This is a genomic window from Acinetobacter sp. BWR-L5 (assembly GCF_039655985.1).
GTDB lineage: Bacteria > Pseudomonadota > Gammaproteobacteria > Pseudomonadales > Moraxellaceae > Acinetobacter > Acinetobacter johnsonii.
This window is the reverse complement of record NZ_JAGFEV010000001.1, coordinates 405,145-462,815: the sequence shown is the minus strand read 5'-3', so window position 1 is coordinate 462,815 and position 57,671 is coordinate 405,145. Positions and strand designations below refer to the sequence as shown.

Below are 57,671 nucleotides of genomic sequence, written 5' to 3'. Positions count from 1 at the left end.
GATAAGTCATGAATCATATGGCTATCAAAAGCATTGCGCTTGGCTGCGCGATCTAAACCAATTAAAAATAACGAACCGCGAACTTCGCGACTGACACGACCTTGTTGTTCTGACATTTTGATTATTCCTGCATCGTTTTATAAGTTTTTAAACGATTGTTAGAAAACTGTCAAAACTTATGCGTATGCATTCTGTGACTCGACAGTTTGATCCGATTCCCCGAAAAAAGAGCGGCGTTCAGATTGAGCGGAATTGTCTTGCCTTTATTGAGTTTTTTTTCATAATAGCAGCACTTCTTTGAATGCCAGTTGAACCATGTCTAGCCTTGAAATATTTGCAGTCATCATTAGCTTAATTGGGGTGACGTTGACCATTAAGCGCAATATGTGGTGTTGGTGGTTTAACTTCGCTGCTTTCTTGTTATATGCCTATTTGTTTTATACCTATAAGTTATATGGCGAAACCATTTTGCAGTTTTTCTTTGTGGTGGTGAACTTTTACGGTTTTTATCACTGGCTCAAAGGCAAACAACAAGATCACGATATTCGGATTGAACCGATTACAGCTCGGCAAGTGATTTTGCAAATGCTATTTGCCGCAGCGGCTGGTGCAGTATTTGGTCTGAGCTTAAAGTATTTGACCGATGCAGCTGTACCGCTATTGGATGCGCAGCTCGCAGCGTTTAGTCTGTTGGCGACCTATTGGACCAGTCGTAAACATATTGCGACATGGGTGCTGTGGGTATTTGTCGATATTGTTTATGTCGGTATGTTTATCTATAAAGATTTGTTCCTAACTGCGGCTTTATATGCAGGCTTTGTTGGCTTGGCGGCTTTTGGCTGGTGGCAATGGACTCAGGTACGTCATAAACAACAGCTCAAAAGTGTATAGGCTGGGTAGTGTTGATTGATTTTAAACAAATACAATTGGCTCAATTTGAGTCGGTCATTGAACGGTTAAAAGGAAGTCCACAGCAATATTTGGACTTTGCTTCGGTTGCTGATTTTTATCAGGCCACTTGGCTGGGGGATTTACCCAGCAGTGCAAGTTGGGCGGTCACAGGACTGGATGATGGGGCAGAGCATTTTGATATTCGCTTGGCCTGTTTTGAGCGCGTGGTTTTTATTTATATTGCAGATGATATTGTCATACAGAAAGGCACACATTGATATCCAGATCGCGGTATAGTCGGTGTTGGAACATCGTCTATATTTGACCTTTCTACAGGATGACGAGATCCCGTTTTTCAGTCCTAATCAGGGCATGGATGTTTACAAAAACAAAAAATAAAGGATTTAATGTTATGGCACATCAGTTTGTAGTCAATGCCACCATCAACGGTGTTTCATTGGATGACTTCCGTCGACTCGCAGCCGATATTAGCTTACATGAAAATGTTTGTCGTCGTATTCCCGGTGAGAAGTTGGAAATTTTGGAGTCGAATAAAGTCGGCGATATTTATACCCTCAAGCGCGCGTATAATTTGGATGTCAATATTCCTGATATTGCGAAGAAATTTCTAAAAGATGCCTTTCGCTTACAACGTACCGACGTCAGCAATTTAGTTGTATTGAGCTCGGAAGTCCGTTTAGACCCCAACTTACCTTTAGAAGCCGTGTGCCAACGTAGTGTATCGGGTAATGATGAGCAGATTCACTTTCAACTGGAATGGACGGTAAAAGTGAAAGTGCCATTGATTGGTGGTATGTTAGAAAAACATGCTGAAGGTGAAATCCGTAAGTTTAGCCAAATCGAGCTGGATATTGTGGAAGATGAACTGCGTCAAAATCTGCATGCAGAAACTTTAAGCTAAAGGCTTTGACCTCATGTTTTCAAAGTAGCTTGCATAAAAAGAAACCCTTCGATTGAAGGGTTTTATTATTTTAGGGTTTGGCTTCAAACTGAGTTCGATAAACCAAAGCTGTGAAGAAGCAAACCAAACAGACTAGCCAAATATAATACATCGCGCCAATGTTGCTATAGAGACTGAGCCATTGAACCAAAGGCAGTGTGATGCCTCCTGCAATAGCATAGGCGACATTGTAGGAAAACGAAATGCCCGAAAAGCGGATTGGAGCAGGGAACATTTTGACCATGCTATAGGACACAAGCCCTACCGTGCCTGAAAAGAATCCCAAAAGCATATACAGTGCAAACACCGTAGTTGGACTGACCGCACCTAAACTGTGATAGAAAATGGTTGCGATAGCGGCGACACCGAGCGAGCCAAAAATCAAGACCTTGGCTGCACCAAAACGATCGGCCAATGTCCCAGCGAGTATACATCCCAACATTTGCATGATGATCGCAGCACTTTGCATTTGAAAAGCATCGCTACGTTCAAATCCAAAGGCACCCGTCAGTAAGTTTGGCATGGCTAAAATTAGGACTACCACACAAGCAGTTAAGAACCAGGTCAAGAGCATGCCAATCACCACGGCGGTTTTATGGCTGCCTAAAACTTGTTTCACCGGCATTTCTTTAGACAGCTCTTTACGTGCTTGGATGGCTTTGAATACTGGGGTTTCTTTCAAATAACTACGTAAATACAAGGCCACTAAGCCAAAAATACCGCCCACAATAAAGGGAATACGCCATGCCCAATCATGTATAGCTGCTTCACTAAACTGAAGAGAAATGAACAGTGACATTAAAGCACCGAGCAAGATGCCGAGAGACAAACCTGCTGTGAGCAAGCCATTGGCAAAACCAATTTTTTCAGATGGGACATGTTCGGAAACAAATGTCCATGCCGCTGGAATTTCTCCACCAATTGCAATGCCTTGTACCACTCGCATAAGGAGCAAAAGCAGCGGCGCAGCATACCCAATTGTTTCAAAAGTTGGCATGACCCCGATCATGAGGGTGGGTAAAGCCATGAGTAAAATAGACAAACTAAAGAGTCGCTTACGACCAATGAGGTCACCAAAGTGAGCCATGACCACCCCGCCAAGTGGACGGAAGAAGTAACCTGCGGCAAAAATACCGTAAGTATTTAGCATGGCCCAAAATGGGCTGAGCCCTGCGGGAAAGAATAGCTCAGAAATAATTTTGGCGTAAAAAACATAAATAACAAAGTCATAGAACTCAAGTGCACCACCGAGTGATGACAGCCCAAGGGTACGTTTGTCTTCTCTGGTCAAACGTGGTGTTGCATCCATGCGTATATTTCCAAAGCTGAATAAAGGTTTATATTTGATTTTAAAGAAGTCTTTTTTGAATGAATAATCAATCTTTCTTTACTGGGTTCGAACTAAAAATTATACATGAATCAACATCGTTGATTTGACGGTCAACGTAAATTTATAACGCAGGTGAGATAAAAGGCTTATGATATAAAAAGAATAAATAGGTATAAAAATTTAGGATTTGTGTATGAGTGTCATTTTACCTGTTGCACAACGTGGTGAAGATATTTTAAGACTCAAAGCTGCTCGCGTCGCAGATGCAGAATTTAATAGCGACTGGCTCATGCAGTTGGCTTCTGCCATGATTGCGACCATGTTGGAGCGGAGCGGTGTGGGCATTGCCGCACCACAAGTCTATATTTCAAAGCGGGTCATTATTGTGGCTTCACGGCCAAATTTACGCTATCCCGATGCACCAGAAATGGACGCCGTGGTGATGGTCAATCCAGAAATTTTAGAGTTTTCACAAGCAACGACCTTAGGTGAAGAAGGCTGTTTAAGTGTGCCGAATGAACGCGGACAGGTACAGCGTGCGCAAAGTATTAAGGTGCTGTATCACACTTTGAGTGGTGAGGTAATGGAAAGCACTTTTGAAGGTTTTCCTGCGCGCATTGTGCAACATGAAATCGACCATTTAAACGGTATTTTATTTGTCGATCGCCTGAGTGCGTAGGCGAGAGTGTTGTTTTATTCATCTTTATATTTAAACTGTTGCGGGGTTTGTCCCAAATGACGTTTAAACATGGTACTAAATGCACTCGGATTGCTATAACCAAGAGATCTTGCAATCTGCGCGACAGATTCACCACTGGCAATTTTACTTAAGGCATGGGCAATATGCATTTGCTGAACCCATGCCCGATAAGACAGCCCCGTTTCCTTTTGAAACATGCGCATCAAAGTTCTGGAACTGGTGCCAATTTCATCAGCCCATGTGCTTAAATCTTTTAACTGATCGGGCGTACTTAATAGTGCTTGGCAAATATTCATTAAGCGTCGATCTTGTGGCCACGGAATCTGAATTGGCAACAGATTGGCTTTATGAATTTCATCAAAAATTAAAATCTGTAAAGATCGAGACAGTTCATCAGAGCTGATCAGCTCGGAAGGTGGAATGTGTTCAATCGCATTGAGTCGGATGAGTAGTTCATGCAATAACTTGCTGACCCGAATAATAAAACAATGTTGCCCCAGCAGTGCAGCTGCATCGGCTTGAACCAATGCGGTATTGAGTTTAACTCGGCTTAATGAAATCACACTGTGCTCAACATGGGTCGGAATCCATAGCGCACACATCGGCGGCACGATCCAGACATGATTCGGGGTGAACACTTGAATCATCCCTGTCGAAGCATATAGAAACTGCGCCCGCGAATGTGTATGCGCAGGGGTAATCTCTCGATAGGTATGCTCAGAAGACAGTCCAATCACCAATTCGGACATTTCGGTTTGAATCAGAGAGTTTGGCATGTGTGGTTTAAAATTGTCAGTTATACAATGATTATTGGAAGATAGTCTTATGAATGACATTTTACAATCAATGCCTGATGAAAAATACATGGAGTTTGCGAGGTATGTCGTCTTCAATTCAAATGAAAGAGGGTATGGGCGAAGCTACGATCAATGAACAACCGCAAGGCATGATTATAAAAGTAGTGGGAGCGGTAGCGGTAGCGCATTTGCTCAATGACTTGATTCAAGCTGTTTTGCCAGCCATTTATCCGATGCTGAAAACCAATTTTTCCTTAAGCTTTGCGCAAGTCGGACTGATTTCATTGGTGTATCAAATTACGGCATCGCTACTGCAACCTTGGATTGGACTCTATACCGACAAACATCCCAAACCTTATCTGCTGCCACTCGGCATGGTGGTGACTTTTAGTGGCATTTTACTGTTGGCCTTTTCACCGAATTTTATCGTATTGCTCATGGCATCGGCATTGATTGGTGTGGGTTCCTCGACCTTTCACCCTGAAGCTTCACGTGTGGCGCGTATGGCTTCGGGTGGGCGTTTTGGTACAGCACAATCAACCTTTCAGGTTGGTGGTAATACAGGTACAGCCATTGGGCCTTTATTGGCGGCGCTGATTATTGTGCCTTTTGGACAGCACGCCGTGGCATGGTTGATTGTATTTGCCTTACTGGCGATTTGGGTGCTGTTCGGTGTCAGTCGTTGGAGCATCAGTCACAGTAAAAAACAATTGGCTGCCAAAGCGCATCAAGTGCAAAGCAAACTGCATGGGCGTCAACTCGTCATCGCGCTGTCGACCATTTGCGTGTTGATGTTTGCCAAATTTACTTACATCGCCAGCATCAGTAACTATTTCACTTTTTATTTAATGCACAAGTTTCACCTCAGTTTGCAAAGTGCGCAGTTACATCTCTTTGCCTTTTTGGCTGCGGTGGCTCTGGGTACATTTGCTGGTGGGCCAATTGGAGACCGAATTGGACGTAAAGCAGTAATTTGGGTGTCCTTTGTCGGCATGGCACCGTTTGCGTTGATGATGCCGCATGCCAATCTATTTTGGACGACCATACTTTCGATTATCACAGGTTTAGTAATGTCCTCCGCCTTTGCCGCAATGGTGGTCTATGCTCAAGAAGCCGTTCCGGGACGAGTTGGCATGATTGCAGGTTTGATGTTTGGTTTAATGTTCGGTGTAAGTGGTATCGCAGCAGCAGGCTTAGGATATTTAGCCGATGTAAAAGGTATTGAATGGGTGTTTGGCGTATGTGCGTTATTGCCTTTACTTGGTTTGGCGACCTTCTTTTTACCGAAGACTCAAGCAAACTAACTGAATACTGCTGACCTTTAGTTTTAATCGCGCTATCTTATCAAACGAAGATGGTGCGATTGCATTTTGGCCTGATGATTATTGTTATGTATAAATGCACTAGGGTTGTGTGTTTTGATTTTAGAGGATTGATGTAATGACTGATCCGAATGGTGTACTCAAATTTTCATTAGGACTAGACCAACTTTCATTTGAAATGGATGGACAGCGTATCCTGCTAGATCAAGGTTTAAGCTTTATACAGTCAAAGAGTATGCGTCATGGGTTGCTGGATGAACTTGCGATTGAGTCGATGATTTATGTGATTGAAGAGCTTTTAGAATCCGTTCAAATGAAGTATGCCCAACCTAAGACTGCTGCGACTTCAGATGCGTTATTCCAAAAGGTTTTAACATTATTTTTTCCAGATCAGCAGCAAATTGATCGTGTGCAGCTTGAAAGTGTTTTTAATACCTTTGTTGAGCGTAGGGAATACTATGTGTCGAAGGTAGCCGATAACTGTCTTTTTAGTTTGGTTTATTTTATTGTTCTGCGGGAGATGATGCATCACTGGAATGTGGTGGAGATTCAATTAAAACAGCTTGATTTTGAGTGACATTAAAAGCGTAAAAAGTAGGGAATAGCAGATAAAAGTAAGCCGATACCACCTAGTAATGCGTTACTTTCAATAAAGTAAGGGAAGATCATTAAAACGAGGCCTACAGTTAAAGGTACGGGCATTTTTTGCTTTTTGCCATAAAGGAAATAGCCTAAGCCAATTGAGCTAAAGATCACGCCGAGAAAAAGTTGGGTTGTGTTCATGGTGATAAACCTTAAGTTTCATTTACTAGAGATATAAAAGCTTGAATAGTTAGTTAGATTTAGTCTTGAATATTTTTGTATTGCCTAGCTTTAAGCTTCTAAAAAGTATGAAAAATTATTGTATGTAAAATAGACATTAATTACTATTACATGAAGGTCTATTACTTAATGATACTATAATGAAGAAGATTGGTTTTTATGCTTATTGTGCGAATCCTAGTGAAATTGGAGATTGTATAGAGTCAGCTGTTTCTATAATTAATAGAAAAAATCTTGGGATAGAAATAAAGACTTGGAAACATATGGATATCGCAGGTCATTTCATAGCTAATGAGGTTTTAAGTGGGATTGATGAAGCTGATTTTTTGATAGCAGATATAAGTGTTCTAAATCTAAATGTGACTTATGAGATTGGTTATGCAATTGGAAAAGGAAAAAGAATATTACTAACAAAGAATAATTCGTTAAGTGTAGGACAACCAAAAATACATGATGTAGGTATTTTTGATACCTTAGGTTACAAAGAATATGTTAACCAGCAACAATTAGGTGATTTCTTAAGTTCTGGGCAATTTAATGATCCTATATTTTTAGAGAAGAAATTAAATAAGCAAGCCCCTGTATATTTTGTTCTAAGTAAACATAAAACTGATTGGATTAGCCGAATTGAATCTAGAATTAAGAAATCTAGATATATATTTAGAACTTTTGATCCATCAGAACAACCACGATTATCAGCACATGAAGCAATTCATCAAGTTTCAGAATCTATGGGTGTTGTGATTCCAATATTATCAAGCCATATAGATGACTCTGTAATTCATAATATTAGAAGTGCTTTCATTGCTGGCTTGTCAAAAGGATTAGAAAAACCACATATTTTGATTCAAATGGGACATGACTCAGCCCCTTTAGATTATAGGGACTTAGTTAAGCACTGCTATAAATTAGATGACATTAATGATGTAATGGCTGATTTTGCAGGTTCTGTAGCAGCATTTTTTCAACAAGAAAATGAGCATTCAACTAATGATTATATAACAGAATTACAAAAAATTGATTTGGGTTCTACTTCTGCTGAAAATGAAATGAGAAGTTTGCAAAGATATTATTTAAAGACTGAACAATATCTTAAAGCTATCCGTGGAGAAGCTAATTTAGTAGTAGGAAGAAAAGGATCAGGTAAATCGGCAATTTTTTTACAAATTAGAGATAAAGAGCGATCCTCTAACCAGAATCTTGTTCTTGATTTAAAACCTGAAGGTTATAAATTCGTAAAATTCAAAGAGCAAATTTTAAACTTTTTACAAGAGGGTACTTTTCAGCATACTATTATGGCCTTTTGGGAATATGTATTGCTTTTAGAGTTGTGCAATAAAATTTTAAGTAGTGATAAAGAGTTACATTTACATAATGAGTCATTATATCAGCCCTATAGAGAAATTGCAGATTTATATAAAGCTGAAGGATATGATACAGAAGGTGACTTCTCAGAAAGAATGTCAACATTAATGACAAGAATATCAACTGATTATTTCGAGAAATATGGAGAAGATTCAGGAGTAAGATTATCTTCACCGCAATTGACGGAATTATTATATAAGCATGATATTAAGGCTATTACAGATCAATTGAAAAGGTATTTAAAATATAAAAGAAATGTTTGGCTTTTAATTGATAATATTGACAAAGGATGGCCAACTTCAGGGTTACAAAAAGAAGACTTATTAATTGTAAGAGCATTAATTGATTGCACGAAAAAAATTCAAAGGCAATTTTCTCATATAAATAATGAAATAAAGATTATTATCTTTTTAAGAAATGACGTCTATGAGCTTTTAGTACAACATACAGCTGATCGTGGTAAAGAAGGGAATGTTTTACTAGATTGGACAGATACAGATCTTTTAAGAGAAATGGTAAGACTAAGAATAGTAGCTAATGAAGGTTTTAACAGTGGATATACTTTTGAACAAGCATGGAAAAAGCTTTTTGTAAGCCATTTTAAAGGTGAAGAAAGTTCACAATATCTTATTGAAAGATCATTGATGAGACCACGATTTTTACTTAATCTTATTAATCAATGTAAAAGTTTTGCTGTAAATTTAAACCATCAGCTTATTACTGAAGATGATATTTCGAAAGGGATGAAAGCATATTCTACTGATTTATTAACTGATATTAGTTATGAATTAAATGATATAAATAATGAATTGCATGATATTTTGTATAGTTTTATTGGGGTTAAATCATTATTATCAGTTGGGGAGTTGAAAAATATCATAAATATGAATCAGAATGTGGTGTCTAGTAATGTCGAGGATATAGTTAATATTTTGTTGTGGTATGGATTTATTGGGGTTTGTATTGAGAATCGTGAAATAAAATTCATTTATCATTTTAATTATAATATGAAATTGATGGAAGGGTTTATTAAAACTAAAATGCAGGATATTAATTACATTATTAATCCAGCATTTTGGGATGCATTATTAATTGAAGTAGATAAAGACTTGGCAGCATAATTTACTACTTTATAAAAAATCCCCTCAATAGAGGGGATTTTTTATTCTAAATTAAGAAACCGAATCATCTAAATTAGGTGCTAACCAACGTTTTGCTACATCCAGTGACCAACCCTTACGTTTCGCATAATCCTCAAGTTGATCTTGAGAAATTTTGCCCACGTTAAAGTATTCACTTTCAGGGTGTGAATAATAGAAACCACTGACAGAAGAAGGTGGCATCATGGCAAAGTGCTCAGTCAGTTTCGTACCGATTTTTTCTTCAGAACCTAACCAGTCAAATAACACCGCTTTTTCAGAATGCTCTGGGCAAGCAGGATAACCTGGTGCAGGACGAATACCGGCATACTTCTCTTTAATCAATTCTTCATTACCTAGCTGTTCATCAGCTTTATAGCCCCAGAACTCTTTACGAATACGTTCATGCAAATGTTCTGCAAATGCTTCGGCAAAACGATCTGCGAGAGACTGAACCAAGATCGCAGAATAATCATCACCTTTGGCTTTATATTCATTGGCCAATTCCTCTGCACCAAAGATCGACACAGTGAACCCACCGAGATAGTCAGTATTGTCTTTCGAGGCGCTAATAAAGTCGGCTAAAGATAAATTCGGTTTGCCTGTGACTTTGTCAGACTGCTGACGCAAGTGTTCAAAAGTATGCGTAACCTTCTGCGCTGTTTCATCAAACACGCTGACAGTATCTGCACCTGTACGTTGTGCAGGGTATAGACCAAATACAGCACGGGCATCGAAACGGTTATTCTCGATCACATCTTTGAGCATGGCTTGTGCTTGATTATACAAATCCGTTGCAGCTTCACCGACAATCTCATCTTCTAAGATTTTCGGGAATTTACCTGCCAAGCTCCAAGAAATAAAGAATGGTGTCCAGTCAAAATATTCCACCAATGTTGCAAGTGGGTAGTTGGTGAGGACGTGTGTACCCATCGTATTTGGAATTGGTGGCACATAATTCGCAGCCACTTTAAATCCATTTTCAACCGATTCGGCATAACTGAGTTTGGCTGCTTTCGGCTGCTTATTGGCTAAGCGCTCACGAATCTTGGCATATTCAGCACGATGCTCGGCAATAAAATTACCACGCATTTCTTTTGATAGTAAGGTGGTTGCCACACCGACTGCACGCGATGCATCGGCGACATAAATCACTGCATCATTTGAATATTGCGGATCAATTTTAACCGCAGTATGTGCTTTCGATGTGGTTGCACCACCAATCAATAAAGGAATGTCAAAACCTTTACGCTGCATTTCTTTGGCAACAAAGACCATTTCATCTAAAGATGGCGTGATCAAACCTGATAAGCCGATGATGTCACATTTTTCATCAATTGCCGTTTGCAGGATTTTTTCCGCAGGTACCATGACGCCGAGGTCAACGATGTCATAACCATTACAACCCAAGACCACGCCCACGATATTTTTACCAATATCATGTACGTCACCTTTTACCGTTGCCATCAACACACGGCCTTTAGATTGTGCATTGCCTTTTTCAGCTTCGATGTACGGGTTCAGCCAAGCTACAGCTTGTTTCATCACACGCGCAGATTTGACTACTTGAGGTAGGAACATTTTGCCTGAACCGAATAGGTCACCGACCACGTTCATGCCATCCATCAAAGCACCTTCAATCACATCCAGTGGACGTTTTGCTTTGAGGCGTGCTTCTTCGGTATCTTCATCAATAAAAGTCGTAATACCTTTGACTAAGGCATATTCAAGACGTTTTTCAACCGTTTCATTGCGCCATTCAAGATTTTCAGCTTCGCGTTGTGCACCACTGTGACCACGGAATTTTTCGGCGACTTCAAGCAGTTTTTCTGTGGCGTTTTGACCAGATTCCCCTTGGTTTTGGTTCAGTACAACATCTTCAACCGCATCTTTCAGTTCTTTTGGAATATCGTCATAAATCGCCATTTGACCCGCATTGACGATACCCATAGTCATGCCTTGTTTAATGGCATGGTAAAGGAACACGGAGTGAATCGCTTCACGTACAGGTTCATTGCCACGGAATGAGAAGGATACGTTGGATACACCGCCTGAAATCATGGCATGCGGTAGGTTCTGTTTGATCCAACCTGTGGCTTCAATAAAATCGACGCCATAGTTATTATGTTCTTCAATCCCTGTTGCGACTGCAAACACGTTCGGGTCAAAAATAATATCTTCGGCAGGGAAGCCAACATCATTGACTAAAACATCATAAGAACGTTTACATATTTCACGCTTGCGTGCAGCTGTATCTGCCTGACCAGTTTCATCAAATGCCATGACAATAATCGCAGCACCATACTGGCGGCATAAACGTGCTTTTTCGACAAACTCGTCATAACCTTCTTTTAAGGAAATCGAGTTCACGACAGGCTTACCTTGTACACATTTTAAGCCTGCTTCAATAATTTCCCATTTCGATGAGTCAATCATGATGGGCACGCGTGAAATATCAGGTTCAGATGCCACGAGATTTAAGAAATGTACCATCGCATTTTGCGAATCGAGCATTCCTTCATCCATGTTAATGTCGATGATCTGTGCGCCAGCAACCACTTGTTGCTGAGCTACTTCCAACGCTTCGGCAAACTTTTCTTCACGGATTAAGCGTAAGAACTTTTTTGAACCTGTAACGTTGGTACGTTCACCGACGTTAACGAATAATGAATCATCATAAATATTAAAGGGTTCTAAACCACTGAGACGACAGGCAGGTCTGGTTTCAGGAATCTGACGTGGTTGAATGTCTTTAACAGCATTGTAAATGGCACGAATATGATCGGGTGTGGTACCACAGCAACCGCCAGTAATGTTGATCAAACCACTTTCTGCAAACTCTTTAATGAAGGCTGCGGTTTGCTCTGGGGTTTCATCATATTCACCAAAGGCATTTGGTAAACCTGCGTTTGGATGGGCAGAAACAAAGGTATCTGCAACATCCGCAATGGTTTTCACGTGTGGGCGCATTGCATCCGCACCGAGCGCACAGTTAAAACCAATCGACAGTAAATCGCCATGACGCACCGAGTTCCAGAACGCTTCTGCGGTTTGACCTGTAAGAGTACGACCTGATGCATCGGTAATGGTGCCCGAGATCATGAGTGGAAGTTCACAACCAAGTTGCTTGAACACTTCCTTGACTGCAAAGATCGCAGCTTTACAGTTCAATGTATCGAACACGGTTTCAATCAAGATGATGTCTGCACCACCTTCGATTAAGGCATGCGTTGCTTCTATATAGTTTTCTTTGAGTTCATCAAAGGTAATGTTACGGAACGCTGGGTCATTTACATTGGGTGAAATTGAACAAGTACGTGAGGTTGGGCCAAGTACGCCTGCCACAAAACGTGGTTTATCTGGGGTTGAATATTTGTCGCATGCTGCACGCGCTAAACGTGCTGCTTCACGGTTGATCTCTGGAACGAGGTCTTCCATGTGGTAGTCAGACATCGAAACACGTGTGCCGTTAAAGCTATTGGTTTCAATAATGTCTGCACCTGCATCGAGGTAAGCTTCATGAATGCCTTGGATAATTTGTGGCTGAGTTAGCACCAAAAGGTCATTGTTGCCTTTGAGGTCAGAAGCCCAATCTACAAAGCGTTCACCACGATAATCTTCTTCTTCGAGCTTGTGACGCTGAATCATGGTGCCCATCGCACCATCGATAATAAGGATGCGCTCGGCAAGAAGTGCTTTTAAGGTGGCAAGTGTAGACATTCAAAACTCACAAACAGGTTTTCAAAACGTGCAATATTTTAGCAGAAAAGCAGGTTGATTGATGCCTAATTCAAGTGGTATTGGCTATATGGCAAATAAAAAAGGCTGATTTAGCTTTAGTTTTCACGAAAGTGAAATATAGACCCGCTATGTTAATAAATCAGAATAACTAGAGATGAAAAAATATTGATTGGAGCAGATTGTTACAGACAGCACAGCCAAATGTAAGAAAATAATTCAGCGTAATCCGCACCGAAAAATTAAATTTTGAGCCAGCACAGTGCATTCAAGGCTTATAAGCGATTTAATGCTGATCTAAAATAAGCCAATTATGAAAAAATTGGCTTCATGTGACACGCATTTGTCATATAATTGTCACAATTAAATTGAACAATAGGGGATATTGATATCCTCTTTAGCCGTCTGCATGAATTCTAATATTCCTCCCGTCCAAGATCAGGTGCACGTGACACAGGTCAAGTCGACGAATGTGCACGTACCTACACCGAAATTTTTTATGCCGGTGTTTTTAACGGTCATTATTTCAACGCTAATTTATATTGGCTTTCAGCTTTCTGCTGACTTATCGCATGTTCCTGCACTGAATCTTTACTCTTTAATCCTTTTAGCGACGGCGTTGTTCATTGCTTTGGGTTTTGAGTTTGTTAATGGCTTCCACGACACTGCCAATGCGGTTGCAACGGTCATTTATACCAATGCACTGTCTGCGCCTGTTGCGGTGATGTGGGCTGGTTTCTGTAACTTCCTTGGGGTTATGGTCGCAAGTGGTGCAGTGGCTTACGGTATTATTGCGCTGCTGCCCGTTGAGTTGATTATGAATGTCAGCTCAGGTGCAGGTTTTGCCATGGTATTTGCCATGTTGATTGCTGCGATTTTGTGGAACTTGGGCACATGGTTCTTGGGTATTCCAGCATCAAGTTCGCACACTTTGATTGGTTCGATCTTGGGTGTGGGCATCATGAACTACCTGATGCATTCAGGCAGTGGTGCTTCGGGCGTCGATATGGATCAGGTGATTAAAGTCGGTAAAGCTTTACTGTTTTCACCTATGATCGGTTTTGCTTTTGCAGCAGTGTTGTTCTTATTGGTGAAAAAAATCTTTAAGAAACAACTGGAACTGTTTCAACCACCTGAAGGCAACAAACCACCGCCGCCTTTGATTCGTGCCATTTTGATTTTTACCTGTACAGGTGTGAGTTTTGCGCACGGTTCAAATGACGGTCAAAAAGGTATGGGGCTAATCATGCTGATTTTGATTGGTATTGTGCCTTTGGCTTATTCTTTAAATAAGAATTTAGATTCACAGCATATTCAGTCATTTGCTCAACTTTCAGATCAAACTGCGGCTGTGATTTATCCGAATCATAACGATATTGCAGATGAAAAAGCCCGTACGGTGATCACGCAATATATTCAAACCAAAGAAATGACCCCAGAAGTCGTACCTGCTTTAGCCAGTTTGACAGATCATTTGGGTGAGCGTGTTGGTCATTATGGAGATCTTAAAGATATTCCGGAAGCTGAAGTTTCTGCACTACGTAATGACATGTACTTAAGCACGACAGCGTTCAAACGTTTGGATAAAGAGAATCAATTGCCAGCGATGTCGGAAGCGGGCAAAAAGACAGTAAAAGAATATCGTAGTAACTTAGATTCATTCTTACAGTACATCCCAACGTGGGTGAAAGTGGCTGTGGCATTGGCTTTAGGTCTAGGTACGATGGTCGGTTGGAAGCGTATTGTCGTGACTGTAGGTGAGCGTATTGGTAAAAACCATATGACTTATGGTCAAGGCATGTCAGCAGAATTGGTGGCGATGACCACGATTGCAGCCGCGGATGGCTTTGGTATGCCCGTATCGACCACACACGTATTGAACTCTGCGGTAGCAGGGACCATGGTGGCGAATAAGTCAGGTCTAAACTTTGCAACAGTGAGAACCATTCTTTCGGCTTGGATCTTTACCTTGCCAGCGACGATCTGTTTATCAGGTGGTTTGTTCTGGTTGTTCCTACAGTTCGTTTAATCTGATGTGTAAAAACCAATAATAAAAAACGCTACCGAAGGTAGCGCTTTTTTTGCTCTGTATTTTTGAAGCGGGTTTTCAAGGTCTACTTTTTCAGTAAAGCAAATACTTTGTTGAGTGGTAGCTTGTCTGCGGCAAAACCATAAAGCGCAGCAAAGGGTAGTGCGGTACGTGCTAAATAAGCGACACGCCATAAGCCACCGTGATTGGCACCATGCATCATCAGCTCTAGAGGATGTTCAAGTTTGTTCTCTGGATTGGCTACAGACTCAGGATTGCGCAGATCATGGATCCATAAAGCCGCCATGATGGCATTGGTGGTTGCTGGCTTAAAGGCTTCAACATCAAACAAGCTCGCCCCATTAAATGCGGCTTTGAGCAGTGGATTTTTGGTGACAGAATGCGTGGTGGTTGATGGCGCAATATTGATGCTGACGCGTTGACCTTCCGAGCGAGCAAGCGTTGCACGCCACTGCTGAATACGTTTAGCCAATGCATAGTTTGGCCCTTGCTCAATCACTAAACAGTCGGTGATGCCGTAAGACTTGTCATTATCTGATTCGACGAGGTCATGTAGGTTTTTCTTAAAGAAAAGTTGCCCGCTGAGGGTTGAAATACTCTTGCTGATCACTTGCTGTGTTTTAGAGCGTCCACTGAACTTTTGCTCAGATGCGGTAATGACTTCTTCTGGAACTGCATAGACATCGGTAGGTGTACACATATACATCAAACTGGTATCTGCTTTTTGTGCACTGACATATTGCATGATCGCATCCATTGCAACGGAAACGCGGACATGTTTTTCACCATCCAAATAAGCAATCGCAGCCAAATCTAACTGATGTGGGTTTTGTACCAACCATTGTGCAATTTCAGGTACTTGTGTCAGTAGGTTTGCGCCTAGTTTTTCTTTTAAAACAGCGACAGGTGTTTCTGCACTCAGCGCTTCAACCGATGGGGCATATAGCGTGGCATTGCCGTGTTGGATAGTGTCTAAAATTTTGCCCCATACACGACTATTGGGTAAATCAACCGCCACAATATTGGCTTTCCATTGGGCTAACCATGTGAGTGGACCTGCTTCAGAGGCCGCACCGAACAAAACCATCGTGCGATCTGATAAATCAAACCATTCAGGATGTTCTACACAAGCAATCAGTGCTTCAGCATGGCTTGGTTCAATCACACCTGCATCTAACCATGTTTGGATTTGTGCAAGTAAAGTACCCCCTTTGAGTTGTTGGCCTTTATAAGGCACTGACCATTCAGGCGTCGCATGACTTTCGCCTTTGAGTTTAATAGTATGCAGTGGTGCGCTTTCAAGTGACATTACATCTTTGAGGAGATGCTTTTGCCCATCTCGATAAAACTCAAACACATTATGTGCTTTGTTGAGCCCATCTTGTGCCATTTGAATCGGTGCAATTTGATTACGAATCCCAAATTCAACTAAGGATTTAAAATAGCGTGGATATTGTTTACGCCAGTTCTTTTCTGTAAGTGCAGTAACAGAGGTTTGGTGATCAACATTGGCTAAGGCCTCTGCAATAATCTCTTTCCCTGTACGTGAGGTACTAACTTTTTGTGTTTTCGAGTAAATTGGAAATTGAAGACCATCTAAGGGATTGGACATGCAAGAAATCTCACTGGCATTTGCTATTTATATACAGTTGTAAACATTATCTATGCCAAATCAAATTCCTGCTTGGCATTTCATGCCAAATTTATGTAAAAATATATGTAATAAAAAAGCCTTCTGAACAGAAGGCTTTTGAGTTTAGCAGCGACCTTTTTTGGCCTGTCCGGGTGGACAGAAATCGCCTTGGCCATGAGGATAATAAGAACGATCAGGATCGACGATGATACTCCCTTCAGGGGTGTGTACCGCACAGGCTGTAAAACTGAGGCTGATCATCAAGGCTGCAAATATAGACATTATTTTCATCGCAATTTCCTTGGTTTATAGTTGTCCTGATGTTTATTGTAAAAATCAGGACCACCCGTTGCTGTGAAAAAATGTTACTAAGCCTATATGCGTATGGATGCAATCCATTTGCAATCTAGGGGTTCGGCTTTAAATAGGTAACTGGGTTAATTTGTTCAGAAAGTGTGGGATAAGACGCGGCTCTAAAATTAAGGTCATGATGACCCCATAAGCAGCTCCCCAAAGATGGGCGCTATGATTGATGTTGGAGTTGCCTTTTTTACCTGACCAGATGCTATATGCCACGTACAACACTGCAAAAATAATCGCAGGTACGGGAATAAAAAATACAAAAATCAGCTTCCAAGGTTCAAACAACACATAAGCGAACAATACCGCAGAGACCGCACCAGAAGCACCAAGGCTTGCCCAGCGCACATCATTTTTATGTTTTAAATAACTTGGTAAAATGGCAAAAATTAAACCACCCAGATAAAACAAAATAAAGCCTAACTCATAGAAGTATTGACGGTAAAAACTTTCAATAATGCTACCAAAGAAAAACAAGGTGAACATATTGAACAGGAGATGCATACCATCGGCATGAATAAAGCCATGTGTAATAAAACGATCGTATTGTCCACGTTGCATCGCAGGAGGCCAGAAAATCAGACGGTTCATCACGTTCTGATTTGAAAATGCCACCATAGAAATAATGACAGTAATAATAATGATCGTAACTGTATGATTAAAAGGTAAATCCAACATTTCTGAGATGTTCTACATATAACTATCTTGTGGTCATAATGCCATTAAATTGAGCGAAAAGATGAACTTTCACAATAAATCCGACAATTTTGGTTGATTTTTTTTAATTACCCCGCATCTTCAGTTAAAATAGCAACTTCAGCTTGAGGAAATGATTGTTATGTCGACTGAGAACAGCAGCACTGCAGTTGCAGAGGAAATTCCAAACTTATTGATTACTCCGACTGCACAAGAGTATTTACGTGATTTATTAGAAAAACAAAATACACCGGGCATTGCTGTACGTGTATTTGTTGAAAATCCGGGTACACCACGTGCTGAATGTTGTATGGCATATAGCGCGCCTGAAGAAGTGATCCCAACCGATTACCGTCAAGATTATCCAGACTTTCCTGCGTATATCGATACACCGTCTATTCCATATCTATTAGATGCAGTGATTGATTACAACAAAGACCGTTTTGGTGGGCAGTTAACTTTCCGTGCACCAAACTCGAAAGTACCACGCGTTGGTCCTGATGCATCGATTGAAGAGCGTATTACATATATTCTTCAGTCTGAAATTAACCCAGGTCTAGCAGGGCATGGTGGTAACTGTGCATTGGTTGAAGTTGTTGAAGATGAAGAACATGGTTTAACGGCTGTACTGAAATTCGGTGGTGGTTGCCAAGGTTGTTCAGCAATTGACGTCACCTTGAAACAGGGTGTTGAAACGACCCTGCAACAACACATTCCTGAGTTACGTCGTGTGATTGACCAGACGGATCATACGCAGGCTGAAGGCGCGTACTTCAAATAAATTTGAATCCACTTTACCAAATAACCTCCTTAAATTAGGGGGTTATATTTTATCTAAAGCTAAAATGTAATTGAGAATAATTATCAATATTTATTGCAATATGTTTATCGTTTGTTAAAATGCCCTACGAAATTTACACAATCTCTCCTTTTTTTGTATTTGGGTGTATGCGTTATGGGTAAAAATCTGACGAGATCAACTTTAGCTTTGGCTGTTGTAGGGGCAATGAGTTCATTTGCGATGGCAAATGACGTTGTGGAAACCACAAAAGAGAAAGAAGCAACACAATTACAGACGATTGTTGTATCGGCAACGGGTTATGAGCAGGATGTTTCAAAAGCACCAGCATCAATTACTGTGATTAGCCGTGAAGAATTAGATAAGCGTGAATATAACGATATTACAGATGTTTTGAGAAGTGTTCCGGGTGTTGTCATTACGGGTGAAAATGCAAGTCAAACAGTTAGTATTCGAGGAATGTCTTCGAATTACACCTTGTTCTTAGTCGATGGAAAGCGTCAATATTCTAAAGATGTTAATCCAAATGGCGATGACTATGGTATGGAGAAAAACATTCTTCCTCCAGTTGCATCTATCGAACGCATTGAAATTATCCGTGGTCCAGCATCTACATTGTATGGTTCTGATGCAATGGGTGGTGTAATTAATATTATTACTAAAAAGGTGACGGATGTTTGGACTGGGAATGTTGAGTTAGGCACAACTATTCAGGATAAAAATAATTCTGGAGACATCCGTAATGGTTCTGTTTATTTAGCAGGGCCGATTATTCAAGATAAAGTTGGCTTGCAGTTAGGTCTAAATCGTTTAGAGAGAAAAGAAGACTCTTATTTAGGTGGTTTTACAGGCCATACAACGGAAAGTTTAAATTCACGTTTAACTTATGTGCTTAATGATCAACACGACTTAGCTGTAGAGGCAAATTTCTTCACGCAAGAGTCTGAGGCTACGGCAGGTAAAACGGTTGCGGTAACAGGTACTGACTCTGCAAGTCGAAATATACGTAGTGTTTATGCCTTAACGCATAATGGGCGATATACCGATAATTTGGATAGTAAATCTTATATTCAATATGAAAATTCTAAAAACCCAGATCGTGAAAATACAGTCGTGGGAACGAAGGGAATTGATTTAGAAACATGGACTGCAAATACACAGTGGAATTGGTTGTTAGGTAATCATACACTGGCTTTTGGTGGGTATTATAAAGATGAAAGTTTGTTAGATCGAGCAACAAACCGAAATCCGTTGGTTCCAGAGTTTGATGAATTGACACGTTGGTCAGCTGCTGCATTCTTAGAAGACACATGGAGTTTAACCGATCGCTTTAATTTAACGCTTGGGGCCCGTTATGACCATGATGAACTATATCAAGGTAATATTTCTCCGAGAGTTTATGGTGTTTATAACTTTACTGACCAATTTACCGTGAAGGGTGGGGTTTCTACAGGTTATAAACAACCAGATATTCGTTCTGTGACTGACGGCTTCTATAGTGTGACAGGAGGAAGTGGTTCTCCAACAACAACGGGTCGAGGAATTATTAAAGCAAATCCAGACCTAGAACCAGAATCAACTGTTACTTCAGAGTTAGGTTTTTACTGGAACAATGATCACGTTAATACCTCTATTACAGGTTATGTAACTCAGTTTAAAGATCGAATTGAAGAAATTCGTGAATGTGATTCAACGGGTAATGCTGACTACAACCGTAATGATGTTTCAACGTGGAAATGTTCTGAAAACGGTATTCCATTTGCATTTATCAGCACACGTGAAAACATTGGTAAAGCTGAGTTACGTGGTGTAGAGGTGACATTTGATGCCAAATTAGCTGAATATACAACCTTAACTGCAAATTATACGTTTACAGATACAGAAATTAAATCAGGTCAATTTAAAGGGCAGCCTTTAAATGGCATGCCTGAACATGTATTTAATGTAACAGTAGATCATGACTTAACCGATGCTTTGAATATTTGGAGCCGATTACATGTGCGCGGAGAAACTACACCGTATTTAGGTCGCTCAAGTATGTCTGACCCAATTCCTGGATATAACTTCCTCGATGTTGGTTTCAACTATAAATTTGCACCAAACTTGAAAGGTAAATTTGGTGTTTATAATGTGTTAGATGAAACTGCACAGAATGCTGATGGCGAGCAAACTTTAGATGGTCGTCGCTATGGTGTAAGTTTTGTTGCTAATTTCTAATACATAGAAATAAGAATTAAAGACCCGTTTCTTCAACGGGTCTTTTTATTTAGGGGATTAAAATACTCTGTGCTTGGTCAGAATAATAAAACTGTTCTAAATAATAGCGTGCTCGATCACGTAAGTAATCAGAACGAATGAGCTCTTGAATAATAGGGTTCAACAAATCTTGAAGTTGATTTTGGACTAAGGCTTCGTCGATATTTAAGTCACGTAGGAGTAAATCAAAAGGCCGTTCTTGGTTACGAATATACCAAGCGTAAACACCATCATGCACCTGTTGCTGGAGATAGTCGGTTTGACGCATATGCTCCCAAATTTCGTGACCCATAGCGACGGTTTGAGGCAAGTCCTGTACTTCAATATAATTTTTCAAAACTGATAAAGGCATATCTTTGATTTTGTGCCAGAGGTTGGCTTGAAAGTGATATAGCTTTTCATCATTAAAGTTTTGATTTAACACTTGTTCGCTCATTTGACTGAGTTTTAAGATGTTCTTTTGCAAATAATGCCCAATAGTGTCATTTAGGTTTGAGTCTGTGACGGTTTCCAGTACGGACTTGCCCATTTTCATAAAACTAGAAACACCCGGCACACGTTTAGTCATCACAGAGTTGTTCAAATAGTCTTGAATCGAGTGTTGAATCAGCTGGGTAATCATGGCTGAAAAAGCTGGGTTATTTACCACAGTTTTAATTAGACGCTGACGATGCCCACTTTTACTCGCGACATACTGCGCAATTTTATCGATGGTGAGTACAGGAATCACATCGGCAATTTTTGTTGTTTCATTGATGGGGTGAATCAAAGCAAACTTGATATGCTCAGCAATTTGTGAAATCAGATGATCGGTTGCAGGTGTGGCTAAGATTTGTTTTTGCAACAGCGCATTGATGTCTTCAAAGCTCCACAGTTGCTGCAAAGTTTGTTTTCTAAACCAGTGATAAAAGAGGGTGGATTCATTTTGTACGGTACTTGCTTGCGAAAACTCATGATCTAAAAAATTAAGATGAGCTTCAATGAGCTGCTCAATCATCGGGTGTTTCTGCATACGTACTCAACAAAATTAATTTAGTGGAATCAGTTTATCAGCCAATGGATTTTTTAACTTTTGTGTTTTTGCAAGAAAAGGCAGGTAGTGCTGTGCAACAGCTTGTTCTGCCTCCAAAAGTGGCATATGACCAACATTGTTAAGGATGACAGGAGCTTCAGCACGTTTCAATAAAGATTTGAGCTCATTCGCCACTTCGACATTGATAATTTTGTCCTGCTTACCCCATAAAATGAGGGTGGGTGCTTCAATGTTACGGGTCACTCGGGCAAAGGAGTCTGTGGTATAAATTCGGTTCAAGGTCACCAATTGATCAATCACTTTACTGTTTTTTTCAGCTTGAGTAATTAACTGTTTTTCTTGGGCGCGTTTTAAATAATAGGGCATTTTGATTGGGGTTTGCATGACACGTTGCATTACATCATCTAAATCGCCCGGCTTGCTCACAATCAAGTGCTTTAAATATTGCGGGTCTTTGGCATAGTTGGTGTTGGCGTTTTTATAAATGCCTGCACTGTTTAATAGAAACAAACTTTGCGTGTCAAAAGGATATTGCGCGGCATATAGGGTTGCAATAGAACCACCGATAGAATGTCCTGCAACATTCAGCTTATCTTGTATATGAATGGCTTCAACAAAACGTCGGAGTCGCTCTGTGACATTTGGCATAGAGAGATCAAAATCATCAGGGACTTTGGTGTCGCCATTGGTCGGAAGGTCAGGGATGACCACGTGGTAATACGGCGTTAGAAACTGTGCCACACGGTTCCAATTGTCCCGATTTCCAGCAAAACCATGAATCAACAAAATAGTCGGTTTATCAACTGCACCACCTTCGTTATAGCTCCAAACGATATCATCCACTTTAAGTGTTTTAGTTTTTAAGCCGGCGGTGACGCGTTCTTGTAGAAGGTAGCTTTGTAAACTGAGTTTGTCTTTGATGATGGTATTTTCGACCGCATGGCTGGCGAAAGAAAATGACAAAGCTAAGGCGAATAGACCGGCCTTTAGACTTTGTTTCAAGACGGATTTTGAGCGCATCATCATGGTTCATCCTTAAACGGAGATGAATGAAAAAACTGACCGAATAAGATAAAAATGCTCTGATTTTGAATAGTTTTTATGTTTATTTACAGGTCTGTTTGATTCTAATAGCTTTCATGCAAATGTCATTAATTATTTATTTGAAAGGATATACTGCATTTGGATAAAGTGTGAACTGTGTAATGGTTTTATTGATATAAAATGCAAATTTAAAATTAAGCAAAAAAAGAAGCCGCTATGTTTTTTGCAAGTGACAATCAATTTCGCTGGGATTAAACTAGTCCAACTTAATAACAACCGAGTGGGAAAGGGAATGCTAACAGCTCAAGAAGCTTTAAGCCGTCTAAAACAAGGTAACCAACGTTTTGTAGCGGGTGAGACAACCCACCATAAGCAATTGTCTCACCAAGCACGAGCAGAGATGGCGGAAGACCAAAATCCATTTGCCATTGTACTGGGATGTTCTGATTCTCGTGTGCCTGCAGAAATGGTATTTGACCAAGGTTTGGGTGATCTGTTTGTTATTCGTGTTGCAGGAAATGTAGTTGCACCTTCACAGGTTGGCAGTGTTGAGTTTGCTGCTGAGCGTTATGATTGTGCGGTAGTTGTGGTACTTGGTCATAGCCACTGTGGCGCGATTCAAGCCACCATTGACACTCTGATGAACCCAGATAGCCCACCTTCTGCAAACTTGATGTCGATTGTAAACCGTGTACGTCCTTCGGTTGAAACCTTGATGCAAACTGAACTGAAACATGACTTATGCAAACTGTCTAAACACGCGGTGCGTTCAAATGTATTTGCCTCTGTAAATCAGTTACGTCATGGCTCAGCTGTGCTTGAAAGCTTGATTGCTAAAGGCAAGTTACAAGTGGTTGGCGCTGAGTACTCACTTGAAAGTGGTGAAGTGGTTTTTTTTGACTTCTGATCAGCGGATATGATCAGAATAAAAGGCGCTTTATAAAGCGCCTTTTATATAGGGATAAGCTAAATTTAATAAAATAGGCTGTGCCTTGCTATTTGGATGGACCAAATCTTTTTGCATCAAGCTTTTATTTCCCGCTACACCTTCCAAAAAGAAGGGCAGCAATTTAACTTTGTATTGTTGACTGACCACTTTGTAATTATTTTCAAATGCCTTGCTATAGGCTGTGCCATAGTTTGGTGGCATTTTCATCCCCAAGACAACCACAGTGGCATTGGCTTTTTGACTCTGTTGAATCAATTGCGCTAAATTTTTTTGAATCATCTGAGGTGGCTGGCCCCGCAGTCCATCATTCCCGCCAAGCTCAATCACCACCACATTTGGCTTATGCGTTTGTAACAGTTTGGGTAAACGAGCCAAAGCGCCACTGGTGGTTTCACCACTCACACTGGCATTGACCACTTTGTGTTGTTTCGGATACTGTTGGTCTAACCGTTTTTGCAGTAAATTTACCCATGCTTGCTGTGGTTCTATGCCATAACCTGCACTAATGCTATCTCCTAAAACCATCACGGTTTTTGCAAAAACCCAAGTGGGGCTTAGGCACAGTGCAAGCAAAACCAAGTATGAACTGATACGTTTTTTAAATTTGCGATTTTGCACGAATATTTGCATATAGGGATGTTATGACCCAAGTTCATAGTGATGTAAGCATCATGCCACAAGTGATTATTTCTGCCCAGCAACTGACACAAAAGATTAAACTTCCGCAAAAAGAACTGACCATTTTCTCAGATTTGAGTCTGAGCATATTAGCAGGTGAACAAGTCGCAATTACAGGACGTTCAGGTTCAGGAAAATCTACCTTACTGGGTATTTTGGCGACTTTAGATCAGGCTAGCGGTGGTGAGTTAATCGTTTGTGGTGAAAGTATTTCCAAGCTCAATGAAGAACAGCGTGCACAGGTGCGTTTAAAGCATATTGGCTTTGTGTTTCAGTCCTTTCAACTGCTACCACACCTGACTGCTGTTGAAAATGTGATGCTGCCGTTACGGCTTCATGCATCATTTAACTTCGCTGAAGCGGAGCAACGCGCTTTGAGTTTGTTGCAAAAAGTTGGATTGGAGCGACAGGCCACCCAAACACCGAAGGTACTTTCGGGTGGGGAGCAGCAGCGCGTCGCAATTGCCCGTGCGCTGATTGCTGAGCCAAAAATTATCTTTGCCGATGAACCAACAGGAAACTTAGACAGTCAAACTGCGCGAGAAATTGAGCAACTATTGTTTCAATTGAACCGTGAGTTGGGTACGACCCTGATTTTAGTAACCCACGATCATACGCTTGCGGAGCAGTGCCAACGACATTTTGAATTACTCGATGGGCAGTTGATCGAACATCCTCGAACGGGAGGATAAAATGAATTCTTTATTTCAACCCTTACTGAAGCAAAGTTTTAAAAGTAGTGGTGTGTATTTATTGATTATTGCGTTGATTCTCGCGATCAGTGCAACGACTGCGCTGAAGTTTAGTAATGAGCAAATTCAAAATGCCGTAGCGCTGCAAGCCGCCGAGATGCTAGCAGGGGATTTGGTTTTAACGGACAGTCAAAAGCTCGATCCGAAATGGAAAGCGCAAGCGAAAGCTCTTAATTTAAAACAATCCGAAGTCACTGTCTTTAGTTCGATGGCATATACCAATGATCAGTTTGTTATGGTCAATGTGAAAGCCATCGATCAAGCTTTTCCTCTGCGCGGAGAGTTACGCATTCAGCCTGCGGCGAAGCATATTGCTTCGGATGAAGTGTGGTTGAGTCAGCGTGCTAAGGATTTGCTACAGGTTAAACTGGGCGATCAGCTGAATATTGCAGATGGTACTTTCAAGGTGACAGGTTTGATTGAGCATGATTCCAATCAAGAGTTGGGCTTTTCAGGTTTCTCGCCAACGGTGATTATTTCTGAAGCAGATATTGCCAAGACCAATGCCATACAAGTCGGTAGTCGGATTGACTATCGTTTACTGATGGCAGGTACAGCACAAAATACTCAGCAGTTTGAAGCAAATTTTAAGAAGCAAAATGCAGCACCTATGGACGTAGATGCGGCAGCTCAAAGTCCTAATGCGGAAGAACCACAAAACAGCTTACGCTTACGCAATGCCAGTGAGGGTAATACCCGCTTAATGAAACCAATTGCAAATTTGGACACTTTTTTGCAGTTGGCGAATATTTTAACAATTTTGCTGTGTGGAATTGCGATTGCTCTGACCAGTCAGCGCTTTGTACAACAAAACCAAGACCACATTGCGCTATTGCGTTGTATGGGGGCGGCGAAGTCACAAATTCTCTGGGCTTATCTCAGCTTGTTGGGTGTGGTGTTCTTACTTGCCATGCTGGTCGGGAGTGTCGTGGGTGTCGGGCTGGGTTATGGCTTGTTACAGTTGATGTTACAACTGATTCCACACTTAAGTATTGCGTTTTCAGCGTGGGATATGCTGCTCGGGCCGATTCCGATTGCCATGTTGACCAGTGCCGTAGTGCTTCTGGGTTTTGTCTTACCGAGTTTTTGGGAGCTTTTGAATACTCCACCGATACGTGTTATTCGCAGTCAAGAAAAATCGGTTTCGTCTATGTTTTGGATGCTGCTCGCAGGAACGGCAAGTCTGGTGCTGTTTAGTATCGTTCTGACTGAAAACATGGTACTGACAGCCATGGTGATTGGTGCAATTATCATTCTATGTGCAGTGTTATACAGTGTGGTCTGGCTGAGTTTGAAGTTTATCCGTGGCTTAAAAAATGCGATTTCTGCTTATGTCCGTACGCCTTATCAGACTGCATTTCAGATTACCGCTTTGGCTTTGGGGCTCAGTTTAATTACGGTCTTAGCTGTGCTACGAACCGATTTGTTAGAACGTTGGCAGCAACAAATTCCTGCGGGAACGCCCAATCAGTTTCTATATGGTTTACCGCCTTTTGACATGCCTGAGTTAAAAGCACAAATTGAGCAGAACCACTGGAACAGTACGCCGCTCTATCCGAATATTCGAGGTAGACTGATTGCCAAAAATGGACAGCCTTTTGCTGCGGATTTGGTGAAGCAAAATAATTCCTTGCGCCGCGAATTAAATTTGACTCAAGCAGACAGTTATCCTAAAGACAATATGATTGTCTCTGGCGCATCAAAACTCACAGCAAAAGGACAAGTTTCGGTAGAAGCCAATACCGCAACAGAGCTTGGGATAAAAGTGGGGGATCAACTGACCTTTAGCTTACCAGAGGGTGTCATTCACGCCAAAGTGGCAAACTTAAGAACTGTAGAATGGGAAAGTTTTAGTCCAAACTTCTTCTTTATTTTTGCGCCCCAAACTATGGATGAAAATGCGGGCAGTTATTTGGGTAGTTTTTATGTACCCGAGTCTGACAAAGCGAAATTGGTCAGTATCATTCAACAATTTTCCAACACCGTCTTTATTGATGTCAGTTTAATTTTAGATGAAATTAAGCGCATCGTGACGGTGCTGGTGCAGATTGTCACGATCCTTGCAGTTTTAGTGAGTATTTCAGGTATTCTGGTTTTAATTGCGTGCCTGAACTTACTCATGGATGAGCGCAAACGTGAGGTGGCGCTATTACGTTCATTTGGTGGTTCCAAGCAAAAACTCAGAAGCATGCTCAGTCTAGAAATTGGCTTTATTGGTTTTATGGCAGGTGTGGTTTCTTGTTTATTTGCTGAAGCAATAAGTGCGGTCGCATGTTATCGCATGGGATTAGCCATTCAGCCACACTGGGAAATCTGGCTCATTTTACCACTGTTCATGACCTTACTCTGCGCGCTGATTGGGCGTTATCGATTAAGTTATCTCAGTGATATTCCACCTTTACAAAGTTTGAGAGAGATCAATCAATCGTGATTGATCTCTTAATACGTTAAGTGTTGAATCTTAGAAATTGAGCTGTTGACGCATCATCATTAACACTTCTGACCATAAGGGTTGAATATAGACCACAAGGTTTTGGCAGTGTAAGTAAACCCAATACGAACCGCAGGCTGCCAAAACAAGGCTCAGCGGCATAATCCAACGCTGCTGCGTTTTTTGGGAGAGATACCAAAGTGCCGCCAAAACAGCACCCATCAACATGCCGCCAATATGTGCGGCATTATTAATACCTGAAATCATAAAGCCCATGGCTAAGTTGATTCCCATCACGATGAGCAGGGTCTTTTTATCTAAAATAAAACGTTGCTGTGGGAGCATCGGCAGAAGGGATAGAACCGTCAGTGCTGCCCCCAGTCCCATGACCGCACCTGAAGCCCCTGCACCGACACGCGGCAAGAGTTCAGGGTTTGCTAAACCCTCACGAATTAGTTCATAACTGTCTTGAATGGCAATATAACCACTGAGCAAGCTACCCATGAGACCAGCAAGAACATATAGCGCAAGAAAATAGACACGTCCAAACATTTGCTCCAACACACTGCCAAAAATATACAACGCCCACATGTTCAACATGAGGTGAACCAAGCCAAAATGAAAGAACATACTGCTCAATAAACGCATCGGTTCAGCCAAGAAGGTAAGTGGTGCATAGTCTGCTCCCCAGCGTATGGCATCGGCTGTACTTGGATTGCTGACATCCATGCCATGCAGGACTTGCCAAAAAAACAGCCCAACATTCACGGCAATAATGACGGCGGTAATCCACCATAAATGTACGTCAAATTTTGTTTTGATTTGCGGAGGTGTAAGCTCGGTCATGCTATTCTTGCTAAAATTTTGCTATATTTGCCCAAGCTTAGCATGAATAAAAATGATTTTTGGAGTAAGCCACTGGCATGAAAGCTTTTATTGTTCGTAGTTTGTTAGTCGTTGTCAGCTTCGTGCTTTTGGTACAGTTGTGGATTTTTGCAAGTCTAGCGTGGTGGCGTTACAAGCCAGTGGAAACCACCATGTTTATGCGGATTGATTATTGGTCTGAGCCATCTAAACCCATTCAACATGAATGGCGTGATTATGATGAGATCAGTGAGTACATGAAAAAAGCCATTGTTGCGGCTGAAGATGGCAAATTTATGCAACATCATGGTTTTGACTGGGATGGGATTCAAGCGGCGCTTGAACGTAATAATGACACGGGCAAAGTGGTTGCGGGCGGTTCGACGATTTCTCAGCAATTGGCCAAAAACTTATTTTTATATAACAAGCGTTCATTCATTCGTAAAGGTCAGGAAGCTGTTGCAACTTGGATGATGGAACGGATGTGGAGCAAAGAACGCATCTTAGAGGTATATCTGAACTCGGTGGAGTTTGGCGATAATATCTATGGCGTCGAAGCTGCAACCCAACACTACTTTGGTAAAAGTTCACGTAGCTTAAGCCGAGAGCAGGCGGTCTTTTTAGCGGCCATTTTACCCAATCCGAAATACTACCAAGACCATCAAAATGACCGTAAGTTGCAAAACCGCGAGCGCATGATTCGAAAGTATATGCGCTATAGCGATATCCCTTAATTTGATTGATCTGAAAAAGCCCAAATTTATGGGCTTTTTTTTATGAAATTGTCACAAAATTGAAGCATACTTATCATGATAAAACGCATTCAAATAATCAAAGGTTAGCTATGAATACGGCAGCAAGCACATCTCCGATACTACAACCTGAATACGCGTATAACGATCGCTATATTAACCGTGAGTTATCGATATTAGATTTCCATTTACGTGTATTGGAACAAGCCGTAGATCCTTTACATCCGCTGTTAGAACGGATGAATTTCTTACTGATTTTTTCACGTAACTTAGATGAGTTCTTTGAAATTCGTGTTGCAGGCGTCATGGAACAGTTAGATCTGGGCAATGAAAGTCGTAGCCCCGATGGCTTAACCCCACGCCAAGTTCTCGACCAAATTTCACAAACTGCACATGCTGCAATTGAACGTCAGTATCGTATTCTCAATGATGAAATTTTGCCAAAACTGCGTGAGGAAGACATTTGCTTCTTACGCCGTGGGGAACTGACGCCTGCACAGTCTTCATGGGTGAAGAAATATTTCCAAGAACAGGTCGCACCTGTCTTAACACCGATTAGCCTTGACCCTGCGCATCCATTTCCGCGTTTAGTGAATAAAAGTCTCAACTTTATTGTGACTTTGGAAGGGAAAGACGCATTTGGTCGTCAGATTGATTTGGCCGTTGTGCCTGCACCACGTTCATTGCCACGTGTGGTTCGTCTACCGGATGAACTCACAGGTGGAAAAGAGCATCATGTGATGCTTTCAGCCATTATCCATGAGCATGTTTCTGACTTGTTCCCAGGGATGACAGCAACTGGCTGTTATCAGTTCCGTGTCACACGGAATGCCGATTTGGCGCTCAATGAAGATGTGGAAGACTTAGCCAAAGCGCTGAAAGGTGAGTTGAGTTCGCGTCGTTTCGGACGTGCAGTACGTTTAGAAGTTACACAAAACTGTCCAGAACATATCTATAACTACTTGCTAGATGAATTTGATCTGCATCAGGAGCAGTTGTATAAAGTCGAAGGACCTGTGAACTTGGCGCGTTTATTGTCCAATTTTAAACGTCCACATCTACGTTATGACGCACATATTCCTGTTATTCCTAAAGTGTTGAAAAAGTCGGAAAGCATGTTCTCTGCAATGCAGAAGCAGGATATTTTACTACATCATCCGTTTGAATCTTTCGCACCTGTGATTAACTTGTTGCGTGAAGCAGCACGTGACCCACAAGTGTTGGCGATTAAACAAACCCTCTACCGCAGTGGTGCAGACTCTGAAATTGTACAAGTCCTAGCAGAAGCAGCACGTAATGGGAAAGAAGTTACCGCGGTGATTGAGCTGCGTGCGCGTTTTGATGAAGAGTCAAATATCGAAGTAGCAAATGTGCTACAAGAAGCGGGCGCAGTGGTTGTTTACGGCATTGTGGGCTATAAAACTCATGCCAAAATGATTCTTGTGGTACGCCGTGAAAATAATAAACTCGTTCGTTATGTGCACTTGGGAACGGGTAACTACCATGCGGGTAATGCACGAATTTATACCGACTATGGCTTGCTCACGACCGATAAAGAGCTATGTGAAGATGTACACCGTATTTTCCAAGAACTGACGGGTATGGGGAAAATGGCGAAGCTGAAAAAGCTACTTCATGCGCCGTTTACGCTCCATGCACAACTGATCAATTTTATTGATGATGAAATTGCCAATGCGAAAGCGGGTAAGAAAGCGCAGATTATTGTGAAAGTGAATGCACTAACTGAAGTGCAACTGATCAACAAGCTGTATGAGGCATCGCAGGCGGGTGTACAAATTGATCTCATTATTCGTTCAATTTGTTGTCTACGCCCAGGCTTGCCAGGGCTTTCGGAAAACATTCGTGTACGTTCGATCGTGGGGCGTTTCTTAGAACATACGCGTGTTTTCTATTTTAGTAATAATGGCGATGCGCGTATTTATGGTTCGAGTGCCGATTGGATGGATCGGAATCTATTTAATCGTGTTGAGGCCTGTTTCCCAATTGAAGATCCAGCTTTGAAAAAACGTATTTATCAGCAAGGGTTGTTGACCTATTTGCAGGATAATCAACAAGCTTGGTTACTACAGGGTGATGGAACTTGGCTTCGTGCGACGCCAGCTGAAGGCGAAACCGAGCATAATGCACAGCGTTATTTGCTAGATGTGATTAAATAACTTTAGAGGGGTGCTTTGGTCTAAAAAAGATTCAGGCACAAAAAAAAAGGAGTCATGTTTGACTCCTTTTTTATGCACTAAAATAAGCTTAGTGCAGATCTTGAGTAATTTTTTGCAGGATTTGTAATAGAACATCAAATTCGCTTTGTAGCGGGGTGCTTTTACGTGTCACCAAAGCCAAGATACGGCTTGGAGCAGCTTCAATTTGTTTGACCATCAAATCTGGATTCGCTTTAATCATATTGGTATGAATTGCGATTTCAGGTAATAAGGTAAAACCAAGATCAGCCGATACCATTTCTACAAGGGTCGGTAAAGAACTCGCTTTTAAACGATGGTCGTTTTTACGCTCACCAATTGGGCAGGCACTTAAAGTGTGGTCACGTAAGCAGTGGCCTTCTTCAAGCAACATTAAACGTGAAAGGTCTAAGTCGTCCAGCGATTTGGCTTGGCTTGCAATATCTGATTTATTGCAGACCAAAAACAAACTTTCTTTTGCGACTTCAGCAACTTTTAAGCCACGTGTATCAAAAGGTAGAGCCAAAACGACCATGTCTAAATTGCCATGTTCGAGTTTTTCTACAATTTTCTCACTTTGCGCTTCGTGTAAATGTAGTTGAATTTTAGGGAGTTGCTTATGCACTTCATCTAACAATTGCGCCAGAATAAATGGCGCAATGGTTGGAATAACACCTAGATGTAAATCACCAGTTAAAGGCTCGCTCATTTCTCGGCTTAAACGCATCAGGTCTTGAGCATCTGCCAGTAGAACACGAGCACGAGCAACGACTTGCTCGCCTAGAGGAGTTAAGCGCACATTTTGGCGATCACGCTCTACAAGTACGCCACCGAGTAGGCGTTCAAGCTCCATAATCCCGCCCGACAAAGTCGATTGGGTTACAAATGAACGGCGTGCAGCTTCAGTGAAATGCAGCGTTTCTGACAGTGTAACGAGATATGACAGCTGTCTTAAGGATGGTAATGCAGCCATAGTGTCCTAATGATTATGATTTAAAGTGTTGTGCAAATAATTCGCTAAGATTTGGAATGAAGTGCGGTGGGATATCATGCCCCATTCCATCAATTAATTCAAATTTAGCACCCATAATTGCCTTCGCAACGGCCTTTCCGTGACTAGGCGGGAGTAAACGGTCTCGCGAACCGTGCACCACAAGGGTCGGTTGTTGAATCTGTTTGTCCAGTTGCAATAAAGAACCTGTACATAATATTGCTAAAAACTGTTGAAGTACACCCGCAGGGTAATAACTTCGGCGATATAATTTGCGAGAAGTCTGAATTGACTCGATTGGATTGTGATAATCAGGTGAGCCAATAAGCTTAAACACTTTCAAAGAATGGCTTACAATTCCTTCTTCATCGGTCGATTCAGGTCGACCAATTAGACTAAAGAGTTGCTTTGGAAAAGGGGGAGGTAGTAAAGGTTGGTTGTTACTGGTGAACATTAAGCCGAGCTTTTTGACTTTTTGTGGATGACGCGCTGCTAGAATTTGCCCAATCATACCGCCCATGGATGCGCCAATCACATAGCTTTCATCTAAACCTAAACGGTCTAAGAGTAGTGCCACATCGTCAGCCATGTCGTATAAGTCATAAGGTGCACCACGGTTATCTAAACCTAAAGCAAAACGCCCCATTAGTTTGAGGGTGTTTAAGCGTGGACCTTGATGTTTAATTTTTGAAGATAAGCCAATATCACGGTTATCAAAGCGAATGATACGAAAACCTTGATCAATCAGAGATTTACAGAAGAAATCAGGCCAAAATAAGAGCTGTGCTCCTAAGCCCATGATCAAAACAATGGTCGGATGATGGTCTTCTCCACCGATTTCGACATGGAGTTCAATACCATTGCCTAAGTCGACTTTGGTTTCGCGCATGAAAGAGGTATAGGGTGAAAGATTATATTGGAGTGCGCTATTCATTATTGTAATCCTCACATAAAGGACATCTATTGTTATAAATGTCCTTTTATTTAAACTCTAAACCTGTGCTGGAATCAAGTCTGGAACCAGTTTTGTTAATGCTAAACGTTGTTTCGCTGCGGTTGCTCCAAGCAGTACGAAGCCGCGAAGTGTACCTTGACTGTCTAGGGCTTTGGCAATCATGCCATCGTCTAATTCCTCAGTTTCCCAGTTCACCTCTGCATCAATTGGTGCAGGTAAAACAGTGAGCGGTGCAGCGGGTGTTTTAACTGCTACAGGCATAGCAGGGTAATGCACCGCAGTGGTCTCGCCATTTAAGGTTTTCGCTAAAGCGCGTGCTTGCTGCATAATTGGCATGACATAAGGTAGCAAGAGTCCATTGACTTCAGCACAATCTCCGACCGCGTAGATATGCGGCTGATTGGTCTCAAGTTGTGTATTGGTCAAAATGCCACGACTGGTTTGAATATCTGCCTCTTTTGCAAGGGAAATGCTTGGTTGTAAGCCAATTGCAGATAAAACAACATCGGCAACTAAAGACTGACCGTTGGCCAAGGTCACAACATAGTCACCATTTTCAATTTTAGACACTTTTTCAACTGTGGTGCCAAGGACAAAATGAATACCCGTTGCCTCAAGGTTTTCTTTAAAGGCAGTTGAAACATGCGCTGGCAATAAACGGCCCAAAGGCTGGTTTGCCAAGTCGATAACGGTGGCTTGATGGCCTGTATGTTGTAAATCATTGGCAAATTCACAGCCGATGAGACCAGCACCTAAAATGACTACGCGTTTGTCTGCACGCTTATCAAGTTCTGCACGGAAGGTTTTATAGTCGTCTAGATTGTTTACAACTTGAATGTTATTGCTTCCATCGCCCGCAATGGCTAAGCGAATTGGGTTTGCACCTACCGCTAAAACCAATTGAGAGTAGGGCTGTGTAGATTCAGCGCCATCTTTAATAACGGTTAACTGCTGCTGTTCAGCATGAATCTCTTTCACCCAAGTATGCGTGGCAATTTGCATTTTCAGTTGTGTTGCCATTTTCTCTGCATCACCCAAAGCAATCTGTTCAGGCGCTTTGTTGGCAACAAAGGCATTGGACAATGTTGGTTTGGCATAATTAGTCGCATCATCTGCACATAGCATAAGCAGCTCTTGTTCAGGGTTCAGCTTGCGAAATTCACGTGCTACAGCATAGCCTGCCATACCTGAGCCAATGATGACGATGGGATGCATAAGGTTCTCCAGAGATTATTTTAAAGACGTAAAAAAAGACCATGCTGCATGGTCTTTAACACTATGAATTAGATTTCAACCATTTCAAAATCGATTTTTGACACGCCACAATCTGGGCAAGTCCAATCGTCAGGGATATCGTCCCATTTTGTTCCCGCTACGATGCCATCTTGTGGCCAACCTTCTGCTTCGTCATAAATCCATCCACAAACGATGCATTGATACTTCTTCATTTGACTCTCCAAAACGCTGAACAAGAAAGGGTTCAGCAAAATAATCCATTACGCAAGCTGCTACTCATCTGAGTGGTTAGCATACTTCGCTAATCTAAATTTTTACGCAGTTCTAATACGAATGTAAAGTAAATATCGGAGTTTAATGATTGAATCTATCTGCTAAAAGCGATGATCAGGACAAAACGTATCATTTAAAACCAGATCGCGTTTTGCGAATGTGTGAAGGTTATAGATAATTACATCTAAAAAAGATGCGTTTTTTCAGTCAGCTAGCCTTATAAAATTATTGATGTATAGACTAAGGTCGTGCTGTAAACTCAAAGTTAAATTGCTATTTTAATATTGAGTACATCTATACCTAATATTTATTAAATAAATGATTTAATTGAAAACAATAACTTACATAAAAATTTGGATTGTTCAGTCGGCTGCATAGCCAGTGCTTGACTGTTTTTTTAACAGATAAAGCTGTAAAATTCATCTATTCCTTTTCAAATTTTATTGATCTCCTATGAACAACTTGTCTACAACGTTGTGGTCGCACATTCGTACGGTCCAAGATTTTCCAAAACCTGGGATTTGCTTCTTCGATTTAACACCATTGTTTATGAGCAATATTGAGCCTTTAACCGATGCGTTAATTGCAAGTATTCCTGCTGAACAGTTGGCGGAAGTAGACAGTTTTGTTGCTGTAGAAGCGCGTGGCTTTGTACTTGCGAGCTTATTGGCACAGCGTTTAGGTAAAGGTTTATTGTTGGTGCGTAAAGCGGGCAAGCTGCCACCACCAGTGGTGGGCGTGGGTTATAGTTTGGAATATGGTTTAGACCGCTTAGAAATGGCAGCCAATACCCCATCGCAAAAAGTGATTATTGTAGATGACGTTTTAGCGACAGGTGGGACATTAAAAGCCGTTAATCAGCTGGTGGCAAAATGTAATCATGAAGTGCTCGGTGCTAGTATTTTTCTTGATTTGCCTGATTTTCATGCTGACTTAGGTTTAAAGATTTGGTCAGTATTAGATGACAAATCGAAACCAGAATCTGTTGCTGCATAAGCACATTAAAAAGCCTTGGGACATCCAAGGCTTTTTTTATTTATATAAATATTGTTGTTCTAGATGTTCAATCAGTTGATTAATATTTTCAGGTTTAAGTAGTCGGTGATGTCCACCTTCAACCGCTTGAATCAACATATAATTTTCTAAAATTTCCTGTGCTGCATACATATCAATTAATTCATCTCCCAGCTCCAAGTAGGCCACTTGCGGTACATTGTGGTCTAAGTCAGTATCATTAATGCTTGGGTAATCATCGCGAAAGTCAGGGGCTAAGCGTGGGTTGGCAATCACACATGGAATTTGATGTAGCAGTGACATTTTCAATGCCCAATACGCACCAATACAATGTCCAACAATAATTTCAGGTTTTATTTTTTCAATAATATCGTCGTAGAAACTGGCTACGGTAGAAAAATTGAGATAGCGATAATCGATATCGATACAAAATTTCTGCTTTGCATCAATGGCATGGAATTTAGTGGACTCTCGCGAGGAGTCTAATCCATGCAAAAACAAAATTTTAGATTCGCATCTGCTCATGATTTATCATTCAATTAAAAAACTAAATTATTTTATGAGTGGAGAAAAGTTTACTTTTCCACGATTTATAACATCCATTGTAGAGGGATTAACCGTGAAATGAAGTTAGCTTTTGGTCTAAGAAATAGACAAACCTTTTATACTGTGGGTGTCTTAGCTCTGAAATAAACAGGATGTATACTTTTTTATATACCGTGCGGTTTTTGATGATGCTCATTCGTTTGGAATTCTGCTATGCTATGCAACTTCCGTTTTTTAATACATATACGAGGCAGAGATGACGCAACAAAACGCTCAATCGACTTCTGAACAAGCCATTTCCGAAAACGATTTAATTGCACAGCGTCATGCCAAGTTAAAGCAGATTGAAGATCAAGCCAAACAAGCGGGCACTAGCCCATGGCCAAACACCTTTAAACGTGAACATTATGCGCAAGACTTACAAGATCAATTTGCAGACAAAAGCAAAGAAGAAATTGAAGCAGCAGAGCATGTTTATGTGTCTGTAGCGGGTCGTGTGATGTTGAACCGTGGTTCATTCATCGTGATCCAAGATATGACGGGTCGTATCCAATTATATGTAGCGCGTAAAGAGTTAGCACCAGAAACCTTAGAAACTATTAAGAGCTTAGATCTTGGCGATATTATCGCGGTGAAAGGTTATATTGGTCGTTCAGGTAAGGGTGACCTTTATGTACATATTGAACACTTTGAGCTTTTAACCAAGTCGCTTCGTCCACTTCCAGATAAATTTCATGGTCTAAACGATACTGAAGTTAAATATCGTAAGCGTTATCTTGACCTGATTGTGAACGAAGAAACACGTAAGACTTTTGAAATCCGTGCCAAAGTGGTGTCAGGCATTCGTGCATTCTTAACTGAACAGCGCTTCATGGAAGTAGAAACACCGATGATGCATGTGATTCCGGGTGGTGCATCAGCGCGTCCATTTGAAACGCATCATAATGCTTTGGATATGCCACTTTTCTTACGTATCGCGCCTGAGCTTTACTTAAAGCGTTTGGTTGTTGGTGGTTTTGAGCGTGTGTTTGAAATTAACCGTAACTTCCGTAACGAAGGTGTTTCGACGCGTCACAATCCAGAATTCACTATGATTGAATTCTATCAAGCTTATGCAGACTATAAAGACTTGATGGAACTTACCGAAAATATGCTTGAACGCTTAGCGCTGGACATCTTGGGTTCAACCGATGTGCCTTATGGTGAAGAAGTTTATAGCTTCAAAGGTCCATTCAAGAAAATTTCAATGTTTGATGCCATTCTTGCACATAACCCGCAGTTCACGCCTGAAAATGTCAATGACCGTGAATTCTTGGCTAAATTTGTGCAAGAAGAGCTGAAAGAACAGGTAAAACCAGGTTTTGGTCTGGGCAAACTTCAAACCATCGTATTTGAAGAAACTGTTGAAACTCAGCTACGTCAACCGACTTTCATTACAGAATATCCAGCTGAAACATCGCCATTGGCACGTCGTAATGATCATAACCCACACATTACTGACCGTTTTGAGTTCTTTATTGGTGGTCGCGAGCTTGCGAATGGTTTCTCAGAGTTGAATGACCCGATTGACCAAGCTGAACGTTTCCAAGCTCAGGTTTCAGAAAAAGACGCAGGTGATGACGAAGCAATGCACTACGATGCAGACTTTGTTGAAGCACTTGAGTATGGTTTACCGCCGACAGCGGGTGAGGGTATCGGTATTGACCGTTTAGTTATGTTATTCGCTAATGCAGCAAGTATTCGTGATGTGATTCTGTTCCCACACATGCGTCATAAAAACTAAGTTTGATCTGAACATAAAAAGCCCGCATTCATTGCGGGTTTTTTTTGATATTTACAACATTACTAAATAGAAAAGCTTGTAAAAAAGAGATAAAAAAAATAAGGTAACACTAAGCTTTAAGTCCTGAGAATAAAACGGAATGTTTCTAAAAAAAACACTTGCAATCGCTGTGCTAATGGGTGCAACAACGAGTATCTTTGCTCAAGGTCTCGTTTTAAATGATCAAAATTTAAGAACAGATCTAAACTGGTTAAATCAGCAGGGTGTGATTCAAATTAGCACATCTACATGGCCAATGAGCGGTGATGAAATTCAAAGAGTATTGTCTCAGGCTAAAGTTGCGACTCCTGCTCAGCAAAAAGTTATTGAGTCAGTGCGAGCTCATCTCGATCGTGAGAACGCGATGTTTAAAGCACGTTTATTTGCTGAGAGTGATCAAAAACAAATTCCGCAAGCTTTTGGTGATCAAGAAAAGGCACAGTACCAAGCAGGTTTGGAATTTAATGCCGGTGGTGAAAATTGGGATGTTCGCCTTAGAGTGAATGGAGAAAAAGACCCACAAATTGATAATGGCCATGATGTGAATGTTGAAGGATCTTACATAGCTGGAAAATTGTGGAATCAATGGTTGATTGCTGGTCAGATACCAACATATTGGGGGCCAGGTCATGATGGGAGTCTTTTACGAGGTGATGCGAGCCGCCCAGTCTATGGCTTTACCGCTCAGCGTGCAGATCAATCAGCTTTTGAAACAAAATGGTTGTCATGGATTGGTCCGTGGCAATATCAAGCATTTGCAGGTCAATTAGATGACTATTCTGCTGTACCTGATGCTAAATTAGTGGGTCTACGTCTTACGGCACAACCTTTACCTTATTTAGAATTAGGCGCTTCACGTGCTTTTCAGTGGGGGGGCGAGGGACGACCAGAAAGTTTTAGCTCATTCTGGGATGCTATGATTGGAAACAAGGATAACGGTGGTACAGGAGAACCTGATCCGTCTAATCAGGTTGCAGGATTTGATGCTCGATTAAATTTTCAGCAGTTGTTGAGAGTGCCTATAAGTCTGTATGGACAATATGTAGGTGAAGATGAGGCTGGTGGTTTACCTTCTAAAAAAATGTATCTTGCTGGTGTGGACTATTCGTCATCTTTTAAAAATATGCCATATCAACTTTATACAGAATGGGCTGATACTCGAACCAATCGTGAAGCACAAGGTATTTCATATAACCATACTATATATAAAGATGGATATTACCAACATGGTTTCCCATTAGGCCATGCCATGGGTGGAGATGGTGAAATGGTATCTTTGGGTGGTGATATTCGATTCGATGCAATGAACCGTCTAAATGGTCGATTATTATTTGCAAAGGTTAATCAATCTGGTCGTATTACCAATGCCGCCTTTCCTGAAACAGATGATATTAAAGCTATCGATTTAACTTGGTCACATTACTTAAGACCATTTGTACCAATCAAAATTAATGGTTGGTTCAGTGATTCTGATTTACATGGTAATGATGCTGGTGCATCGATTGGTATAGAAATACCTTTGGATAAACGCGTTTTTCATTATTAATATTTGAGAGTAATAGAACCCGCATTCATTGCGGGTTTTTTATGGTTCGTGCAATTAGCTGAACTTTCTTTACTATCATGTTGATATATAAAATCAACAAGCTGTTCTGCATTGAGTGTTATTTTTAGTCTTCTAGGTTGCGGGTTTGGTGAGTCACATACATAGAACCTCAATGAAACCGACTTTAGGTATTTGTAAATGTATTGCCAAGCAGAAATATAGATAAAGAATCGAAGCGTGGAAGGCTGAATACTTTGAATGAAGTTGATGTAATATTTGAGTGTATTTAGGGATTTATGATCATTGAATAAAACTTATAGATCTTATCAATTTTGTTTTATATGAGGTTTTTGCATATAAATATAATAAAACAAGCAATAGTGTGTATAACTAAATCTTTATAATGAATATATATTTTTACATGTGTAATAAGTACACGATTTTTGTGAGTTGGTGCTGTCAATGTCATTAAATGAGGAAAGACTTACTCATCTTAAACAGCTTGAAGCTGAGAGTATTCATATTATTCGCGAAGTAGCTGCTGAGTTTGAAAACCCAGTAATGCTTTATTCTATTGGTAAGGATTCAGCCGTCATGCTGCATCTGGCGCTAAAAGCGTTCTATCCTGCCAAGCTTCCATTTCCGCTTCTACATGTAGATACGGGCTGGAAATTTAAAGACATGATTGCTTTCCGCGACAACATGGCAAAAACCCATGGCTTTGATTTGATCGTACATCAAAACAAAGAAGGGAAAAATGCGGGCATTAACCCATTTGATCATGGTAGCTCAAAATATACCGACATCATGAAAACTCAAGGCTTAAAACAAGCACTTGATAAATACGGTTTTGATGCGGCATTTGGTGGTGCACGTCGTGATGAAGAAAAATCACGTGCGAAAGAACGTGTCTATTCATTCCGTGACTCGAAACACCGTTGGGACCCAAAAAACCAACGTCCTGAACTTTGGAATCTTTACAACGGTAAAGTGAACAAAGGTGAAAGTATTCGTGTGTTCCCACTATCAAACTGGACTGAGCTTGATATTTGGCAATATATCTACTTGGAAAGCATTCCATTGGTTCCACTTTACTTAGCTGCAGAACGTCCTGTGGTTGAGCGTAGTGGCACCCTGATTATGGTTGATGATGAACGTATGCCTTTAAAAGAAGGCGAAGTTCCACAAATGAAATCGGTACGCTTCCGTACACTTGGTTGTTACCCACTTACGGGTGCAGTAGAGTCAACGGCAAATACCTTACCTGAAATTATCCAAGAAATGTTGCTTGCAACCAGCTCTGAACGTCAAGGTCGTATGATTGACCATGATGAAGCGGGCTCGATGGAGAAGAAAAAGCAAGAAGGTTATTTCTAAAATCTCCCCCTAACCCCTCTTTAGTAAAGAGGGGAGAACTCCCGAAAAAATGGAGGAAAGTCCTCCTTTATCAAAGGAGGATTTAGGTAGATTTGAAGATTAAAAACCGATTTCTAAAGAATATGTGGAGTTTTGAGCAATGTCTCATCAATCAGAACTGATTAGCCAAGATATCTTGGGCTATCTAAAACAACATGAAAATAAAGACTTATTGCGTTTTCTGACTTGCGGGAACGTCGATGATGGTAAGTCAACTTTAATTGGTCGTTTGCTTTACGATTCAAAATTGATTTATGAAGATCAATTGCAAGCGGTGACTCGTGACTCTAAAAAAGTCGGTACGACAGGCGATGCACCTGACTTAGCACTCCTTGTCGATGGTCTACAAGCTGAACGTGAGCAGGGTATTACCATTGATGTGGCTTATCGTTATTTTTCAACTGAGAAACGTAAGTTCATCATCGCTGACACACCGGGACATGAGCAATACACGCGTAACATGGCCACTGGTGCGTCGACTTGTGACCTTGCGATTATCTTGATTGATGCGCGTTATGGTGTACAAACTCAGACACGTCGTCATACTTATATTGCAAGCTTACTGGGCATTAAGAACATTATTGTTGCAATTAACAAAATGGACTTGGTTGAATTTTCTGAAGCGCGCTTCAATGAAATTCAGACGGAGTATGCAGGTTTTGTGGCGCAATTGGGTGACCGTAAGCCAAACAACATTATCTTTACGCCTATTTCAGCATTGAATGGTGATAACGTTGTCAATAAATCACCAAATACGCCATGGTATACAGGTGAAACGTTGATGGGTACGCTTGAGTCTGTGGAAATTAACCGCAGTTCAGTGACCAACGATTTCCGTTTCCCTGTGCAATATGTGAACCGTCCAAACCTCGACTTCCGTGGTTTCTGCGGTACGGTTGCGCTAGGTGATGTATCGGTAGGTGACAAAATCGTGGCTTTACCATCAGGTAAGTCGTCGACGGTTAAAGAAATCGTTACTTATGATGGGAACTTAGAGCGTGCCGTTGCAGGTCAAGCCGTAACGTTGACGCTGAATGACGAAATTGATATTTCGCGTGGTAACGTACTTGTGCGTGCGGATCAAGCTGCGCCAGAAATTTCACGTTCGGTCAATGCCACGGTGGTTTGGATGGCAGATCAACCGCTGGTGATTGGTAAGTTGTATAACTTAAAAGTGGGCACGCAAACTGTTCCTGCAAAAGTGACTGCAATTAACTACCGTACCAATGTGAATACATTGGAAAAAGTACAAGTCGATAGTCTTGAGCTGAACGCGATTGCTAATGTCACGGTTGAGTTTGATGCGCCTGTGGTATTTGATCGCTACCAAGACAGTCGTTATACAGGTTCGTTTATCTTCATCGACCGTTTAAACAACGTGACGATTGGTGCGGGTATGGTGGAAGAGTCTGTGGAATGGTCTGCGCATAGCAACCCTGTCACAGCGGAAGACCGTGCTGCACGTTTAGGTCAAAAACCTGCTGCGGTAACTGTATCTGTGAAAGCCCTAGAAAATACACAAGTACTTGAAAACTTGTTAATTCAACAAGGTGTGGTTGCAATTGCGAAAGCAGGTCTAACTGCTGATCAGGTTGCACTACTACGTGAAACAGGTGTGGTTGTGGTGACTGACCTTGTCGATGGTACAGATGTCGCATTCACTCAAGATGCGGTTGAAGAGCTAGCTGATAAAATTGTTGAATTGGTTCGTCTGTAACTGATTGAGCGAATTTGAAAAGGAACCCACCGTAAGGTGGGTTTTTTATTTCTATTTTAGATGGATAAATATTATTCAAATAAATAATGTGATATTTCAATAAAAATTCAGTGCTATAGAATGCCTCTTTTGTAGAGGGGTATTATGAAAAAAATATTATTATTTATTGGTTTAACTTTAACTTTTGCTGCTGATGCTAAACAGGCCACGCAAAGTGATGAAGCGATTAAGCAAAAAATTATTCAACAATCGATACAAGCGTATTCGGGAAATTGTCCTTGTCCTTACAATACTGCAAGAAATGGAAGTCGGTGTGGTAAACGTAGTGCTTACAATCGAGTCGGTGGCGCTGCGCCACTGTGTTATCCAGAAGACGTGAGTGATCGTATGGTCAAAGAATTTAAAGGGCGAGCGTAATTTAAGTTCGATTTACAAGGCTTGGAAAATGAAAGAAAACCTGCGGAGATACAGGTTTTCTATTTTGGTGAGGGATTAGACAAGCTTCAATTATTGAGATTGTTAATCGATTGGTTTTATTAGGAAGTCTCATTATCTTTGTTTAAGCGCTTTTTCAGTTTATTCACATAGCGTTTAAATGGCCAAGTAAACTGCTTCACAAAACTGTTTGGAATTTTATAACCCACTGTGCCATATACACTGGCCAAATGATTGGGCATATAAATGGATTTAAACATCACATCATAAAGGGGGATAAAGGCAGCATAGTTTTTATCAATCGCAGGCTGTTCAGAAGAATGATGCCAGTGGTGAAACTCAGGTGTTGCGATCAGCCAGCGCAGATAGGGAAAGCGGAAACGCACGTTGGAGTGAATAAAAATGGCATGGAAAGAAATAAAGACCAAATAAGCAAAGACTGCAGACGTATGAAAACCTAACAAGAAAATTGGCAAGGTTGCAATAAAACGGGTCATTAACACTTCAACGATGTGTAAGCGTGAAGAGGCTAGCCAGTCCATTTGTTCCGTTGAATGGTGAATAGCATGAAAGCGCCATAAAAAGTTCACTTCATGCATCGCACGGTGTAACCAATAGGTGGTGAAGTCCACCACAATCAATAACTCAATAAACTGCAACCAAATTGGCTGCGCCTGCACATATGGCACAATCGGGTTATTGGGAATATGCGTGATCCAATACTGAATAGGCATGACCGTTAAAAATGAAAAAAGCTGAATGCCAATATGGCTAAACATGAAATATTTCATATCTGTGACCCAGCCGACGCGCAGAATTTTCTGTTCAGTGTTCTTTGCAAAGAATCCTTCAAGTGGTATGAAAACCAAAGCAAGGATGATTAAGGTAATAACGAAATAATCAAAACCTGCATAAAAGGGTAGAGCAGGCAATGTCGGTGCTTTGATCAGCCCACAGCCTAAAATAGCCGCTAAAATGGTGATACACAAACCATAAAAACCATATTTATTCTGTTTAATGATCGCACTATAAGTACCAAAACCAGCACTAACGACAATACCAAACAGTAAGGTATAGTAGAAAACATCATAGTGTTTGCTATATAGCGGGCGTAGCTCTGGTGTGGTGAGCACAGTGGGAAATAAAAAACATAAAGCAGCAAAAATACCCAAAAAGCCTAAGGAAACAGAAAGAAATGCACTGATCTTGCCTTGCCCAGCATTGAGTTGTAGGTTTTCAAATTTTTTTCTAAGTTGATCTGTCATTTTAATTTAATTCTGAATTTTAGGAGTTTTGTCAGAGTTTGCTTGAGGGTGTGAGCATGCAAACAGAGGTTAAATTTTAGCGATATTACAACTGTTCAGCAATCTTATCTAAAAAGATCCAGTAATCCTTCACGTTTACCTATTTGATTATAAATTCTGATGTTCTATTTCAGAATTTAAGGTTGCAATCATTAAAAAATTGTTTAAGATATATCTTAATGATTTAAAGTTGTATCTTAGATATGTCTAGAACACAAAAAGTTGAATCCTTTACTCATTTGGAAATAGCGCCAGTGTTACGTAAACAGCGCCTATTTGAAGCGGGTCAGATGAAACTTCTAGCCTTACATCTCATTTCATTCGCGCCTAAATATGGCTATGACCTTATTAAAGAAGTGGGTGAAATTGTGGGTGGGGGCTATTGCCCAAGTGCAGGAACGATCTATCCAACCTTGAATTATTTGGAGGAGCAACTGTTTGTTCAGGTCGCGTTAGATGGTGCTGAACGCAAGCAATACCGTATAACGGCCTTGGGTTTGAAGCATCTTGAGGTTGAAAAAGCGATCGTAGAAAAGATCTTATCTCGTTTTGATACGCGTAAAAAAATTCAAAATAATGAACAATATCTTGACATTAAACGTGCGATGGAAAACCTCAAAGCTTCCTTAAAGCTCAAGATCCAATATAGTGCGCTGAGCGCTGAACAAATTCGTGTTATTGCAGAACAAATTGATCAAGCAGCGGTGAATATTGCACGTCTCTAGGAAAACAGAATGAAACAACATGCTTATGAAGTCACACTTAAACACATTGCAGATGCTCAAGGCAACCCGTCGACCTATACCGATATTTTGAGTTTTAACAGCTATAACCACGACGATATTTTTAACGTGTTACAGGTGATTCAAAACAGTCAAATGCTGGATGATGAAGCAGCGAAATCATTTGCTGTTGGTTTAAAGCTCTTTAGTGAGGTGATGCTAGAGCATAAAAACCTTCCGCTCTTTAAAGATTTTATGCCACATTTTGGGCAGTTTATGAAAGCTTTAAAACAAACCGTTAAAACGTAAAACCAAAGCTAACTTTTATTTACTCAGGTCGATTATGTTCAACACGCTCCCAAAAATTCATATCAAACACTTAAATTGGTTAATGCCTTTATTACTTTCAGGTCTGATGAGCGGATCTATTTCTGGTTTTAACTTACTGTTAAATAAAGGCCTAGTGCATAATTTCTTCCACCTTTGGCTCAAAAGCTGGAGCTTATCTTGGTTGATTGCATTTCCGCTGATTATGGTGTTTTTGCCTTTGGTTCGTAAATTTCTAATGCAGTTTGTGTCTTTGCCTGATCAGCCACGCAACTAAATACCTGTGCTTTTCATCTGGTCCGAATCGTTCTAAGTAATGTTTGAGAGGGATGTCGAGTGCAGTTGCATTGATGTCGCAGTTTACTTTTTTTATCAATGATCAGTGCTATCACGCAGCAAAATAGTCTTCAGACTATACATAAGTACGGTGTTCTTCATTTCAATTTATTTCTATGATCAAATAGGTCTATGAAACTTGAAAAATATCGCAAGAGTTAGGAATAAATCATGTCACAAACAACGATGCAACAGGTCATTATTACAGAGCCGGGTGGTGTGGATAAGCTGGCATATGAAACAGTGACTATCCCTGAAGCAAAAGCAGACGAGGTCTTGGTTAAGGTTCATGCGTTTGGTATTAACCGTCCAGATATTTTACAGCGTCAGGGTTTATATCCAATGCCGCCTGGGGTAACGCAAGTGCCAGGACTTGAGGTTGCAGGTGAGGTCGTTGCAATTGGAGCTGAAGTTACACAGTTTAAATTGGGTGATAAAGTTTGTGGTTTGACCAATGGTGGTGGTTATGCCGAGTATTGTGTAGTTCCACAAAGTCAAACTTTACATATTCCAGAAAATGTAAGTTTTGTGGAAGCGGCGGCTATTCCTGAAACTTTTTTCACGGTCTGGGCGAATGTGTTCCAAATGGGTAAAGCTAAAGCAGGGGAAGTGGTGTTAGTACATGGTGGAACCAGTGGTATTGGCACCACGGCACTCATGTTATGTAAAGCATTGGGCATTAAAACCTTTGCAACCGTTGGTAGCGATGAAAAAGTACAAGCCATTGCAAATTTGACAGATGCCATCAATTATAAAACCCAAGACTTTGAACACCTGATCAATGAGAAAACGGATAATGCGGGTGTTGATGTTATTTTAGATATGGTGGGTGCACCGTATTTAGAAAAAAATTTGAACTTGCTCCGCCGCGATGGACGTTTGGTTTATATTGCCTTTTTAGGGGGTGCAAAAGCCAAAGAGGTTAAGTTGGGGCAAATTATGATGAAGCGCTTAACCATTACAGGCTCGACCATGCGTGCACGAAATACCGCTGAGAAAGCGGAGATTGCACAAGGTTTACAAGATCATGTAGCACCGCTATGGGCCAAAGGTGAGTGCTTGCCAATGATTTATCAAACTTTTGAGTTCGATCAGATTCAAGCAGCACATGCGTGCATGGATACGGGTGAGCACGTGGGTAAAGTTGTGGTAAAAATTCTGTAATATTTCTATAGTATAAAAAGTAGAGCTGACCTAGTGTCAGCTTTTTTTTGCCTAAAATTTTGCCAAAAAATAAAAATAATGTACTGAAAATAGAAAATAATTTAACAAAGATTAAAAAATGATAACTGTTCGACACAACCTGTCAAAACTGTGGTGTAAATTTTCAACTAAATTTAAACCTGACAAATTTACGTGGTTTTAAATGAAAAATAAAACAGAAAAGAGGGTTGTCATGAAAATTTTATCGACATCATATACACATGCACATGGTTTCCGTGCGCTCAAGCGCTTGCATAAGGCGGTTATCTATAATAGTGTTTTACCTGATGAGTTACACAAGTTGTATAAAGCCTTAATTCATTTTGAGCGCTATATAGAGCGATTAGCGCATCAGCAAACCGCTGTAAAGAAGAAGAAATCTAACAAACATTGATCACTTTTGTTGATAAAAACATGACATAGCTTGAAAGCTAATCGTTTGTCTTTTACTTAATATTATTCAGTGACTTATATTGAATATAATGCTTAGGCATTTAACTATAAATAAAGACACAACATTGATTGTGCAGCGAGGGCAATATGAAGCGTAAAGCTTCAACACATGAACGCCTTGCGGAGCGTTTAGCAAATATTTTGACTAAATTAAATACTGGATATCAATTAGGGGTTGCAGAACTAGCACATGAATTTCAGGTGAGTACGCGAACGATAGAGCGAGATTTTGATCGTCTCAATACGTATTTGCCTTTACTTCAAGATGAATATACCAAGAAGTACTTCTTAGATCCGGTTTATCTTGGACGCTTTAAGCTACAAGACATTCAAAACTTTGCGCAGCTTTCTGGGATCAGTGAGCTCTATCCATCTCTAGATATGTCTTTTCTACGTGGTCTGCTTGATGAGCGTGCGAATCAAGTGTTCTCTGCCAAAGGTTATTATTATGAAAATGCACAGCAATTTGCTGAACATTTTCAGGTTTTTGCGGGCGCGATTCATAAGCGTCAAAAAATCAGTTTTATTTATAATGATCGTTTGCGCCATGTTGACCCGTATCGTTTAATTCATCATCAGGGAAGTTGGTATTTGGCTGCAGCTGTAGCTGATGAATTACGTGCTTATCGTTTAAGTAAAATAGATCAAGTGGTTGTACATGAGTCGGAGCTTTTCGAGCACCATTTAGAAGTTTTGACCCAATTAGAGCTTAGTGAGGGGATTTGGTTTGCAAAGCATAAGCAAACGGTGAAAATATCGGTTCGACCTGAAGTTGCTTTATATTTTAAGCAACGTCTATTATTGCCAGAGCAACAAATCGTACTAGAAGATGCATCGGGTGGTTTATTAATTGATTGTCAAATTTGCCATGAAATGCAACTTTTACCTTTGGTACGTTATTGGATTCCATACATTAAAATTATTGAGCCAGCTCATTTTCAAGAAAAATTAGAACAAGATCTGCAACATTACTTATTACCACCCTTATCGTAATAAACGAATGAGATATTATTTTTAAGAGAGTCAATGTGCTCTCTTTTTTGTGCATTGCATTATGCTTTTTCTGTAGGCATAAAAAAACCAGCTTAACGCTGGGTTCTTTAAATGCACCATACTTAGAAGTATAAGAATGGTGCCCGAGGCCAGACTCGAACTGGCACGCTTTGTGGGCGGGGGATTTTAAATCCCCTGTGTCTACCGATTTCACCACTCGGGCTTTAACAAGATGGAGGCGGAGGTCGGAATCGAACCGGCGTCCACGGAGTTGCAGTCCGCTGCATGACCACTCTGCCACCCCGCCGCGTCTTGTTGATGCGTATATTAGCAAGCTCTGAAAAAAAAACAATAGTGCTTTCATTCGTATGCGCATAAAAACAGCATATAGCGAAAAATATTTAAAATTATCATGTATTATGTGCAAAATTGATTCATATCAACACTTGGAGATGTGCCGTGGCATTAGTTTTAGATGGTCGTGCATTGGCAAAACAAATTGAAGCTGACTTGTTAACTCGCGTTGAAGCGCTCAAAGCAAAATCAGGTCGTACCCCAATTCTTGCGACTATTTTGGTGGGTGACGATGGTGCATCTGCAACTTATGTACGTATGAAAGGAAATGCCTGCCGTCGTGTTGGTATGGACTCACTTAAAGTTGAACTGCCAAAAGAGACCACCACTGAACAATTGTTGGCAGAAATTGAAAAACTGAATGCAAATCCTGATGTTCACGGTATTTTGCTTCAACATCCAGTGCCTGAACAAATTGATGAGCGTGCATGTTTTGATGCAATTTCTCTTGCAAAAGATGTGGATGGCGTAACGTGTCTTGGTTTTGGTCGTATGGCCATGGGAGAAGCAGCATATGGCTCTGCGACGCCTGCCGGCATTATGACTATTTTGCAAGAAAACAATATTGAAATTGCTGGAAAGCATGCCGTTGTTGTAGGTCGTTCTGCAATTTTAGGTAAGCCAATGGCTGCGATGTTACTTCAAGCCAATGCAACCGTAACGATCTGTCACTCACGTACTCAAAACTTAGCTGACTTTGTAAAGCAAGCCGATATTATCGTGGGTGCGGTTGGTAAGGCAGAATTGATTCAAAAAGATTGGATCAAACAAGGTGCAGTGGTTGTTGATGCTGGTTTCCATCCACGTGATGGTGGTGGTGTAGGCGACATTCAATTGGTCGGTATTGAAGAAGTGGCTTCTGCGTACACACCTGTTCCAGGTGGTGTTGGCCCAATGACGATTACGACACTAATTCGTCAAACAGTTGAAGCGGCTGAGAAAGCTTTAGGTTAATTTTTATAAGACTCTAAAATCAGTTTTATGATGGTTTGGGAGTCGTGACATCGTCATTTGCTGTTGTTCGAGGCCGGACTAAATTTGATAAAAATGTTTCTGCGAAGCAGTAAATAAATGATGATTTCAGTCGAGTTCAGCAAATGGCAATGGTTTTGCCTACTTTTGTCGAAACAAAAGTAGGTCGAACCGAAGGTTATGCATATCATGCGTCTTAATGTGTAAGACTCCGTTGTGCGTTTATTAAAAAATTCTACAAATATAAAATGTCCATGAGCTGTACTTTCCAATTCCCCAAAGCCCCAGATCATTTACTTCAAGCCTTGCATGAAGTGATTCCACAGTGTGAATTGCTTGCGCAACAGCTTCCTGAAACATCTATTTCGCTGTGGCTCATTCCTCCCGTATTTCCAACCGATAAACTGGATGATGAAATCATTCGTCGCATTTGGAATGAAACGCCATATTGGATCTTTTGTTGGGCTTCAGGCCTAGCCATGGCACAGTGGTTACTGGCAGAACCTCATCATGTCAGAGATAAGGTGGTATTGGATTTTGGTGCAGGTTCAGGTGTGGTGGCGATTGCAGCCAAAATGGCGGGTGCAAAACGTGTGATTTGTTGTGATATTGATGCCGTTAGTTTAGATGCTTGCCGTGCCAATGCGGAACTCAATAACGTAGAGCTAGAGTATTTGGATGACTTGTATCAATCTGAACAGGTCGATGTTCTATTGGCTGCCGATGTTTTATATGACCAATGTAATCGATTCTTTTTAGATGAATTTTTAAAGTTTGCACCTGAGGTTTGGGTGGCAGATAGTCGTGTTAAAAATTTTAGTCACCCGCAGTACATAAAGCTTGATGAGCGTAGTGCCACAACTTGGCCAGATCTAGATGAGTCACCAGAGTTTCGTAATGTGAGTTTTTATCGAACTTTAGAGACTCAAAAAGGGCACTAAGCCCTTTTTTATGTATATTAAGCGCTGTTAAGAACAAGTATAGCGTACTACATGGAGTGTGCTTGGGCGTGCTTCAAGTGACTCACGTGTTGCAAAGTTTTCACCTTGATGTAGGTCAGGTGTATTGCTTAAACCAAAAGTGGCACGAGTTTGACCAATTTGGCGTCCATATTCGGGAACATCTGCTGCAGTATTAGGAATTTCATTAATGCTTAAAATCGCCAATTTATAATTCTTTTGTGAACCTAAAACTTTTTGGCAAGCACGTTGTAATTTATTTTCATCGAGTTGCTGATTTTTACGAGCAGCAAGCGTATAAGCAAGGGTAGCACTCGACGCTGATTGATGTTCAATTTGATAGCCAACATTGCCATTGTACTGGCGAGGTGTGCTTTGACATGCAGATACTGCTAAAACGATACAGCTTAAGCCTAAAAGTTTATACGTATTTTTCATATAAAAAGTTCCTAACATTATTCTTGTTCTTAGTATGCCATACACAGGTGTAATTCACGATATTTCAATCGATCAAGTTTCGGCAAAAAAATTGATCAAACATAAAAAATGCCTTCATTCGAGAAGGCATTTTTTATGTTTAGCTTATTAACTTACACAGTCAATTTAAGCATCAATGATCGGTAATCATGCTGTGCTTTTTGGTGTCTTTCATAAAGATGTAAGTCAGTAGAGATAAGCCAATCATGAAGGTGATGTAGTAAAAGAAGTAGTTTTCATGTCCTGCATTTTTAAAGCTCAACGCCACAAGCTCTGCTGTGCCACCAAAGATGGTATTAGCAATCGCATAAGGTAGGGCAACCCCTAATGCACGAATATGCGCTGGGAAGAGCTCTGCTTTAACTACTGCATTAATCGCAGTATAACCTGTCACAATCACCATACCACTCATACATAACATAAATGCGGTTGTTGGGCTGCTGGTTGAACCTAGACCATTGAAAATTGGAATTGTGAACAGTACGCCCAATACACCAAAAGTGATCATAATTGGTTTACGACCAATTTTATCAGACAGGGCGCCCACCACAGGTTGTAATAGCATGAAGACAAAGATTGCTGCTGTGGTGATCTCTGTTGCTGTGGTTTTCTCAAAACCTGAGGTGTTAACCAAGTATTTTTGTAAATACGTGGTAAAGGTGTTGAATGCCAGTGTTCCACCCGCTGTCAGCATAATCACAGTGAATGCTTGCTTTGGATATTTGGTAAATAAAGCAAGTGCGCTAGATTTAGGGCCACCATTTTTAGCCTGTTCTTGTGCATCTTTTGAAGATTGGGTTTCAACCAAACCACGACGAATCCAGAACACCACAATGGCAAGTACAGCACCAATGAAGAAGGGAATACGCCAGCCCCATTCAGATAACTGTGCTTCGCTCATGGTGCGTTGTAAAATGATCAACACACACAGCGCCAAGAGCTGACCTGAAATGAGAGTCACATACTGAAAACTAGAGAAGAAACCACGATGGTTTTTACCAGCCATTTCCGTTAAATAGGTTGCGCTTGAACCGTACTCTCCACCAACACTTAAACCTTGTAATAAACGGGCAAAGAGTAATAAGGCAGGTGCGAGCATACCCACACTGGCATAGGTAGGTGCACAGGCAATAATCAAAGATCCCACACACATTAAAGATACAGACAGGGTAAGACCTGATTTACGTCCTTTACGGTCTGCATAAATGCCCATGATCCACGCGCCAATAGGACGCATCAGGAAGCCCAGTGCAAAGACAGCAGCAGCTTGTAAAAGTTTTACCGTGTCATCCCCTTCAGGGAAAAACTGTGGCGCGAAATATAAGGTAAATGCGGCATAGACATACCAGTCATACCATTCAACTAAGTTGCCAGCTGAACCACCGAGAATCGATTTTAAGCGGGTCTTTTTATCGATGCTTACTGGAGCAGCTTGGGGAGATAGATCAGTCACAAAAATTTCCCAAGGAGAAGTTCGGAAAATACATCTTTTAACTTTTTAAGTAGAAAAAGTTAAAACAATATATTTTAAGATTAAACAAAAAATTCAGTTTCGTTATACGCCCCTTATCCTTGGACTTCATTCGACTTTAGTCTAAAAGTTGGTATGATTTATATGCTGTTAAGTTTTTCTAATGAATATCTTTATTTTAATGGGAAATTATCATTTTACTTATCTAAAACAAACTCTTGTGATTTTTTAATATGTGAATAGTCAATTAAAATACAAGGGGTTATAGTGCTTTTTTATTTTATGGTGAATGTTGATTTTTAGAAAAGAAAGTGTTTTTTAGCTTGGAAATTAGTCGATTTTTCACTGAATAGTAAAAATTAAAAATTAAATTGTAAAAATAGATGCGGTTATTAATTTATTTAGAATAACGAATTTTCTCTGATTTGACTGGCTTTGGAATATGACAAGGTTGGATTTTGATGTTAAGTTTAGCGTGAAGAACAAAAATAACACAATAACTCAACGAGAGAGGTGGATATGCAAGACACAGATGCCATTTATGATATTGCCGTTGTGGGCGCGGGCATCAATGGGGTGGGCATTGCAAATGACGCTGTAGGGCGCGGTTTAAGTGTTTTCGTCTGCGAAAAAGATGACTTAGCTAGTCATACGTCTTCAGCCAGTAGCAAGCTCATTCATGGTGGATTGCGTTATCTCGAACAAAAAGAATTTCGTTTGGTGCGTGAAGCGCTATTAGAGCGTGAAGTACTGTTAAAAAAAGCCCCACATTTGATCCATCCTATGCGTTTTATTATGCCGCATTTACCTTATTTGCGTCCTGCGTGGTTGATTCGTTCAGGCTTGTTTATCTATGACTATTTGGCAAAACGAGAAACATTAGAGGGCTCGGAGCTTGTTCATTTTAATGTCGATAGCCCGTTAAAAGACACCATTAAGCGTGGTTTTGAATATTCGGACTGTACTGTGGATGATGCTCGTTTGGTGGTAGTCAATGCAATTCAAGCACATGAGCTGGGAGCCCAAATTCGGACACAAACACGATGTGTTTCTGCGGTTCAGCAGGAGGGTGTGTGGTGTCTAACCTTAGAGCATCAAAAACAACATTACCAAATTAAAGCTCGAACTTTGGTTAATGCAACGGGTGCATGGGTCACGGATTTTATTCAACAGCAACTGTCCAAAACCCCAAAGGCAGGCATTCGATTGGTTCAGGGCAGTCATATTATTGTGAAGCGTTTATACCCGGAACCGCATGCGTTTATTCTACAAAATGATGATCAACGCATTGTGTTTGTAATTCCTTATTTAGATGAATACAGCCTGATTGGTACCACGGACGTAGAGTTTGAAGGTGATGCAAATTATGTCCACATTACCGAGCAGGAAAAGGCTTATTTGATTGATGTGATTAATGACCATTTCAAGCTTCAATTACAGCCAGAAGATGTAATCTCAAGCTTTGCAGGCGTAAGGGCTTTGTATGATGATGCAAGTACACAAGCCTCTAAAGTGACACGTGATTATGTACTGGCGATGTCTAAACCTGTTGTGGATGAAGCACCATTGTTATCTGTTTATGGTGGAAAGTTAACGACTTATCGCAAGTTGGCGGAAGCGGCTTTGCTACAGCTGAAACGATATTTTCCACACATGAAAGCGGAATGGACGGCTGAGGCAAAACTCCCAGGTGCAGAAGGTTTTAGTTCAGTCGAGGTTTTATGTGCAGAGTTGATGCATGAAATCAAAGGGCTAGAGTCTCAAACAGCGCATCGTTGGGCAAACAGTTATGGTAGTCGAGTGTGGCATATGCTCGGTGAAATCAAAGATATACAAACTTTAGGGCAGTCTTTTGGCCATGGTTTGTATCAGCAAGAAGTGGATTATGTAGTGAAACGTGAGTGGGCCATCAGCAGTGAAGATATTTTAAAACGCCGGACTAAGCTGTATTTAAAATTTGATGCACTAGAAACCCAAGCTTTAGGCCTCTACTTGCAGGATTTACACCTGCGTCGTCTGCAAGAGGATGCTGCATAGTATTGATTGTGTCAGGTTACATTTGATTCCGTTCTATTAAAAAAGCCGCTATTGCGGCTTTTTTAGATTTAAACTTTGATACCGCCGAGCTGTTTACAGTCTACAGGTGTCTTCCATTTTACAGCCGTTCCCCAAACGACTGGACGGACAATACGCCAAAGCGTTGGCTGGCATTGTAGTCAATGACGACGTAACACCGACTTGATTGTGCACGTTCAGCAATACGCGGATAGAGTTCAACCACGCTGCCATAAGTGCCCTTGGCGACTTTGCTGAGCTTTTGATTTCAAAATTGAGTTGAATCGGAGGGGTCTTTGATCGAGTAAACATGAAGTGCTGGCTAAGTTGTTGCTACTTATTTTAGTCGCGATTGGTTGGATAAATTTTGTTGAGTTATAAAGTTTTAAAAGTATAAATAGATTAAAAAAAAGACCGCTTACGCGGTCTTTTTTTTGCTTAATTTAAAGATTAAGCAGATTGCTTAACAGCATCTAAAAGTTCGTTTTGACGAGCTTTAAGTGCAGCTGGTAGGCGTTCACCAAGTTTGTCGAATAGTTCAGTGTGGCTTTCAAGCTCTTTGATCCATTGATCTTTGTCTTGAGAAGTCACAAGGTCAAACTGGGCTTTAGTGAAGTCAGAACCTGTCCAGTTCAACTGTTCATACGTTGGAACTAAACCAATTGGTGTTTCAACTGCATCAGCACGGCCTTCACAACGGTCAATGATCCACTCAAGAACACGCATGTTTTGACCGAAACCAGGCCATACGAAGTTGCCTTCAGCATCACGACGGAACCAGTTCACGTTGTAGATGCCCGGAAGTTTGTTGCCCGCAGCTTTAGCTTTTGCTGCTACCTCTTCACCAAGCTCTAACCAGTGAGAGAAGTAATCCGCCATGTTGTAACCCGCAAATGGAAGCATTGCGAATGGGTCACGACGAACAATACCTTGTTGACCAACAGCAGCAGCAGTTGTTTCAGAGCCCATAGTTGCAGCTTTGTAAACACCATCTACCCAGTCAAATGCTTCTGAAATTAGAGGCACTGTGTCCGCACGGCGACCACCAAAGATAAACGCTGAGATTGGAACACCCGCTGGATTTTCCCAGTCAGCATCAATAGAAGGACATTGACCCGCTGAAACAGTAAAGCGTGCATTTGGATGAGCTGCTTTTTCTGCGCCAGTGTGGGGTTGACCTTTCCAGTTGGTCAGGTTAGCAGGTGCTTCTTTAGAAAGACCTTCCCACCATACTTCACCATTGTCAGTTACAGCAACGTTGGTATAAATCACGTCTTTGTGAAGTGTAGCCATACAGTTCGGGTTGGTCTTGGTATTTGTACCAGGCGCTACACCGAAGAAGCCTGCTTCTGGGTTGATTGCGTATAAGCGACCGTCTTCACCTGGTTTGATCCAAGCAATATCGTCACCTACAGTTTCAATTTTCCAACCTTCGTAGCCTGCTGGTGGAATCAACATCGCGAAGTTTGTTTTACCACAAGCAGAAGGGAATGCCGCTGCGATGTAGTGTTTTTCGCCTTGAGGGTTAGTTACACCTAGGATCAGCATGTGTTCTGCTAACCAGCCTTGTTGACGACCCATAGACGATGCAATACGTAAAGCTAAGCATTTTTTACCTAACAATGCGTTACCGCCGTAACCAGAACCGTAAGACCAGATTTCACGTGTTTCTGGGTAATGCACGATGTATTTTTCAGGGTTGCAAGGCCATGCAACATCTTTTTCGCCATCAGCAAGCGGCGCACCAACAGTATGTACGCAAGGAATAAATTCACCGTCTGTACCAAGAACGTCATAAACAGCTTTACCCATGCGAGCCATTTTAGACATGCTAACTGCTACATATGGAGAGTCAGTTAATTCGATACCAATATGCGCAATATGAGAACCTAATGGGCCCATAGAGAACGGTACTACATATAAAGTACGACCTGCCATTGAACCGTCAAACAAACCATTTAGGCGAGCACGCATTTCAGCAGGCTCTTCCCAGTTGTTTGTTGCGCCTGCATCTTCTTGTTTTTCAGAGCAGATGTAAGTACGACCTTCAACACGAGCAACGTCAGAAGGATCAGAATTAGCAAGATAAGAACCAGGATGCGTTTCTTGGTTAAGCGCTTGCATTGTGCCGTTAGCGATCATCAAGTTGATATAACGTTGATATTCTTCTTCGCTGCCGTCACACCATTCAATTTTCGCTGGTTTTGTTAATTTTGCAATTTCTTCCACCCACGCAATAAGCTTAGGGTGACGAACGAATTCTGGTGCGTTCACTTGGGTCATGGTGAGGCCTATCTCAAATATGTACACGTTTGTACAAAGTACAATCTCAGCAATAAAATTTACTGCTGAGATGAAAAGATGAAAAAAAAGTGGCTGTATTAAAGCATAATTTGATAAAAAAAATAAGACCAAAGGCGTATCTAAATTATGAACAGTTCGATGGAGTTTCTTTATTTTAATTATTAAAAAACAATAGTTTGGTTGGATTTCTTGCTTTTATTTTGTGTATTTATTATATTTATGAGGATTATTCA

General features: G+C 40.9%; 51 protein-coding genes and 2 tRNA genes (1 of these 53 running past the window's edge). 30 read left to right on the top strand and 23 right to left on the bottom strand.

Annotated features, from left to right (window positions below; genetic code table 11):
* A protein-coding gene (locus tag JZ787_RS02280) for a crotonase/enoyl-CoA hydratase family protein (protein WP_234965516.1) crosses the window boundary here: on the bottom strand, positions 1-116 show its 5' end (the start). Its footprint begins 682 nt before the window's first position; only the first 116 of its 798 coding nucleotides appear in the window; it begins with the start codon at positions 114-116; the stop codon falls past the left edge of the window.
* 199 nt (positions 117-315) lie between these two features.
* Here JZ787_RS02280 and pnuC point away from each other — a divergent pair, with 199 nt between their 5' ends.
* From pnuC to JZ787_RS02265, 3 genes are all read left to right on the top strand, one after another.
* Positions 316-891, top strand: a complete 576-nt coding sequence (pnuC, locus tag JZ787_RS02275; RefSeq protein WP_218288049.1) for a nicotinamide riboside transporter PnuC — start codon at positions 316-318, stop codon at positions 889-891.
* An 8-nt stretch (positions 892-899) separates the two neighbouring features.
* On the top strand, positions 900-1,169 hold the full coding sequence (locus JZ787_RS02270) for a hypothetical protein (protein ID WP_346311530.1): 270 nt from the start codon (positions 900-902) through the stop codon (positions 1,167-1,169).
* A gap of 134 nt (positions 1,170-1,303) precedes the next feature.
* Positions 1,304-1,813: a DUF2505 family protein gene (locus JZ787_RS02265; RefSeq protein ID WP_004981076.1), complete on the top strand. Its 510-nt coding sequence runs from the start codon at positions 1,304-1,306 to the stop codon at positions 1,811-1,813.
* A gap of 70 nt (positions 1,814-1,883) precedes the next feature.
* On the opposite strand, the gene JZ787_RS02260 is transcribed toward JZ787_RS02265, so the two are convergent.
* The gene (locus JZ787_RS02260) at positions 1,884-3,161 is read right to left on the bottom strand and encodes an MFS transporter (protein WP_346311529.1); all 1,278 of its coding nucleotides are present in this window, start codon (positions 3,159-3,161) and stop codon (positions 1,884-1,886) included.
* Positions 3,162-3,375: 214 nt separating this feature from the next.
* Here JZ787_RS02260 and def point away from each other — a divergent pair, with 214 nt between their 5' ends.
* Complete coding sequence (def, locus tag JZ787_RS02255; RefSeq protein ID WP_346311528.1) at positions 3,376-3,861, top strand: peptide deformylase; 486 nt, start codon at positions 3,376-3,378, stop codon at positions 3,859-3,861.
* Positions 3,862-3,875: 14 nt separating this feature from the next.
* On the opposite strand, the gene JZ787_RS02250 is transcribed toward def, so the two are convergent.
* Positions 3,876-4,658: a helix-turn-helix transcriptional regulator gene (locus tag JZ787_RS02250; protein ID WP_259233401.1), complete on the bottom strand. Its 783-nt coding sequence runs from the start codon at positions 4,656-4,658 to the stop codon at positions 3,876-3,878.
* 104 nt (positions 4,659-4,762) lie between these two features.
* On the opposite strand from JZ787_RS02250, the gene JZ787_RS02245 reads away from it, so the two are divergent.
* A complete protein-coding gene (locus JZ787_RS02245; protein WP_346311527.1) occupies positions 4,763-5,983 on the top strand; it encodes an MFS transporter in 1,221 nt (406 codons plus the stop codon).
* A 136-nt stretch (positions 5,984-6,119) separates the two neighbouring features.
* Positions 6,120-6,578, top strand: coding sequence for a hypothetical protein (locus JZ787_RS02240; protein ID WP_346311526.1), 459 nt, complete (start codon positions 6,120-6,122; stop codon positions 6,576-6,578).
* 2 nt (positions 6,579-6,580) lie between these two features.
* On the opposite strand, the gene JZ787_RS02235 is transcribed toward JZ787_RS02240, so the two are convergent.
* A complete protein-coding gene (locus JZ787_RS02235; protein WP_346311525.1) occupies positions 6,581-6,784 on the bottom strand; it encodes an amino acid transport protein in 204 nt (67 codons plus the stop codon).
* A 179-nt stretch (positions 6,785-6,963) separates the two neighbouring features.
* Here JZ787_RS02235 and JZ787_RS02230 point away from each other — a divergent pair, with 179 nt between their 5' ends.
* Positions 6,964-9,309, top strand: coding sequence for a hypothetical protein (locus JZ787_RS02230; protein WP_346311524.1), 2,346 nt, complete (start codon positions 6,964-6,966; stop codon positions 9,307-9,309).
* A 51-nt stretch (positions 9,310-9,360) separates the two neighbouring features.
* Here JZ787_RS02230 and metH read toward each other — a convergent pair whose 3' ends face one another.
* The gene (metH, locus tag JZ787_RS02225; protein WP_346311523.1) at positions 9,361-13,047 is read right to left on the bottom strand and encodes a methionine synthase; all 3,687 of its coding nucleotides are present in this window, start codon (positions 13,045-13,047) and stop codon (positions 9,361-9,363) included.
* Between the two features lie 427 nt (positions 13,048-13,474).
* Here metH and JZ787_RS02220 point away from each other — a divergent pair, with 427 nt between their 5' ends.
* Positions 13,475-15,094, top strand: coding sequence for an inorganic phosphate transporter (locus JZ787_RS02220; protein ID WP_346311522.1), 1,620 nt, complete (start codon positions 13,475-13,477; stop codon positions 15,092-15,094).
* Between the two features lie 85 nt (positions 15,095-15,179).
* On the opposite strand, the gene JZ787_RS02215 is transcribed toward JZ787_RS02220, so the two are convergent.
* The 3 genes from JZ787_RS02215 to JZ787_RS02205 form a co-directional block, all read right to left on the bottom strand.
* On the bottom strand, positions 15,180-16,727 hold the full coding sequence (locus tag JZ787_RS02215) for a hypothetical protein (protein ID WP_346311521.1): 1,548 nt from the start codon (positions 16,725-16,727) through the stop codon (positions 15,180-15,182).
* Positions 16,728-16,871: 144 nt separating this feature from the next.
* Positions 16,872-17,039: a hypothetical protein gene (locus JZ787_RS02210; protein ID WP_004694400.1), complete on the bottom strand. Its 168-nt coding sequence runs from the start codon at positions 17,037-17,039 to the stop codon at positions 16,872-16,874.
* Between the two features lie 129 nt (positions 17,040-17,168).
* Complete coding sequence (locus JZ787_RS02205; protein WP_004981045.1) at positions 17,169-17,786, bottom strand: rhomboid family intramembrane serine protease; 618 nt, start codon at positions 17,784-17,786, stop codon at positions 17,169-17,171.
* 160 nt (positions 17,787-17,946) lie between these two features.
* Between JZ787_RS02205 and nfuA the strand changes: the two genes are divergently transcribed.
* Both nfuA and JZ787_RS02195 read left to right on the top strand, forming a co-directional pair.
* The gene (gene nfuA / locus JZ787_RS02200) at positions 17,947-18,585 is read left to right on the top strand and encodes a Fe-S biogenesis protein NfuA (RefSeq protein WP_004981041.1); all 639 of its coding nucleotides are present in this window, start codon (positions 17,947-17,949) and stop codon (positions 18,583-18,585) included.
* Between the two features lie 174 nt (positions 18,586-18,759).
* Positions 18,760-20,820, top strand: a complete 2,061-nt coding sequence (locus tag JZ787_RS02195; RefSeq protein ID WP_346311520.1) for a TonB-dependent receptor — start codon at positions 18,760-18,762, stop codon at positions 20,818-20,820.
* 49 nt (positions 20,821-20,869) lie between these two features.
* Here JZ787_RS02195 and JZ787_RS02190 read toward each other — a convergent pair whose 3' ends face one another.
* Together JZ787_RS02190 and JZ787_RS02185 are read right to left on the bottom strand one after the other, a co-directional pair.
* A complete protein-coding gene (locus tag JZ787_RS02190; RefSeq protein ID WP_234951416.1) occupies positions 20,870-21,871 on the bottom strand; it encodes a hypothetical protein in 1,002 nt (333 codons plus the stop codon).
* A 15-nt stretch (positions 21,872-21,886) separates the two neighbouring features.
* Positions 21,887-22,918 carry an alpha/beta hydrolase gene (locus JZ787_RS02185; RefSeq protein WP_148826457.1) on the bottom strand — a complete coding sequence of 344 codons (1,032 nt, stop codon included), beginning with the start codon at positions 22,916-22,918 and terminating at the stop codon, positions 21,887-21,889.
* 310 nt (positions 22,919-23,228) lie between these two features.
* Here JZ787_RS02185 and JZ787_RS02180 point away from each other — a divergent pair, with 310 nt between their 5' ends.
* Positions 23,229-23,843 carry a carbonic anhydrase gene (locus tag JZ787_RS02180; protein WP_004981036.1) on the top strand — a complete coding sequence of 205 codons (615 nt, stop codon included), beginning with the start codon at positions 23,229-23,231 and terminating at the stop codon, positions 23,841-23,843.
* Between the two features lie 30 nt (positions 23,844-23,873).
* Here JZ787_RS02180 and JZ787_RS02175 read toward each other — a convergent pair whose 3' ends face one another.
* A complete protein-coding gene (locus tag JZ787_RS02175) occupies positions 23,874-24,515 on the bottom strand; it encodes an arylesterase (RefSeq protein ID WP_346311519.1) in 642 nt (213 codons plus the stop codon).
* Positions 24,516-24,526: 11 nt separating this feature from the next.
* Between JZ787_RS02175 and JZ787_RS02170 the strand changes: the two genes are divergently transcribed.
* Together JZ787_RS02170 and JZ787_RS02165 are read left to right on the top strand one after the other, a co-directional pair.
* Positions 24,527-25,255, top strand: coding sequence for an ABC transporter ATP-binding protein (locus JZ787_RS02170; protein WP_087010517.1), 729 nt, complete (start codon positions 24,527-24,529; stop codon positions 25,253-25,255).
* A gap of 1 nt (position 25,256) precedes the next feature.
* Positions 25,257-27,746: an FtsX-like permease family protein gene (locus JZ787_RS02165; RefSeq protein WP_346311518.1), complete on the top strand. Its 2,490-nt coding sequence runs from the start codon at positions 25,257-25,259 to the stop codon at positions 27,744-27,746.
* Positions 27,747-27,776: 30 nt separating this feature from the next.
* Here JZ787_RS02165 and JZ787_RS02160 read toward each other — a convergent pair whose 3' ends face one another.
* Entirely contained in the window at positions 27,777-28,592 is an 816-nt protein-coding gene (locus JZ787_RS02160; RefSeq protein ID WP_346311517.1) for a rhomboid family intramembrane serine protease, read from the bottom strand.
* Between the two features lie 77 nt (positions 28,593-28,669).
* Here JZ787_RS02160 and mtgA point away from each other — a divergent pair, with 77 nt between their 5' ends.
* Both mtgA and ppk1 read left to right on the top strand, forming a co-directional pair.
* Positions 28,670-29,344: a monofunctional biosynthetic peptidoglycan transglycosylase gene (mtgA, locus tag JZ787_RS02155; protein ID WP_004694386.1), complete on the top strand. Its 675-nt coding sequence runs from the start codon at positions 28,670-28,672 to the stop codon at positions 29,342-29,344.
* Between the two features lie 110 nt (positions 29,345-29,454).
* The gene (ppk1, locus tag JZ787_RS02150; RefSeq protein WP_125274041.1) at positions 29,455-31,539 is read left to right on the top strand and encodes a polyphosphate kinase 1; all 2,085 of its coding nucleotides are present in this window, start codon (positions 29,455-29,457) and stop codon (positions 31,537-31,539) included.
* Between the two features lie 88 nt (positions 31,540-31,627).
* On the opposite strand, the gene oxyR is transcribed toward ppk1, so the two are convergent.
* The 4 genes from oxyR to rubA all read right to left on the bottom strand — a co-directional run bounded on the left by oxyR (position 31,628) and on the right by rubA (position 34,951).
* The gene (gene oxyR, locus JZ787_RS02145; protein WP_004981021.1) at positions 31,628-32,530 is read right to left on the bottom strand and encodes a LysR family transcriptional regulator OxyR; all 903 of its coding nucleotides are present in this window, start codon (positions 32,528-32,530) and stop codon (positions 31,628-31,630) included.
* A 13-nt stretch (positions 32,531-32,543) separates the two neighbouring features.
* A complete protein-coding gene (locus JZ787_RS02140) occupies positions 32,544-33,482 on the bottom strand; it encodes an alpha/beta hydrolase (protein WP_346311516.1) in 939 nt (312 codons plus the stop codon).
* A 57-nt stretch (positions 33,483-33,539) separates the two neighbouring features.
* Complete coding sequence (locus JZ787_RS02135) at positions 33,540-34,718, bottom strand: FAD-dependent oxidoreductase (RefSeq protein ID WP_346311515.1); 1,179 nt, start codon at positions 34,716-34,718, stop codon at positions 33,540-33,542.
* Between the two features lie 68 nt (positions 34,719-34,786).
* Positions 34,787-34,951: a rubredoxin RubA gene (rubA, locus tag JZ787_RS02130; RefSeq protein ID WP_004694381.1), complete on the bottom strand. Its 165-nt coding sequence runs from the start codon at positions 34,949-34,951 to the stop codon at positions 34,787-34,789.
* A gap of 514 nt (positions 34,952-35,465) precedes the next feature.
* Here rubA and JZ787_RS02125 point away from each other — a divergent pair.
* A complete protein-coding gene (locus tag JZ787_RS02125) occupies positions 35,466-36,008 on the top strand; it encodes an adenine phosphoribosyltransferase (RefSeq protein ID WP_238953045.1) in 543 nt (180 codons plus the stop codon).
* A gap of 36 nt (positions 36,009-36,044) precedes the next feature.
* On the opposite strand, the gene JZ787_RS02120 is transcribed toward JZ787_RS02125, so the two are convergent.
* Complete coding sequence (locus JZ787_RS02120; RefSeq protein ID WP_010326266.1) at positions 36,045-36,551, bottom strand: YqiA/YcfP family alpha/beta fold hydrolase; 507 nt, start codon at positions 36,549-36,551, stop codon at positions 36,045-36,047.
* A 277-nt stretch (positions 36,552-36,828) separates the two neighbouring features.
* Here JZ787_RS02120 and lysS point away from each other — a divergent pair, with 277 nt between their 5' ends.
* The 5 genes from lysS (at position 36,829) to JZ787_RS02095 (ending at position 43,490) form a co-directional block, all read left to right on the top strand.
* Positions 36,829-38,355, top strand: a complete 1,527-nt coding sequence (lysS, locus tag JZ787_RS02115; protein ID WP_004694374.1) for a lysine--tRNA ligase — start codon at positions 36,829-36,831, stop codon at positions 38,353-38,355.
* Positions 38,356-38,494: 139 nt separating this feature from the next.
* Positions 38,495-39,940, top strand: coding sequence for a capsule assembly Wzi family protein (locus tag JZ787_RS02110; protein ID WP_346311514.1), 1,446 nt, complete (start codon positions 38,495-38,497; stop codon positions 39,938-39,940).
* Between the two features lie 462 nt (positions 39,941-40,402).
* Entirely contained in the window at positions 40,403-41,317 is a 915-nt protein-coding gene (gene cysD, locus JZ787_RS02105) for a sulfate adenylyltransferase subunit CysD (protein WP_346311513.1), read from the top strand.
* A gap of 139 nt (positions 41,318-41,456) precedes the next feature.
* Entirely contained in the window at positions 41,457-43,073 is a 1,617-nt protein-coding gene (cysN, locus tag JZ787_RS02100) for a sulfate adenylyltransferase subunit CysN (RefSeq protein ID WP_346311512.1), read from the top strand.
* 144 nt (positions 43,074-43,217) lie between these two features.
* Positions 43,218-43,490, top strand: coding sequence for a hypothetical protein (locus tag JZ787_RS02095; RefSeq protein WP_062034105.1), 273 nt, complete (start codon positions 43,218-43,220; stop codon positions 43,488-43,490).
* A 119-nt stretch (positions 43,491-43,609) separates the two neighbouring features.
* Here the strand turns inward: JZ787_RS02095 and JZ787_RS02090 are convergent, their stop codons facing one another.
* Positions 43,610-44,773, bottom strand: coding sequence for a sterol desaturase family protein (locus JZ787_RS02090; protein ID WP_346311511.1), 1,164 nt, complete (start codon positions 44,771-44,773; stop codon positions 43,610-43,612).
* 242 nt (positions 44,774-45,015) lie between these two features.
* On the opposite strand from JZ787_RS02090, the gene JZ787_RS02085 reads away from it, so the two are divergent.
* From JZ787_RS02085 to JZ787_RS02060, 6 genes are all read left to right on the top strand, one after another.
* Positions 45,016-45,537, top strand: a complete 522-nt coding sequence (locus tag JZ787_RS02085) for a PadR family transcriptional regulator (RefSeq protein ID WP_346311510.1) — start codon at positions 45,016-45,018, stop codon at positions 45,535-45,537.
* A gap of 9 nt (positions 45,538-45,546) precedes the next feature.
* Positions 45,547-45,843 (top strand): DUF3861 domain-containing protein, encoded by a 297-nt coding sequence (locus tag JZ787_RS02080; RefSeq protein ID WP_234953792.1) that lies wholly within the window; start codon positions 45,547-45,549, stop codon positions 45,841-45,843.
* Positions 45,844-45,877: 34 nt separating this feature from the next.
* Positions 45,878-46,138, top strand: coding sequence for a DUF2798 domain-containing protein (locus tag JZ787_RS02075; RefSeq protein WP_004694355.1), 261 nt, complete (start codon positions 45,878-45,880; stop codon positions 46,136-46,138).
* Positions 46,139-46,368: 230 nt separating this feature from the next.
* Positions 46,369-47,361, top strand: a complete 993-nt coding sequence (locus tag JZ787_RS02070) for an NAD(P)H-quinone oxidoreductase (RefSeq protein WP_078425445.1) — start codon at positions 46,369-46,371, stop codon at positions 47,359-47,361.
* Positions 47,362-47,593: 232 nt separating this feature from the next.
* Complete coding sequence (locus tag JZ787_RS02065; protein ID WP_004980994.1) at positions 47,594-47,794, top strand: hypothetical protein; 201 nt, start codon at positions 47,594-47,596, stop codon at positions 47,792-47,794.
* Positions 47,795-47,940: 146 nt separating this feature from the next.
* A complete protein-coding gene (locus tag JZ787_RS02060; RefSeq protein WP_183176273.1) occupies positions 47,941-48,846 on the top strand; it encodes a WYL domain-containing protein in 906 nt (301 codons plus the stop codon).
* 137 nt (positions 48,847-48,983) lie between these two features.
* Here JZ787_RS02060 and JZ787_RS02055 read toward each other — a convergent pair.
* Both JZ787_RS02055 and JZ787_RS02050 read right to left on the bottom strand, forming a co-directional pair.
* Positions 48,984-49,069 (bottom strand) — tRNA-Leu (locus tag JZ787_RS02055).
* A 10-nt stretch (positions 49,070-49,079) separates the two neighbouring features.
* Positions 49,080-49,153 (bottom strand) — tRNA-Cys (locus tag JZ787_RS02050).
* Between the two features lie 152 nt (positions 49,154-49,305).
* Here JZ787_RS02050 and folD point away from each other — a divergent pair.
* Entirely contained in the window at positions 49,306-50,154 is an 849-nt protein-coding gene (gene folD, locus JZ787_RS02045) for a bifunctional methylenetetrahydrofolate dehydrogenase/methenyltetrahydrofolate cyclohydrolase FolD (RefSeq protein ID WP_010326278.1), read from the top strand.
* A 272-nt stretch (positions 50,155-50,426) separates the two neighbouring features.
* Complete coding sequence (locus JZ787_RS02040; RefSeq protein WP_218288205.1) at positions 50,427-51,113, top strand: 50S ribosomal protein L11 methyltransferase; 687 nt, start codon at positions 50,427-50,429, stop codon at positions 51,111-51,113.
* A 27-nt stretch (positions 51,114-51,140) separates the two neighbouring features.
* On the opposite strand, the gene JZ787_RS02035 is transcribed toward JZ787_RS02040, so the two are convergent.
* On the bottom strand, positions 51,141-51,569 hold the full coding sequence (locus tag JZ787_RS02035) for a hypothetical protein (RefSeq protein WP_058869220.1): 429 nt from the start codon (positions 51,567-51,569) through the stop codon (positions 51,141-51,143).
* A gap of 172 nt (positions 51,570-51,741) precedes the next feature.
* Positions 51,742-53,061: an MFS transporter gene (locus tag JZ787_RS02030; protein WP_062034098.1), complete on the bottom strand. Its 1,320-nt coding sequence runs from the start codon at positions 53,059-53,061 to the stop codon at positions 51,742-51,744.
* A 537-nt stretch (positions 53,062-53,598) separates the two neighbouring features.
* Here JZ787_RS02030 and glpD point away from each other — a divergent pair.
* Positions 53,599-55,116: a glycerol-3-phosphate dehydrogenase gene (gene glpD / locus JZ787_RS02025; RefSeq protein WP_346311509.1), complete on the top strand. Its 1,518-nt coding sequence runs from the start codon at positions 53,599-53,601 to the stop codon at positions 55,114-55,116.
* Positions 55,117-55,584: 468 nt separating this feature from the next.
* Here glpD and JZ787_RS02020 read toward each other — a convergent pair whose 3' ends face one another.
* Positions 55,585-57,417, bottom strand: coding sequence for a phosphoenolpyruvate carboxykinase (GTP) (locus tag JZ787_RS02020; RefSeq protein WP_062034095.1), 1,833 nt, complete (start codon positions 57,415-57,417; stop codon positions 55,585-55,587).
* Positions 57,418-57,671: the final 254 nt, after the last annotated feature.

What these genes read in the sequence shown, in the direction of transcription:
- JZ787_RS02075 (WP_004694355.1), top strand. Translation starts at nt 45,878, where the DNA reads ATGTTCAACACGCTCCCAAAAATTCATATCAAACACTTAAATTGGTTA.
- JZ787_RS02090 (WP_346311511.1), bottom strand. Translation starts at nt 44,773, where the DNA reads ATGACAGATCAACTTAGAAAAAAATTTGAAAACCTACAACTCAATGCT.
- JZ787_RS02095 (WP_062034105.1), top strand. Translation starts at nt 43,218, where the DNA reads ATGAAAAAAATATTATTATTTATTGGTTTAACTTTAACTTTTGCTGCT.
- JZ787_RS02160 (WP_346311517.1), bottom strand. Translation starts at nt 28,592, where the DNA reads ATGACCGAGCTTACACCTCCGCAAATCAAAACAAAATTTGACGTACAT.
- JZ787_RS02215 (WP_346311521.1), bottom strand. Translation starts at nt 16,727, where the DNA reads ATGTCCAATCCCTTAGATGGTCTTCAATTTCCAATTTACTCGAAAACA.
- lysS (WP_004694374.1), top strand. Translation starts at nt 36,829, where the DNA reads ATGACGCAACAAAACGCTCAATCGACTTCTGAACAAGCCATTTCCGAA.
- JZ787_RS02135 (WP_346311515.1), bottom strand. Translation starts at nt 34,718, where the DNA reads ATGCATCCCATCGTCATCATTGGCTCAGGTATGGCAGGCTATGCTGTA.
- JZ787_RS02060 (WP_183176273.1), top strand. Translation starts at nt 47,941, where the DNA reads ATGAAGCGTAAAGCTTCAACACATGAACGCCTTGCGGAGCGTTTAGCA.
- oxyR (WP_004981021.1), bottom strand. Translation starts at nt 32,530, where the DNA reads ATGGCTGCATTACCATCCTTAAGACAGCTGTCATATCTCGTTACACTG.
- JZ787_RS02190 (WP_234951416.1), bottom strand. Translation starts at nt 21,871, where the DNA reads ATGCAGAAACACCCGATGATTGAGCAGCTCATTGAAGCTCATCTTAAT.
- metH (WP_346311523.1), bottom strand. Translation starts at nt 13,047, where the DNA reads ATGTCTACACTTGCCACCTTAAAAGCACTTCTTGCCGAGCGCATCCTT.
- JZ787_RS02195 (WP_346311520.1), top strand. Translation starts at nt 18,760, where the DNA reads ATGGGTAAAAATCTGACGAGATCAACTTTAGCTTTGGCTGTTGTAGGG.
- JZ787_RS02210 (WP_004694400.1), bottom strand. Translation starts at nt 17,039, where the DNA reads ATGAAAATAATGTCTATATTTGCAGCCTTGATGATCAGCCTCAGTTTT.
- rubA (WP_004694381.1), bottom strand. Translation starts at nt 34,951, where the DNA reads ATGAAGAAGTATCAATGCATCGTTTGTGGATGGATTTATGACGAAGCA.
- JZ787_RS02040 (WP_218288205.1), top strand. Translation starts at nt 50,427, where the DNA reads ATGAGCTGTACTTTCCAATTCCCCAAAGCCCCAGATCATTTACTTCAA.
- JZ787_RS02265 (WP_004981076.1), top strand. Translation starts at nt 1,304, where the DNA reads ATGGCACATCAGTTTGTAGTCAATGCCACCATCAACGGTGTTTCATTG.
- cysN (WP_346311512.1), top strand. Translation starts at nt 41,457, where the DNA reads ATGTCTCATCAATCAGAACTGATTAGCCAAGATATCTTGGGCTATCTA.
- ppk1 (WP_125274041.1), top strand. Translation starts at nt 29,455, where the DNA reads ATGAATACGGCAGCAAGCACATCTCCGATACTACAACCTGAATACGCG.
- JZ787_RS02110 (WP_346311514.1), top strand. Translation starts at nt 38,495, where the DNA reads ATGTTTCTAAAAAAAACACTTGCAATCGCTGTGCTAATGGGTGCAACA.
- JZ787_RS02235 (WP_346311525.1), bottom strand. Translation starts at nt 6,784, where the DNA reads ATGAACACAACCCAACTTTTTCTCGGCGTGATCTTTAGCTCAATTGGC.
- JZ787_RS02140 (WP_346311516.1), bottom strand. Translation starts at nt 33,482, where the DNA reads ATGAATAGCGCACTCCAATATAATCTTTCACCCTATACCTCTTTCATG.
- JZ787_RS02065 (WP_004980994.1), top strand. Translation starts at nt 47,594, where the DNA reads ATGAAAATTTTATCGACATCATATACACATGCACATGGTTTCCGTGCG.
- glpD (WP_346311509.1), top strand. Translation starts at nt 53,599, where the DNA reads ATGCAAGACACAGATGCCATTTATGATATTGCCGTTGTGGGCGCGGGC.
- JZ787_RS02175 (WP_346311519.1), bottom strand. Translation starts at nt 24,515, where the DNA reads ATGCAAATATTCGTGCAAAATCGCAAATTTAAAAAACGTATCAGTTCA.
- cysD (WP_346311513.1), top strand. Translation starts at nt 40,403, where the DNA reads ATGTCATTAAATGAGGAAAGACTTACTCATCTTAAACAGCTTGAAGCT.
- pnuC (WP_218288049.1), top strand. Translation starts at nt 316, where the DNA reads ATGTCTAGCCTTGAAATATTTGCAGTCATCATTAGCTTAATTGGGGTG.
- JZ787_RS02070 (WP_078425445.1), top strand. Translation starts at nt 46,369, where the DNA reads ATGTCACAAACAACGATGCAACAGGTCATTATTACAGAGCCGGGTGGT.
- JZ787_RS02020 (WP_062034095.1), bottom strand. Translation starts at nt 57,417, where the DNA reads ATGACCCAAGTGAACGCACCAGAATTCGTTCGTCACCCTAAGCTTATT.
- JZ787_RS02080 (WP_234953792.1), top strand. Translation starts at nt 45,547, where the DNA reads ATGAAACAACATGCTTATGAAGTCACACTTAAACACATTGCAGATGCT.
- JZ787_RS02035 (WP_058869220.1), bottom strand. Translation starts at nt 51,569, where the DNA reads ATGAAAAATACGTATAAACTTTTAGGCTTAAGCTGTATCGTTTTAGCA.
- JZ787_RS02220 (WP_346311522.1), top strand. Translation starts at nt 13,475, where the DNA reads ATGAATTCTAATATTCCTCCCGTCCAAGATCAGGTGCACGTGACACAG.
- def (WP_346311528.1), top strand. Translation starts at nt 3,376, where the DNA reads ATGAGTGTCATTTTACCTGTTGCACAACGTGGTGAAGATATTTTAAGA.
- JZ787_RS02240 (WP_346311526.1), top strand. Translation starts at nt 6,120, where the DNA reads ATGACTGATCCGAATGGTGTACTCAAATTTTCATTAGGACTAGACCAA.
- nfuA (WP_004981041.1), top strand. Translation starts at nt 17,947, where the DNA reads ATGTCGACTGAGAACAGCAGCACTGCAGTTGCAGAGGAAATTCCAAAC.
- mtgA (WP_004694386.1), top strand. Translation starts at nt 28,670, where the DNA reads ATGAAAGCTTTTATTGTTCGTAGTTTGTTAGTCGTTGTCAGCTTCGTG.
- JZ787_RS02165 (WP_346311518.1), top strand. Translation starts at nt 25,257, where the DNA reads ATGAATTCTTTATTTCAACCCTTACTGAAGCAAAGTTTTAAAAGTAGT.
- JZ787_RS02205 (WP_004981045.1), bottom strand. Translation starts at nt 17,786, where the DNA reads ATGTTGGATTTACCTTTTAATCATACAGTTACGATCATTATTATTACT.
- JZ787_RS02185 (WP_148826457.1), bottom strand. Translation starts at nt 22,918, where the DNA reads ATGATGATGCGCTCAAAATCCGTCTTGAAACAAAGTCTAAAGGCCGGT.
- JZ787_RS02170 (WP_087010517.1), top strand. Translation starts at nt 24,527, where the DNA reads ATGACCCAAGTTCATAGTGATGTAAGCATCATGCCACAAGTGATTATT.
- JZ787_RS02260 (WP_346311529.1), bottom strand. Translation starts at nt 3,161, where the DNA reads ATGGATGCAACACCACGTTTGACCAGAGAAGACAAACGTACCCTTGGG.
- JZ787_RS02180 (WP_004981036.1), top strand. Translation starts at nt 23,229, where the DNA reads ATGCTAACAGCTCAAGAAGCTTTAAGCCGTCTAAAACAAGGTAACCAA.
- JZ787_RS02125 (WP_238953045.1), top strand. Translation starts at nt 35,466, where the DNA reads ATGAACAACTTGTCTACAACGTTGTGGTCGCACATTCGTACGGTCCAA.
- JZ787_RS02085 (WP_346311510.1), top strand. Translation starts at nt 45,016, where the DNA reads ATGTCTAGAACACAAAAAGTTGAATCCTTTACTCATTTGGAAATAGCG.
- JZ787_RS02120 (WP_010326266.1), bottom strand. Translation starts at nt 36,551, where the DNA reads ATGAGCAGATGCGAATCTAAAATTTTGTTTTTGCATGGATTAGACTCC.
- JZ787_RS02230 (WP_346311524.1), top strand. Translation starts at nt 6,964, where the DNA reads ATGAAGAAGATTGGTTTTTATGCTTATTGTGCGAATCCTAGTGAAATT.
- JZ787_RS02245 (WP_346311527.1), top strand. Translation starts at nt 4,763, where the DNA reads ATGTCGTCTTCAATTCAAATGAAAGAGGGTATGGGCGAAGCTACGATC.
- JZ787_RS02250 (WP_259233401.1), bottom strand. Translation starts at nt 4,658, where the DNA reads ATGCCAAACTCTCTGATTCAAACCGAAATGTCCGAATTGGTGATTGGA.